Genomic DNA, 57180 nt, shown 5'->3' with positions numbered 1-57180 from the left:
ATCCGGGGTGAGGTCGTTTACACAAGCATTGCGGATGAGTTCTTGGAGGAGCTCGAGGGTGTCATCGTAAAGCGTCATGCCCCTTAGGGTAATCCCGCGAAAAAAATTTTGTGATTTTGGCCAAAGTTGAACGGCGTTCAAGTAGGGTTCACTGCATGAGCATCATCGACATCGCCCGTGAGAAAGCTCTGGAGCAAGGCAAAGGCCTTAACCAGGAAGAACTACTACAAGTACTGCAGGTTCCAGATTCCCAGCTGGAAGAAATTGCTGATATCGCCCACCAGACCCGCCTGAAGTGGTGCGGCCCGGACGTATCGGTGGAAGGCATTATCTCCATCAAGACTGGTGGTTGCCCAGAAGATTGCCACTTCTGCTCCCAGTCCGGCCTCTTCGAGTCCCCAGTGCGCGCAGTGCGCCTGAACATCCCTGAGCTGGTGGAAGCGGCACAGAAGACCGCTAAGACCGGCGCTACCGAATTCTGCATCGTCGCTGCGGTGAAGTCCCCGGATGACCGCCTGCTGGACCAGGTGGGCGAGGCCATCGCCGCTATCAATGATGCCGTTGACATCGAGATTTCCTGCTCCCTGGGCACCCTGACCCGCGAGCAGGCACAGCGCCTGAAGGACATGGGCGCACAGCGCTACAACCACAACCTGGAGACCTCCCGCTCCTACTTCCCCAACGTGGTCACCACCCACACCTGGGAAGAGCGCAAGAAGACCCTGGACTACGTGCGTGAGGTAGGCATGGAAGTCTGCTGTGGCGGCATCATCGGCATGGGCGAGTCCCTGGAGCAGCGCGCCGAGTTCGCAGCCCAGCTGGCAGAGATCGATCCGTGCGAGGTTCCGATGAACTTCCTCGACCCTCGCCCGGGCACCCCGTTCGCTGACCGCCCGCTGGTCCCGCTGGGTGAGGGCTTGCGCGCCGTTGCTGCATTCCGCTTGGCGATGCCCTCCACCACCCTTCGCTTCGCTGGCGGCCGCGAGCTTTCGCTTGGCGATGACGGCACCGAGCGCGGTTTGCTCGGCGGCATCAACGCCATCATTGCCGGCAACTACTTGACCACTCTGGGTCAGGAAATCGAAAAGGATGTGGACATGCTGGGCCGCATCGATCTCCCGATCAAGGCTCTGTAGTGTCCGAGTCGAACTCTGAGTTGGCAACCGCCGTCCTGGCCGGGGACGAGCCAATTTTCCACCCCAATACCGGCAAGCCGATCGAAGAGGTCTTCACGCTACACCCCGCTGCAGCCGCTGGCCTCGACGTACCGCGCTACTGCCAGATCTGCGGCCGCCGCATGGTGGCCCAGGTGCGCCCCGATGGCTGGCACACCAAGTGCTCGCGCCACGGGGAGCTAGATTCTGAGTGGTTATACGTAGAGCAGCTACCAGAGAGCTAGCACTACCAAGATAAGGAGCCGCTGCCGCAAGGCAGGCGGCTCTTTTTTCTATTGAAAAACAGCCGTGAAATGCGGGTAGGTAATCCTACTTGCGAATTTTGGTGCGTCCTACTTTAGAGATTTGGTACTCTCTACTTTAGAGATTTGGTGCGTCCTACTTGCGAAATTTGGTAAATATATGTTTGTTCCTCGGCAGCTCAGTGGATCTATAGCGCAGTTAATGAAATGGTTTCCAGTTGTTAGCGTGACGGGGCCGCGGCAGTCTGGGAAGTCGACCCTTCTGAGAGAAATGTTTCCGGACTTGTCATACCTCAATCTTGAGGATCCAAGTATCCGAAGGGTGGCACAAGAAGATCCTGTGGGTTTCCTTTCGAGCCAACGTGGACCTTTGATTATAGATGAGGCTCAATATGCACCGGATCTGTTTTCCGTTGTCCAACTTCGTTCGGATGAAGTGGGAAGCCCTGGGCAATATATCTTATCCGGATCGCAAAATTTCTTGCTTATGGAATCCATAACGCAATCGCTGGCGGGCCGCGTTGGGATCAGTCATCTGTTGCCCTTCGGCCTCATGGAAGCTCGCTCTATATCAGCTGATCTGACCGTTGATGAATTTATGGTTCGTGGTGGATATCCGCGCTTGTACCAGGCTCAAATTCCTCCGGAAATCTATTTTGAAAACTACGTGCAGACTTATCTCCAACGGGATGTGAGTGGGTTACTCAATGTTCGGAATAGTGATAGCTTTTGGCGATTCATTAAGGTCTGTGCGCTGCAAGCTGGAAACTTAATCAACTATTCCGCAATCGCAAATGAGATTGATGTTTCTTTCCAGACGGTAAAAAATTGGGTCTCAATTCTGGAGTCTAGTTTCATCATATTTTCTTTACCCAGCCACCATTCCAATCCTCGGAAGGTGCTTACCAAGACCGCGAAGTTGTATTTCTATGATACTGGTCTGTTGTGCCACCTTCTTGGTATTTCTTCACCAGAAGAACTTTCTGTGCATCCACAGTCAGGTGCAGTGTGTGAAAATATGGTGGTAGCAGAAACCATGAAAACGCATATTTACTCTGGTCGCAAGCCGGATCTACGGTTCTATCGGGATAGTTCTAAAAGAGAAATCGACCTATTGGATTTTACGGGCGGCGATCCTAAGGCTTATGAAATCAAGGCATCGCAGACCTATCATTCCAAATACACGCGTCATCTCGCGACTGTAGGTGAAGAGCTGGAGATCAAACCCGCAAACCGCACAGTGCTATACCGCGGCCAGCATTCCTTCGAAGCGAATGGTGCGCAGGTAGTCCCCGTTGAGCAGTACTTGAAGGCGCTTGATTAGATTGGTGGGTATGGATCCCGCTGTAGCCCATGCTCATCAGTCCGCGCTGAGATCGATTGCGCGTGTCGTGGAGGAGACGGCGCCGCATACGGAGGCGGGGCAGGCTTTGGGGGACATCGCCAAGCAGCTGCGAGAAGGGCCGGTGATGGTGCTGACCGGGGCGGGGGTATCGACGGAATCGGGGGTGCCGGATTATCGCGGACCGCGGGGCTCGCTGAGCAGGCACCGGCCGATGACGTATCAGGAATTTCGCCACGATCCGGCCGCTAGCCATAGGTATTGGGCGCGCAGTTTCGTGGGCTGGCGTGTGATGGATTCTGCGGCACCCAATCGCACGCATTATGCGCTCGTGGAGTTGGAGCGCGCCGGGCTGGTCAATGGCGTGGTGACCCAAAACGTGGATGGCCTGAATAAACGGGCCGGTACGGACAGGCTGGTCACGCTGCACGGCGATATGGAAACCGTGGTGTGCCTGTTGTGTGGTCACTATGAAGATCGCGGGCACTTCGATGCGCGATTGGCTGCCGCGAACCCGGGCTACCTGGAGCGCCTGGTGGTGGAAAGGGACCAAGTTAATCCGGATGGTGACGTGACGCTGGATGAGAAAGATGTCGCGGCGTTCCGGATGGCTGGCTGCGAGCGTTGCGGATCGGAGCTGCTCAAGCCTGACGTGGTGTATTTTGGCGAGCCCGTGCCAGCCACGCGGCGGGATGCGGCCTTTGCGCTTTTGAACGAGGCTAATTCGCTGCTGGTGGCCGGTTCTTCGCTGGCGGTGATGAGTGGCTACCGCTTCGTGCTCGAGGCAAAGAAGCAGGGCAAGCGCGTGGCCGTTATTAACGGTGGGCCTGGCCGCGGGGACAAGAAGGTGGATACGCTGTGGCGCACGCAGGTGGGCCCGGCCTTTGATGCCCTGCTCGATGAGCTGGAGATTTAATTATCGCGGCGTGTGCTCGACCATCCTGAGCAGCGTGCGCACGATGGCGTGCACGCGCTTATCCATGGGCATATCTTCGTGCATGACCACGGCGTGGCGGTCAAAATCTTGGATATAGATATTGCGCACCGCACCTTCGGGCGCGCCCTCGGGGTCGAGGAAGCAGGTCTCGGGCGGGACGACGACGGCATCGGAACGCGTGGCGATGCAGGTGTAGCTCACGCCGGATTCGAGGTCGCCGTCGCGGTTGACATCGCGAAGCACCTCGCTGCCTACCACCTGATCCATGCCGGCGGGACCAAACCAGCCATCGATAATGGAGCGGATCACCGCCTCTTGGCGTTGGGTGCGAATGAGGCGACTGGCGATGCCCCCGTGGGTCGTCCCATGATTAGGCGCGCTGATGCTCATGAGGTGGATGACCTTTTCGGCGCCGCCGTCCATGCGCATCCAGTACCGCGCGAGCAGTCCGCCCTGGGAGTGGCCTACTAAGATGACCTTTTCTGCCCCGGTGACGGCGAGCACGGTATCGATATACGCGCCAAGCTGCTGGGATGATTCCGGGATGGTCTGCGTGGCGCGGTGGCCGTAGTCAGGGGCAAAGACCGCCCAGCCGTCTTGGCGCAAGATATTGCCCATAATCTGCCAGACGCCCTTGGTATCGCAGGTGCCGTGGACCAGGATGACCGGCCAGGGGCGCTCGTCGCTCGGGCGGGCGCCCCAATCGTCTTCGAAAACGCCGCGTGGCTTAGTGCGTGCGCCGAGGGGCAGGGTCCTGGCGGCATCGGCGTCGAGGGCGGAATCGCCGGGACTGGACTTGTCCTTTTCGGCCTTGAGTCGGTCAACGATCTCATCGGCGACGTCATCCTGCAAAGCACTGGCCGCGGCCGGGGAGGCGATGCCAAGGCGTGGCGAATCTTTTTCTTCGGGTGCATCTTCCTCGTTCACGCGCCCGAACTTGAGGAGTTGTTCAGAAATAATGCTTTTCAACTCTGCAAGAGATTCGACAGCCATGCCTTCCAATCATACGCGTTAATGCAGGTAAATGGCCTCTTTGGAAAAGTTGAAGAAATTTATGGGCAAGCCCTTGACCTCACGCCACAATCTTTGTAAACTTAGGCTTGCCTAATCACGGGCGGTGCTTACGGCGTAGGGCGCTCCACTCCTTGCCGCTAAGTGCCAGAGATTAGTCATGGGGAGAGGGCCCGCCGATGCGCAGTCGGCGGGCCTTCGTTTATGCCTCGGGAGGGTTAGTCGTCGAAGCAGGCGGCGGGCGCTTCATCCTCGCGCGGGGGAATGGGTAGTTCAACGGGAAATTCACGGGTGGCGGCAAAAAGCTCCACCCCAATATTAGTGGCAGGCATAGAGCTAACGATACCAAGTTGGTGTTTCGGATTCAGAGCTGGAAAAGACTCAGCTGCCGTGCTGCGCGGTCCCCGCTAAACTCGCCGTTATGACCGATCTGCAGCATGTCCACTCCGTAGATGAAGCGGTGACTCGCTTAATTGAGCATTATGAAACCTCGTGCGAGATGGCCCGCGAGGCCCTTGCATCGGGGACCCTCGATGATTATCGCCACGTGGTCTATCCCAAGGTGACAGTGGAGATCCGTAAATGGCAGCCGATTGACCGCTCCGAGCCCTTTGGCTATGTGGACGAGGCCGGCAAGTATTCTGCGGTCGTCTCCAAGCCGCACATCATCCGGGAGTACTTGCACGAGCAGCTGACTCGGCTGACTAACAATTATCCGTGCGATATCTTCGTGGGCCAATCGGATGAGCGCATTCCGCCGGAATACATCAAAGATGCCCCGGCGGCGCCGCAGGAGCGCGGTCCCATCCCGCGCCCGACCTTGGATGAGGTCAACGATGCGATTATTGATGGCGAGTGGGATGCCTTTCACGGCGGGGAAAAGCCGCTCTTTCACTTCGGGGCGCAGCGCTTCGATATTGCCTGTGCGCGCATCGAGCACTACACCGGCATCGAGGTCGATACGGTGCAGAAATACATCCTGTTTACCAATTACGCGATGCACACCACGGAGTTTGTGAAATTTGGCTTGCGCGAGCTGACCAAGGAAGATTCGCGATATACGGCGCTCGTATTGCCCAATGGGGAGACCATTCACCCCAATGATGCGGTGGACCTCGACTTGGATGGGCTGACGCTGACCTCGCGCTTCCAGATGCCCCGGTTCGATCTCATCACCGCGGGTGGCGATGGCATCACGATGATCAACATCGGCGTGGGGCCATCGAATGCCAAGACCATTACGGACTGCTTGGCCGTGCTGCGGCCGGAGGCCTGGATCATGATTGGCCACTGCGCCGGCATGGATGGGCGCATGCGCATCGGTGACCTGATCTTGGGCAATGCCTACGAGCGCCACGACCACATCTTGGACCGACAGGTGGTTTCTTCTACGCCGATTCCGGCCATTCCAGAGGTCCAGCGCATGCTGGAGGCGGCCGTGGATGAGGTCTACGGCAGCGATAATTCGCTCATGCGCACCGGCACGGTGCTATCGACCGATGACCGCGATTGGGAGTGGCGCACCAGCCGGGATCTGTGGGAGTGGTTGCGCACTTCTACCGCGGTGGCGGTGGACATGGAATCGTGCGCCTTGGCGGCAAATGGGTACCGCTACCGCGTGCCCTATGGCACGCTGCTATCCGTATCGGATCTGCCACTGCACGCCGTGCCGAAGCTGCCGGCGCAGGCCCAGGCGTTTTATTCCAACTCCAAGGAAGCCCACGTCATGTGCGCGGTGCGCGCGGTGGAACAGCTGGCAGAAAACCCGGAGCGCCTGCGCACGCGCAAGCTGCGGCGCACGTTGGGAGAGGTTCCTTTCCGGTAGCTGCTTTCCCTTGGTAGGTATCGCTAGTTAAACTACAAAGAAAGCCCATGACGCAAAAGGAGCCGCGCAATCGTGACTGAGAATTGGATCCACCCGGACCGGGAGAACCTCACCTGGGAAGTCTTCGGCGAAGCGAGCCGGAATCTTTCGGAGCAAATCGTGGAATCCGGTTGGTTTCCTGACTTGATCGTGGGTGTTGCCCGCGGCGGACTGATCCCAGCCGGTGCCATTGGTTATGCCATCGGGGTCAAGGCCATGGGCGCTATCAACGTGGAGTTCTACACCGATATTGGCCAGACCTTGGACGAGCCGATCATCTTGTCCCCGCAATTGGATACGGATTCCCTTAAGGGTAAGAAGGTGCTCGTCGTTGATGACGTGGCCGATTCCGGCAAGACCCTGGATCTGGTGGTGAACTTCTTGGAAGAAACCGCCGATGAAGTGCGTTCCGCTGTGGTCTATACCAAGCCGAAGACCATCTTTGAGCCGGATTATTCGTGGAAGAAGACGGATAAGTGGATCAACTTTGCCTGGTCGGTGCTGCCGGTGATCACGGCGGATGGCTCCTTTCAGGAAGGCTCGTAGTAGCTACTAGTATGTGCAGGCGTGATTAACGAGCAGCCTGCACCCACCGGCGTCATCGCCAGTTTCCGCTTTGCATTTTCCTCACCTGCGCGTTTGCGCAAGGAAGTGCTCGGCGGACTGGCGGTGGCGCTTGCTTTGATCCCGGAAGTTTTAAGCTTTTCCATTCTCGCCGGCCTCGACCCGCGGGTGGGGCTGTATTCCTCGGTGATTATGGCGATGGCCATCGCCTTTACCGGCGGGCGGCCTGCCATGATTTCCGCGGCGGCGGGCGCGGTAGCCCTGGTGGTGGCCCCGCTCGCGCACGAGTATGGGCATGATTATGTGGTGGCGGCGGTGCTTGCGGCCGGTATCATCCAGGTGCTGTTGGCGTGGGTGGGCATCGCCAAGCTCATGCGCTTTATCCCGCGTTCGGTGATGACGGGATTCGTCAATGCGCTGGGAATTATGATGTTTACCGCGCAGCTGCCGCACCTTATCGATGTCCCCTGGATGGTCTATGTGCTGGTGGCCATAGGCCTGGCCATCATGATCGTTTTGCCGCGGTTTACCCAGGCAATTCCGGCGCCGTTGGTGACCATCGTGGTGGTAAGCCTCATCGCCGTCGCGGCGGGGTGGAAGGTGCCGGATGTGGCGGACCAGGGCGAGCTGCCCACGACGCTGCCGGGGCTTTTCATTCCGGATATTCCGTGGAACCTGGAGACCCTGCAGGTAATTGCGCCCTACGCCTTTGGGATGGCGCTGGTGGGCCTGATGGAATCGCTGCTAACGGCAAAGCTTGTCGATGACATCACGGATACCCATTCCGATAAGACCCGCGAGTCCTTTGGCCAGGGCATTGGCAATATATTGGCCGCAGCCATTGGTGGCATGGGCGTGTGCGCGATGATTGGCCAGACGATGATCGGCGTCAAGGTATCCCAGGCGCGCACGCGCTTGTCGACGTTCCTCGCCGGCGCCTTCCTCCTCGTGCTATGCCTGCTTTTTGGCGAGGCCGTAGGCCGCATTCCGATGGCCGCGCTGGTCGCGGTGATGATTCTCGTCGCGGCGACGACGGTCAATTGGCATTCCGTTCGCCCGCGCACGCTGAAGCTGATGCCGCTTTCTGAAATCCTCGTCATGCTGCTGACGGTTGCGGGCACGCTGGCCACGCATAACCTCGCAGTAGGAGTGGTATTAGGCGTGGTGGCTGCATCGATTGGCTTTGCCCGCCGGGTGGCACACCTCGTGGAGGTTGAGTTGGTTGATGGATACACCTACGTGGTGCATGGCCAGCTCTTTTTCGCCTCCTCGAATGATTTGGTCTACGCCTTTGATTACACGCTCGATACGGACTTCGTGGTGGTGGACCTTTCCGATGCCGAGGTTTGGGATGCCTCGACGGTGGCGACGCTGGATGCGGTGCAGAAAAAGTACGCGGATCGCGGCATTGAGGTGGAGTTTCGGGGACTCGATGGGGCGAGCGCGCAGCGCCTAGAGCGCCTGAGTGGGCAACTGGGTGATTAATATCACATTGCAAATCTGATATGCGGGGGCGTACTGGCTGCAGGGGGTCGGATGGAGTGGGCTAGCGCGGCGAGGTTGGCCGTTTAGGGCGATGACCTCGAACTATTAGGCGATATTAACTTCGGGCCGTGGAGCAGCTTTGTCTTAACTAACTTAGGTGATCCAATCTGAAAAATGCCCCTGAGGTGCGGGTTTGATTAAGCATGCCTTGCTAGACGGGAGATTTTATTTGGGTATTGTAGTGCCTACAACCAATTAATTGATTCCTACAGAAAGGATTTAGCAATGGATGAGAAGCTGCAAACCCTGCTAAACAATCAGGTCATTAACGAGCACGGCGCCGCTATGGTCTACACCCAGCTGGCCTACGAGATGGACAACCTGTCCTTCCCGGGCATGCGCGATTGGTTCATGGCTCAGGCTGGCGAAGAGCGCGTTCACGCACAGAAGCTTGCGGATCACCTCTTGGCACGCGGCTACCGCGTAGAGCTCAACGATATCCCGGTTGGCTCCATCAAGGCTGCCACCCCGCTGGATGCGTTCGAGGCTTCCTTGGCACACGAGCAGAAGGTCTCCGAGCAGATCCGCGAGATCGCCCGCGTTGCCCTTGACATCCAGGACCTGGACTCCCGTCAGCTTATTGACTGGTTCTTGGCTGAGCAGATCGAGGAAGAGGATACCGTTTCTGAGATCATCGACCAGATCAAGCTGGTAGGCAACGATGGTGCTGGCCTGCTGCGCATCGATTCCCGTTTGGCTAACCGCAACTCCTAAGTTGTGAATAACAAACACATCAAGATTTAAATCAATCCTCCCATGGTACTGCGCTGCTGTGGGAGGATTGACGTATGTCTGCACACCTCAAAACAACCCTCTCCGCCACCCTAGCGGTATTGGCATTAAGTCTCATCATTGGGGCTGCGGTCATCTCAAGCCACGTCACCCTCGGCATCTTTTTGACCACCGCGGCGCTCATGCTGAGCCCGTTTGCGGGGGTGGTGATGCTGGCGTGTGGGGTCATCGGCAAGCGCGGGCTGGTCAACCGCTCCTTATATTCCCTGAGTGGAATGCTGATTTTGGCTTCGCTGGCCGTGCTTATCGTTTTGCCGATGGCGCAGGCGACGCTGGCGCTGGTGATTTTTATCGCCGGTATAGCGGTAGGGATAGTGGCAGTGCAAACCCAAGCCACGCGGCGGGCATAAACTGGACGCATTATGCCGAAATTGCTGTTTGATTTGTACGGCGTGCTGCTGCGCCCCGCCACGCCGGAAGCGCACGCTGAACTGGAGCGCTTCCTCGCGCCCACAAACCCGGAGTCTTTCTGGGAGGCCTATAACTATTTCCGGCCCGATTACGATGCCGGAATTTTTAGCGATAGCCACTACTGGAACGAGATTGCCGCCCGCGCGGGAATGGCGCCCATTGATTGCACTGGGGCCGTGGCCTGCGAGAATCAGTACCTGCTCGAGGCGGACCCAGAGATGGTGGCGCTGGTTAAAGGGCTCATCGGGGAGGGCTTTAGTGTGGGGATTTTATCCAATATCCCTACGACCCTGGCGGAACAGGTGCGCGCGCAGCACCCGTGGTTGGCAGAGTGTGCGGCGGTAACGCTGAGCTGCGATATCGGGGTGGCCAAGCCGCACCCAGAGGCCTACCGAGTGGCGGTGGACGCGCTCGCGGCGCAGCCCAAGGACACGCACTTCTTTGATGACCGCATCGACTACATCGAGGGCGCTACCTATTGCGGGTTGCAATCCCACTTGTTTACCGGCATCGACTCCGCGCGCGAGGTTTTACGCGGTCTGGAGTGAGCGGCCGAGCTCCAATGGCTCGCGCAATAGCTGATCGGTGGCCACGGTGCGGGCGACGGCGCGCACGATTTCTTTGTGGCTTGGAATCATGCGCAGCTCCAGATCTTCCGAGGCAGAATCGCGCACGGTGGAGGCGAACAGCTGGGGCGCGCGGGAATCGCCGGTAAAGGCCCCGCCTGCAATGACCACGGTTTTCGGTGAGTATTCGTTGACCATCTCCGCCGTAATCTGGCCCAGCTGGCGGGCGCGCTCGTCCAAGATGGCGCGCACGGCTGAATTGGACTCGGCGATGGTCGCGACCTCGGGCAGGGTATTGGCCTGGATACCGTGGCGGCGCACGGCCTCCAGGATGGACTGGGTGGCCAAGAGGTGTTCGGAAGCGCCATGCCCCAGTAGATCAGAGCGGGTCTGCGGCAGCGGGATGATGGAATTAACCTCGTCATCGGCGGATAGCGCGGATCCTAAAGAATCATCTGCGAAGAGCAGGAGCACGCGCTCGTTCGTGCCAATTTCGGCGGCCTGCGTCTCCGAGCCCAAAATGGCGGAAATGGCGGAGGTCACCACCACGGGGACGCTAAATTGGAAGCGCAGGCGCGCCGCGATATCGACGCCGTGCCAGCCCAGATTATCCGCGGTGACCAGGCCCTCTTCGTCCACGGTGCCCGAGGTGGTAATCCCCAAGGCCACGAGGCGGCGATCCAGGCCCGTCATCATGCGGTTGATGCCGGCCATGATGTGTTCAAGAAAGTCTTCCTCCGTCAGGCGGGCGACAGGAGTGGCAATCTCTTCCTCCGAAATGGTGCGGCCCTTGATGTCATAGAGGCCGATATAGGTCTCAGAGGTGCCGACGGCGATCCCGCCGAGTACCCAGTTATTATCCGCGGCCTCGAGGGGAACTGTAGGGCGGCCCCGGCCCTGGGATTGGGTGAGGTCGGTGCGCTCTTGGATGAGTCCTGCGTTTAGGAGCGCGGTGGTAGCGCGGGTAATGGTGGGCTGGGAGAGTCCGGTGGCTTCTACCAGCTCACTACGGGTAATGATCGGGTTCAGGCGCACCAGGTGAAGGCACTTAGCAGCCGGTGTACGGGGGCGGGTGAACACGGGGCCAGGTTTGATCATGAAAGAAAGTATATGTGTCACAGACTGCTTTGTCTAATCTATTCATAGGTGTATGTACCGAATGGTCTAAAGGTGGAGGTAGGCCAAAAATTCCCTATGCTGGGGCGCATGAGATCAGTAGCGGTTTATTGCGGCTCTGCCGTGGGCAATTCGCCCGCCTATAGCGCAGCGGCACAACACTTGGGCGGCGAGCTTGCCCGTCGCGGGCTGAACTTGGTCTATGGCGGCGGAAATATCGGCCTCATGCGCGAGGTTGCCAATTCCTGCCTGCAGGCTGGCGGCACCGTCACTGGCGTCATGCCGCAATCCTTGGTGGATTTAGAGATTTCCCACCCAGGTTTGACCCGCCTCGAGGTAGTGGATTCTATGGCCGAGCGGAAAACCCGGATGGAGCAGCTGGCGGACGCCTTTATCTGTTTGCCCGGCGGCGTGGGCACGTTGGAGGAAGTAACAGAGGTACTGACCCAACAACAGCTGGGCAGCATTCGCGGGCCCGTTGGCTTGGTTGACGTGGAGGGCTTTTGGCAGCCCTTTTATGACATGTATGCCGCCATGGCCGAGGCGGGCTTCATCCTGCCCCGCTTTGTAAAAGCGCTGGTCATAGAGGAAAATCCCGCGGCCGTGCTGGATGGTTTTGCCCAGTGGCACTACCCAGGCACGAAGTGGAACAACGATTAGCTAACAAGTTTGCAACATTTGGGTGGGGCTGGGTGGCCTATCAACAAGATAAAGGGTTAGACTTCCCTCTTATGAGTTCTGAGCAGACCGCTAAGCGCCAGCCCTCTCTACTGGACGCTTCGTGCGATAACTTCGTTCACGACCTAGCCGAACTATCCCCAACAGATGCAACCGCGTGGGGAATTGACGGTTTTGAAGGCGAATTGCAGGATTTTTCCCCCGATTATTTTGAGGCTGTCGCTGATCGCACCCGCGATATGGTTGCGGATCTGGATGCCTTGGATGACACCACCGATGAATCCGATGATGAGGATGACTTTGATGACGTGGATTATGTCACCGCCGCCGTCTTGCGGGATCGTCTCTGCTTAGATCTGGATTTGCACCACCACGGCGAGGATATTCGCAGCCTTAATAATATTGCCTCGCCCGTGCAGACCATCCGGGATTCCCTGCTGCTTATGCCGCAGGAGACCCAGGAGGACCGCGAGGCCATTCGCTCCCGCCTGTCCAAGGTCAAGGGCTCCCTCGATGGCTACCGCGAGTCCCTGAAGGAAGCGGCCTCCCACGGCATGGTGGCACCGCACCGCCAGATCTCTGAGGTCATTGTGCAGTGCGAGCGGCTTGCCGATGCCGATTCCATGCTCGAGGGCCTCGGCCTCGCCCCCGACTCCGCCGAGGTGAAGAATGCCAAGGAGGCCTTTGGCGAGTTCTCGGATTGGCTGTCTAATGACCTGCAGCCGCAGTCCTCTAATAAGGACGCGGTGGGCCGCGAGCGCTACGAGCGCTTTTCCAAGCTTTTCGTTGGCGATTCCGTGGACTTGGACGAGGCCTATGAATGGGGCCTTGACCAGGTGCGCTACCTGCGCGGGGAACAGGAAAAGATCGCGCACGAGCTTTATGGCCCGGAGTGCTCGGTGCGCTCTGCCATGCGCAAGCTGAACCACGAGGAGCGCTATACCCTGCGCGGTACTGATGCCTTGGTGAAGTGGATGCAGAGCAAGGCCGATGCGGTCATCGCCGAGCTCAACGGCAAGGAATTCGACATTCCGGAAGAAGTCGAAGAGATCGAGTGCCGCATCGACCCAGCGGGTACCGGTGGCATCTTCTACACCCCGCCGAGCGATGACTTCTCGCGCCCGGGCCGCATGTGGTGGTCCGTGCCGGAGGGCCAAGACACCTTCCACACCTGGCAGGAGCTGACCACCGTGCACCATGAGGGCGTACCGGGCCACCACCTGCAGCTGGGTTCTGCCCTGGTACAAGAGGATCTGAACCTGTGGCGCCGCGCGGTGACCTGGAACTCCGGCCACGGCGAGGGCTGGGCCCTATACGCCGAGCAGCTCATGGCCGAGCTGGGTTACATGGACGATCCTGGCGTGCGGATGGGGCTGCTCGATGCCCAGCGCCTGCGCGCGGCCCGCGTCGTGGTGGACATCGGATTGCACCTGGGCAAGAAGCTACCGGACTGCACCGTATCCGGCGCGTGGGATAAGGCCCACGTGAAGACCTACATGCGCGAAAACACCGCCATGGATGATGCGAACCTCAACTTTGAGGTCAACCGCTACCTGGGTTGGCCGGGCCAGGCCCCGTCCTATGCCTTGGGCCAGCGCCTGTGGCAAGAAACCCGCGCCGCCGCCGAGGAGCAGGGCATGAGCGCCCGCGAATTCCACTCCGAGGCGCTGGCTCTTGGATCGGTGCCCATGTCGGTGCTGCGCGAGGCCGTGCTCAATAACTAAGCGCGCCGGCTAGCGCCTTTTAGCAAACTTGCCGACGGCCCTAATGAGCTGCGGCAGGTACCCCGCAATGACCAGCACCGCGATGAGGCGGGTAAGCTGCACCGCGATAACCGCCGGGCCAGCTCCGCCTTCCGCGGAGAGCGCGAGCACGGTCTCTAGCGCGCCGGGGCTAGTAGCTAAGTAGGCCTCGAAGTAGCTGATATTGAGCCAGTGCATCAGCGGCCACGCCGTGGCCGCACACAGGCCCAGGACCGCGGCGATGGAAAGGATCGTCGCGGGAAGCTGCTTGGCAAAGGCTTTGAGCGATGGGAGAGACAGCCCGCCGCCGCAGACCCAACCGATGGATAAAAAGGCGATGACCTTAAAGGCATAGATCGGCTCTAACGTATGGCCCTCCGGCAGGAAGAACGAGGCCAGCACCGTCAAGATCAGCGGGCCGAGGACCGCAGCGGCGGGCAGGTGCAGGAATTTGCCAAGGCTTTCGCCGACCAGCGCGATAACGAGCACTAGTGCGATGATCCACCAGGTGGTTTCCGCCTCCAGCCTTAAGTCACCGCCCCTTCCTGCAGGCGTATTGAGGAAGGTCACGACGGCGGGAAGGGATACGGAAACGATCAATAACCGCAGGTATTGGGTGAGCGCGACGTAGCGGTAGTCGGCACCGAGTTCATCGGCAAGCGCGGGCATGAGCGAGGCACCCCCGGGAAGCATGGACAGGATGCCGGTTTCGGAGGAGACGTCCCGTGGCTGCTGGCGGTGCAGCATGACGCCGCAGAAGATGCCCAGCGCGATGGTGACAAAGGACATGGTTATGGCCGCCGGCAGGTATCCCACCAATTGGCCAAAGGAGACCACCGTTAGCGGCAGCGCGGCCATGATGCCGATGAATCCGCGCGATAGACCATAAAATTTGCGGTTGACCTTGAGGTCTTCGCCGGTGATAAGGGCCATGGCTCCAGAGGCGATGATCGCGGCCAAAATCCACGCGGCCGGCACGTGCCACATGCTAAAAAGCCAGCCCAAGAGGATGGAGACGGGGACGACGATGCCCCACCGCAGGATGGTGTGGGTGTCTACGCTTATTCCCCAGTGCCGTTTAGCCACGCGTTCTCCCATCTTCTGCTCGTCCTCGATCGAGTCTAGACCTCCCTGCCGCGGGGTTTATGATCTCCTCATGGATATCGACGTGGCGCAGTGGGCGGTGCTCCTTATGGGAGCGGCGGGTGCAGGCTGGATCGACGCGGTCATCGGCGGGGGAGGCCTCGTGCTTATTCCGCTATTGCTGGCCGTCGTTCCGGGGCTTGCACCAGCAACGGCGCTGGCCACCAATAAACTTGCGGCGGTATCCGGCACGGCATCGGCCGCCGTGACCTTGGTGCGCAAGGTACGCCCGCCCGCAGGGGAGCTCGTTCGCTACGCCTTCATCGCGCTCGTGTGCGCCGGGCTGGGTGCGAGCGTTGCGGCGAATCTTAATAGCGACATCATGCGACCGCTCATCATCGTGCTGTTAGTGGTGGTGGGCGTCTTCGTGACCTTTAAGCCGAGCTTTGGCACCACCGAGTCACCCGGGATCCGCGGCGGATGGCGCACCTGGGCGGGGCTTGCGGCGGTAGCGGCCATCTCCTTTTATGACGGCATCTTTGGCCCGGGAACCGGCATGTTCCTGATCATGGCGTTTACCTTTATCTTCTCCCAGAACTTCTTGAAATCCGCGGCGATGGCCAAGGTGGTCAATACCGCCACGAACCTCGGCGCGCTGGTGACCTTCATCCTTGGCGGCCACGTGTGGTGGACCCTTGGCATCGCGTTGGCCGCCGCCAATATCCTCGGCGCCCAAGTGGGCGCGCGGACGGTGCTGAGCGGCGGGACGAAGTTTATCCGCTACGCCCTGCTTACCTTGGTAGTGGTCATGAGTTGCTATCTATCCTGGCAGCAGTGGGGTTAGGCTACATCCGGTTCTTGGTCCGCGCGGTGGCAATGGCATTCCATGGATCCTCGGGCCACGGGTGCTTGGGGTAGCGCCCGCGCATATCGGCGCGCACCCCGGTGTAGGGGCCGGACCAGAAGCTAGCAAGATCATCGGTTACCGCTAGCGGGCGGCCGGCGGGGGAGAGCAAGTGAAATTGCACGCGGTTGCCGCAATACTCCGGGGATTCGGCCAGGCCGAAGCACTCCTGCAACTTGATGTGGACCACGGGGCGCTCGCCCGACCAATCGATTTTGGCATCGCGGCCTGAGGGCACTGGGAGGCGCTGAGGTGCGAGCTCGTCTAAGCGGGTGGCTTCGGGCCAGGGAAGCAGGCGCTGCAGGGCGGGGTACATGTCTATCTTGGCGGTGGGGGTTCCCGCGGCAATCTGGTGCAGCTCGGGCCCGAGCCACTCGGCGGGATCGGCAGCATCGACATCCGGCCACGGATCGCCGTAGTGCGCGTGCAGGTGGCGGAGCCTATCTTTTAAGCTCTGGGCCTTCTCGCTGAAGGTAAATAAGCCCAGGCCCTCTTCGCGGATGCCGGCGGCTAATGCCTGGGCTGCGGCATCGCCGGTGACCTTGACCGCGGTTTCGGACAGCACAATCGCCCCGGCCGCCCGGATTTTGACTCCGCGCACGCGACCCCCACGCAGAAAGGCGCGGGTTTCTTCGGTCACGCCGATGGCATCCAGTGCGGCGGACTCTTCGATGCGCGCGGCGGTGCGAATGATGGGGTTTCCGGCATTGGAGAGGGTGACCTCCGCGATGGCGAGCCACGGCGAGCCGGCCAGCCCGGAGTTATCCAGCAGCCGGGCGCGAGTGCCGCTGGCCAGCAGATAGTCTTCACCCACGCGCTTGGCCACCTGCTCGGGATAGGCGGTGGCGACGACCTCGCCAGGGTCTGCGGGGCCAAGATCCTCCACCAGGCAGGACAGGCGCTTGATTTCCTTGTGCGGTGCGGGGCGGCGGGTGAGATCGGTGGTGTTGGTGGGGGCATCGGCAAGCGCGGCGATGGTGGGGGCCGCCTGGTTGCCGTGCCGGATAAGGGCCGCGCCGAGGCGGGGATCGGTGGGCAAGAGGGCGAGCTCCTGCGTCGCGCCAATGCGCTCGAGGGTGGCGCGCGCGGCCGCAAGGGCCTGAGCGGGCGGCGGATCGAGCAGCGGGAAATCCGGGCCCGCGCCCCAGCAGTCCAGAAACAGCGCGGCCTGGGTGAGATCCGCGGACAGGATCTCCGGCGTGGTGTGCGGGGAAAAGTGCTGGTAATCGTCCTGGGAATAGCAACGAATGACCGTACCTGGCGCCTCTCGGCCGGCACGGCCCGCGCGCTGGTCCGCGCTCGACTTCGACGTGGAGACCGTCACCAGGCCGGACATACCGCGCTGCGCATCGCGCCGGGGAACGCGGGCCAGCCCCGCATCTACCACCACGCGCACGCCAGGCACCGTCAGCGAGGACTCCGCGATGGATGTTGCCACCACAATGCGCTGCTCATCGGTATAAAGCGCAGCATCCTGCTCCGCGGTGGTCTGCTTGCCGTGCAGCGGGAAAACATTATGGCCCCGCAGCTCCTCGCATACCAGGTTGACCTCGCGCACGCCGGGCACGAAGACCAGGGTGGATTCGTGTTGGCGAGCTGCCTGCTTGGCGATGCCCCCGTAAAACTCCCGCGACCCCGCCGCGCGCCCCGGCTGCGGCGCGTACTGGATATCCAGGGGATAGGTCACCGCCTCGGTGGTGTGGACGGGTGCGCCCATGAGCTGGGAAAAGCGCTGCGCGTCTACCGTAGCGGACATAGCGATGACGCGGAAGTCTTCGCGCAGCTCTGCCAGCTCCAGGCACATGCCGAGCACCAGATCCGTATCCAGCTGGCGTTCGTGAACCTCATCGATGGCCACGGCGGCCACGCCCTCGAGTTCCGGATCCTTTAGCAGGCGGCGCAGTAGCACACCCGGGGTGACGAATTCGACCTCGCTGCCCGCGCGGGATTCGCCGCGGATGGCGAAACCGACCTTTTCCGGGGCGCCGCTGAGGGTGCTCAATCGCTGGGCGGCCGCGCGCACGGCCACGCGGCGCGGGGCGGTGACGATGACCTTGCTGCCCCCTGCAGCGTGATTGGCCAGCGCTGGTGGCACGAGCGTGGTTTTACCCGTGCCGGGCGGTGCCTGAATGACGACGTTTCCGGTGCGAGGCAGCGGATCGATGGTCTTGGCTACGGGCAGCCCCGCGCCGATGCTGGCGAGATCGAACATTTAGTTGGCGGCCCCAAAACCTTCCACGGGGCCGTCCAAATCTTTGCGCTCCCACGAATCCTCATCGTCGTCCAGGGTGCGCACCACGCGGCCGGGCGTGCCGAGGACTAGCGAATTATCCGGAATATCCTTGGTCACCAGCGTGCCGGCACCAATAACGCAGTTTTCACCAATGGTAACCCCCGGCATGACGGTGGCATTGGCCCCAAACCAGGTATTGCGCCCCACGGTGATGGGGTGGGCGATTTCCCACCCGCCCTCGCGCATCGCGTGATCATTGACGGGGTGGCCCACCGTAATGAACGAGCAGTTGGGCCCAATCAGCACGCGGTCACCGAATGTGACCTTGGCCTGGGCCAAAATGCTGCTGCCAAAGTTGATGAAGACGCCTTCCCCACAGACGATATTGCAGCCGTATTCCATATTCAGCGGCGCGTGCGCCCCCGGCACGTGTGATTCCTCAGGCAGGATCTCCCGCAAGATTGCCTGCGCCTGCTCCTTATCCGTGTTGTGCAGATCGTTGAACTGCCCAATCAGCCCAAAGGTGCGCTGGTGCTCCTTGTCGATGTCCCCCATGCCCGGCAGGTGCCACTGCCCACCGGTCATCCGCTCCCAAGTGCCGTAGCGTTGCAGGTCGTGCAGCTTCTGTTCATTCATGGTGGCTATTGTAGAGGGCGCGTGGGCTAACCGATTAGCGGTTAGGGTGGAGGAATGCTTTTTGATTCACTGCCGCGGCCGAATGCGTACGTCGCGCCGGGCGTGGGGCACGTGCCGGGGTGGGTGGGCATCGGCAAGCAAAAGGCCCTGGTAGAAGAGACGCGGGAGATCGCTCGCGCGTATGCGCATACACCGATGGCGATGGTGCAGCCGCGGCTGAAATCGGGTGGGCAGATGAGCGTATTTCAGCTGCATCTTGGCCGGTATTGGCATTATCCCAGCTACCGGTACGTGGACAATATGGAAGGCACGCGGGTGCCGCCGGTACCGGAAAGCCTGCGGGAATTGGCCCCGGCGGCGCTGCGACAGGCGGCCCAGATTGCCCCGGAGCTGGAACCATGGGTGGATAACTTCGTGCCGGAGATGGCGCTGGTGAATTATTATCCGCCCGGCTCGGCGATGGGCATGCACGTGGATGACTCTGAGGAATCGCCCGCGCCCGTGATTTCGCTTTCGATTGGGGATGAGGCCCTTTTTCGCATAGGCCATACCGAAAATCGCACTAAGCCCTGGGACGATGTGACTTTGTGCTCGGGTGATTTGGTGGTCTTTGGCGGGCCGAAGCGCTTTGCCTACCACGGGGTCGTGCGGGTAAATGATGGCACGCTGCCGGAGGGATGCGGGCTGCAGGAAGGCAGAATCAATATCACCATCAGACAAGTTTCGGCGAGCGCGGTAGGCTAGGGCGGGTTACATAAAGGTTGAAGGAAAGAGGTTTTTCTTATGTCCCGAATTGGCATCATCATCGGCTCTACCCGCGATAAGGCGGCGGGCCAGGCAGTAGGCGAGTGGGTCAATGACCTCGCCCAAGGCCGCGAGAACGGCGTGGAGTACCAGTTGTTGGAGCTCAAGAAGTTCAATATCCCCATCCTTACCAGCGAGGTCGTTCCGGGTGCGGCGAATAAGCAGTACGATGACGCTAACGTGCAGGAATGGTCCAAGGCCGTCGATGCCTGCGATGGCTTTGTCTTCGTGACCCCGGAGTACAACCACTCCGTGCCCGGCCCGTTCAAGAATGCCTACGACTCGCTCGGCGCGGAATGGGCGGGCAAGCCGGTGGCCTTCGTGGGCTATGGCTCCGTCGGCGGCGTGCGCGCGGTCGAAGCATGGCGCAATGTCGTGGCTAACTTCTCCATGCCACAGCTGCGCAACCAGCTGGACTTTAATATCTTCACCGATTGGAACAACGGCGAATTCCGCCCCAGCGATGACGCCTACGAGCGCGCAAACTCCCTGCTTTCTGAGCTCGAGGACGCACTTTAAGCAAAAGCCCTGCACCGTGCTGCGCGCTGCGTAGCATGGGGTGCATGACTGAAAAGAAAGTAGCAGTAGTAACCGGCGCCTCCTCTGGCATTGGGGAGGCCACCGCGCGTTCTTTGGCCAAGGATGGCTGGCACGTTGTCGTGGGCGCGCGCCGCACAGACCGCCTGCAGCAGCTTGCCAATGAAATCGGTGGCGAGGCCTATGAGCTGGACGTTACCTCCGATGTTTCTGTTTCCAAGTTCGTCTCCCACCTCGACCGCGTAGATCTTTTGGTCAATAACGTCGGCGGTGCCAAGGGCTTGGAGCCGCTTGTCGATACCTCCATTGAGGACTGGCAGTGGATGTACGAGACCAACGTGCTCGGCACCGTGCGCATGATTCAGGCACTCATGCCCAAGCTAGAGCGGGTGCCGGATCTTTCCGGGCTGATTATTAACGTCGGTTCCATTGCCGGCTGGACCGTGTATGAAGGCGGTTCAGGCTATAACACCGCTAAGCACGGCGTGCGCGTGATTTCCCGCGCGCTGCGGCTAGAAAACCACGATGTGCGCGTTACCGAGATCGATCCTGGCCGCGTGGCCACAGACTTTTCCTTGGTGCGCTTCAAGGGCGATGAGAAACGCGCGGCCGCGGTTTACGATGGCCAGCTCAACCTCGTGGCTGAGGATATCGCCGAGGCCATCCGCTGGGTTGCCGCCCAACCGGCCCACGTCAACGTGGATACGATGACCATCAAGCCGCGCACGCAAAGCTAGGCTGCCTTGCTTTCGAGCATCGAACCTTTGATACTCCGGAGTGTAAATGACGATCCCTTTGTAACGACAAGTAAGTTAGAAGAAGAGAGAAAAGGAACCTGAGTTCTCGATATTGTGCGACAAATATTTATAGAGTTTTGAAAATTTTCTTGAAAGTTCACCAAAGGTTTGGAGCGTTTAAGTAGCAGTGCAAACTTGCACGAGAAGCAGTCAAATAGGATTTGAACAACGAAAATTACTTAGCTGATGTGTTCCGTCGACTTGGAGTGACATGCGAGGATGAACATCGCGAAAACGGATTAAGCGCTCGCGATTTTCAAATAAATTACGAAGCCTCAAATTTTACTTAGTACATGGAACCAAGCTTGGATGATTAAGCTTGTGAAGTTTTCTGAGTTTAGATGAGTTTCACTTCAAAACTACTCTGCCTGTTATGCTCGGTCACTAGTGACTCAAATCCTTGAGGGCTTTTGACAGATCTAAGTACAAGTAGTCATCATTTGAATCTTCTGAGCCACGTTCGCTAAGCCAGTTGACAATTGACTTCCAATTATCCAGTGACGCATCTATATTTTCTTGTTGTTTAATGATGCTGATAAGAATTGTTTCGGTTCTCGCCGCTAGACGAACCTGATCGTATTTATTGTTCTTTATTGCCTGAAATAGTGTCTCTATATGATCCTTTTTTAAATCTTTAGCAAAAAGTTCCAAAGCGCGAAGATTCGCCTCGGCATCACGAAAACTGCAAGATTCCCTGACCAGCACTAAAGCCCGTTGAATTAAAGATTCACGATCGGAAGTTAAATTATGTAATGTAGCTAGTTGCTTTGCTTCCAGATTGTCGATTAGTTGAGATCTGCGGTCCCTAAATTTCTGTTTGAGCGGAGGGTCGCCAGCTAAGTAACCTTTTGAAAAGAGATCGGAGTCTTTAGCTGCGGAGATTACCGTTGATAGACGTTTTTCGGCGGTTCCGGGGATAGTATCCCAAAAAGTCTGCTGTGAGCCGTATGCCCCGACAGCACGAATAAGAGTGGCGTCATCTAGCTTTCCGCTTTTCTCCCAGTTAGCAAGAACGCTGTTAAGAGCTCTTTCGAAATCACCGGGTGCTGCAGTGCTCAGGCTACAAGCTGATGACCGTGCCCGTGAACCTACCCTCGGATCTTTCTCTGGTAGCTCCGCAGTGGATTTTAAGCTCCACTTGATCAAGAGCTTGCAAAGATTCAGTTGTGTCGATTTTGTGGAATGCCGGTAGAAACGGTCAACAAAGTAGTCTTCATCGTCGGGCCAACCGTCGCTTAAGATTTCTTTTTTGAATAGTTCGAGTTGAGCCTTACCCGCTATCGGTGGATGAGAGAATGTTGCACGATGTGCGGCGATAATATGAGAGCGTACTAGTTCTCCGTCGGGTTCAAACAGTTTATCATTCTCGATGAAGCCAGGATGAGCGCACAAATCTCGATCTGTCTTAAGCCTTTGGAGTTCCTCTCTTTCCCGGTGGGTTAGAAGATTAAATTCTTCTTCGCACTTCTTGAGGAGTGTCCTTTCGAACTCTTGAGCTCGGGTGACGTTTTTATCTCTAATAGCAGTGTCATAGCCTTCCAAGTGCTTGCGCACTTCATTATCGCCAGTATCTGCCAGATATCGAAGTTTATGGATAAGGTCTACGGCAACTGTGATCCACAGCGAAACTAGTGAGGCACGGTGGGCGCCTGCATGATAGCAATTAATAACTTCGGAGAGGAGTGCTCGTGTTTTGGGGTTCTCTATTTCTAATTCGAGGGTGCTGAGATCTTTCATTAGAGATCCTAAAAAATAGATTTGGCCAAGTACAGGCCATGATTATAGTTGCCAACGCGGTGATCGAGATGAATTACACAGCAGCAAAATGGGTTAATGAATAGTTTTTAAGGCCCCGCAGGCTCATCAATGAGCGAGGGGCCTTAGGCTTTATAATTTTTTGCGCCTTATTGCAGGCCAAACTGATCCCATGCGGCAGGGGCCAGGTTCTGGTACACGTGCTTGTGCTCCTGGTATTCGGCAAGGCCGGTCGGGCCTAGCTCGCGTCCATTGCCGGACTGCTTGTAGCCGCCCCATTCCGCCTGCGGCAGGTACGGGTGGAAATCATTGATCCAAATGGTGCCGTGGCGCAGGGCGCGGGCAACGCGCTCGGCGCGGCCGGCATCGGAGGTGTACACCGCGCCGGCCAGGCCATACTCGGTATCGTTTGCGATCTCGATGGCCTCCTCCTCAGTGGTGAAGGTCTCGATGGTCACGGTCGGACCGAAGGCCTCGTCGTGGACGCAGTCCATCTCGCGGGTAGCGCCATCGATAATCGTGGGCAGGTAGTACACGCCCTGGCCCAGATCCGTGGTGCCGGTGCCGTGCTGGCCGTTGGTGTCCTCGCTGGTGGCGGCGCGGCCGCCGGTGAGGATCTTGGCGCCTTGTTCGCGGGCCTTGTCCACGTAGGCTGCTACCTTCTCGCGGTGATCGGCCGAAATGAGCGGGCCGGTCTCGGCCTTCTCATCGGTGGGGCCACCGATCTTGATCTTCTCGGCGCGCTCGACCAGTGCGGCAACGAATTTATCGTGCAGGGACTCTTCCACTACGATGCGCGAGCCAGCGGAGCAGACCTGGCCGGAGTGGAAGAAGGCGCCGTTGAGCGCGTTATCCACGGCGACGTCGAAGTTGGCATCGGCGAAGATGACGTTCGGGTTCTTGCCGCCGAGCTCCAGCGCGGTGCGCTTGACGGTCTCTGCCGCGTTCTTTGCAATCAGCTTGCCGGTGATAAGGCCGCCGGTGAAGGAGACCATGTCCACGTCGGGGTGCTGGGAGAGCGGATTGCCGCAGTTGGCGCCGGCGCCGGTGATGAGGTTGCCCACGCCATCCGGCAGGCCGCATTCCTTCAGCGCCGCCATGAGCAGCATGGCGGTGTGCGGAGTCAGCTCCGCCTGCTTGAGCACGAAGGTATTGCCGGCAGCAAGGGCTGGGCCCACCTTCCAGGACACCTGCAGCAGCGGGTAGTTCCACGGGGTAATCAGGCCGCAGACGCCCACCGGCTCGGCGTCGATGCGCGAGCGCAGGTTGGGATCTTGCGGGTCGACCACGCGGCCGGCTTGGTGCTGGGCCAAGGTGCCGAAGTACTCGAAAGCATTGGCAATATCGTCCATATCGCCCAGGGATTCCTCGTAGCGCTTGCCGGTATCCGCGGATTCGGCTTGGGCAAAAAGTTCCTTGTGTTCCCGGATGAAATCCGCCAGGCGGATGACAATCTTGCCGCGCTCGGCGGACGGCGTTGCGGCCCACTCGCCCTTATCGAATGTTTCACGTGCAACCTGGATGGCACGCAGGGTATCTGCCTCGGATGCCTCGGAGACGACGCCGACGGTAGAGCCATCGGCAGGGCAGACAATGGTGCGGGTCTCGCCATCCTGGGCGGCCTCCCACTGGCCGTTGATGAAGAGCGACTTCGGGGCATCACCGGAGTGCACGCCCTGGAGCAATTCGGTGGTCGTGGGATCGAACAAGGTGTTCTGGGTGCTCAAAGTGCAAGCAACCTTTCTCTAATTGCGGCGGTATCGCCCGCCAGTTTAACTATCTTCGCGCCAGGTGCGTTCCGGCTCGGCGCCATCGGAGACATCGGAATCGCCCGGCTGGCTTTGCTGCATGTAGAGGAATGCCAGGTGGCGCTCGTACAGGTCCAGCACGTTATTGATGATCTGGTTTTCGGAGTAGCCGTAGACGTCATAGCCCAGCGAACCGGTCATGTCGTAGACCTCAAGGCGGTAGTACTCGCCGTCGCCCTCGCAGAAGTCCGGGCGCTCCGCGGAAACAGGGAAGAGCTGGTAGCGGAATTGGCGCTCGTTGTGCAGCCGGACTTCGAGATCGAGCTGGGGCAATTCGGCATCGGGAAGCTCACTGGTGAGCAAGATGGCGTCATAGCCGCGGGTGCGCATTTGCGTGGCCACCTGCTCGAGGGCGTAGGTGGCGGTTCCCCGCAGGTAGTCATCCATGTCCTGTTTGGTGGGGAAGGAATTGGCGCGGTCCAGGCGGTTCTTCCACAGGTTGGAATCGCTCGGCTCGCGCTCGGTGCGGCTGCTGATGGCGCCGTGCAACGCGGTTTTCCGGGCCTCACGCTGGAGGATTTCCAGGCGCAGCGACTTCCAGAGCGAGAACATGATGAGGTAGACCACGAACGCGAAGGGTAGGCCCATGACCACGGTTGCAGACTGCACGGTGGCAATGCCATCGAGCTGTAGCAACGCCAAGGTGAGCGCGCCGACGGTGATGGACCAGAAAATGCGCAGCCACCGGGCGCCATCTTGCCGGTTATCCGTGATGCGGGAAGTGAAGTTCGACATGACCAGCGCACCGGAGTCGGCCGAGGTGATATACAGCAGCAGGCCGATGAAGGTGGTCAGGAAGATGACGATGGCGGAGCCGGGGAATTCCTGGAGCATGTCATAGAAACCCTGCTCAGGAACGTTGATGGCGTTTTCCGCAAATTCCGGATAGTCGCCGGAGCGCACCATGTCCAGGGCGGTATTGCCAAAGAAGGACATCCACATCAGGATGAACAGGAAGGGGAAGGTCAGCGTGCCCAGGATGAACTGGCGCAGCGTGCGGCCGCGGGAAATGCGGGCCAGGAATAGGCCGACGAAGGTTGCCCAGGCAATCCACCAGGCCCAGAAGAAGAGGGTCCAGGACTGCATCCAGGTATCCACGCTGGCCTGGTCTTCAGCAAAGGCGAAAGTTTCCAGCGTCCAGGAGGGGAACTTGGAGACGTAATCACCGATATTGGTGACGATGGCGTCGAAAAGGTAGGCGGTCTTGCCAAAGACCACGACGTAGATCATCAGCGCGATGGCCAGGTAGACATTGAGCTCAGAGAGGAAGCGAATGCCTTTATCCACACCGGATACGGCAGACAACGTCGCAATGGCGACCGCGATAATGATGAGCCCTGATTGCAGCCCCAGTCCTTGCTCGATGCCGAAGATGAGGTGGAAACCGTAGGACAGCTGCACCACGCCGATGCCCAGGGATGCGGTAACGCCAAAGACGGTGCCCAGCATGGCGGCAATGTCCACCGCCGAACCAATGGGCCCATGCACGCGCTTGCCGATGAGCGGGTACAGCGCCGAGCGGATAGCCAACGGCATATTCAGGCGGTAGGCGAAGTAACCAAAGGCCATGCCCATCAGCGCATAGAGCGCCCAGCCGGTAAGGCCGTAGTGGAACATGGCATAGACCACGGCTTCTTTGGCGGCCTCCATGGTTTCGCCATCGCCCACCGGCGGGTCCATGTACATCGTGACCGGCTCGGCCACGGCGAAGAACATGAGGTCCACGCCGATGCCGGCGGCAAAGAGCATGGATACCCACGAGAAGGTATTGAATTTGGGCCGGGAGTGGTCCGGGCCCATGCGGATGCTGCCGGTATTGGAAAAGGCGATGTAGAGGACGAAGACCACGGCGATGGTGGCGGTCAGGACGTAGAACCATCCCAGGTTCGTGCCGATCCATCCGGTGACGCTGGCGAGGGTATTCGCCGCGGATTCTTTGCCAAAGCCCGCATACAGGGCCATGGCGATAATCAGGACACCGGAAATGATAAAGACCGGCCAATTGGGCTTGGGCGCGGCCACCTCGTCTGCGCCGACATCGTCGCCGGTTTCGGCCTTGTAGCTGCCGACGATGGCGCGTACTTGGTTGCGCGGTTTATGGCCCTTGTCCCCAGTTGGGTGAGTCTCCCCAGTGGAGTGAGCGAGAGAGGTGTCGGAATCCCCTGTGTGGGACTCTTCATGGTCGTGCGGACCACGGTTTGCCATCTACTTCTCCTAGTCTTGATCGATTAAGTGCCGAATCTTTCGCAAGAGTGCCCCACAGCCCCCCGAAAAGAGGGGGAAGAGATAGGTTGGTGGCATAAATCATATGCGAGCAATCTATGCGTAAAGACCCCGGATTTCATCTACTCAGATGTATACCCGAACACCGTAAATATACATTAATCTGGGAAAACGTCCACCAGGTGTGTATTCTGGGGTCGCTATTGTGCATAAATGAAAGCGGAAAAGCTTAGATTTTTTGCGCACCATACAATGGATCTGCCACAAATACGGCGAGAACTACGCGTGAGATGGCTCACAGAAGGAAGGGGATTTATGGGTATCGTGGACAAATTGACTAAGAAGCGCTCGACAAAGAGGGCGACGGATGAGGTCAGCGATGTGGTCGTTGTCGGCGGTGGCTCCGCTGGCTCCGTCATCGCGGCTCGTCTGACCGAGGACAAAGACACCCGCGTGCTCGTTCTTGAGGCCGGCCGTCCGGATTCCCTGTGGGACCTTTTCATCCACATGCCTTCTGGTTTCTCTTTCCCCATCGGGGCAAAGAACTATGACTGGATGTATGAGTCCGATCCAGAACCGGAGATGAATGGGCGCCGCATCTACCACGCGCGCGGCAAGGTGCTCGGCGGTTCTTCTTCCATCAACGGCATGATCTATCAGCGCGGCAACCCCATGGACTACGAAAAGTGGGGCCAGAACCCGGGCATGGATAACTGGGATTTTGCCCACTGCTTGCCGTATTTCAACCGCATGGAAACCACCGCCGCCGCAGACGACGATGATCCGCGCCGCGGCCACGATGGTCCGCTCTACCTGTCCCGCGGTCCAGCAACCTCGCCGCTTTTTCAGGCGCTATTTAAGTCGGTGCAAGAAGCAGGCTATAACCTGACCAATGACGTCAACGGTTACCGCCAGGAAGGCTTTGCTCCCTTCGATCGCAATATCAAGCACGGCAAGCGTTGGTCCGCTGCCCGCGCCTACCTGTACCCCAACCAGGACCGCGACAACCTTGAGGTGCGTACCCGCGCATTTACCACCAAGATCCTCTTTGAAGGCACCAAGGCAGTGGGCGTGGAATACGAGTGGCAGGGCGGCACCCACCGCGTCTTCGCAGACAAGATCGTGTTGTCCGCCGGTGCCATCAATACCCCGCAGTTGCTAGAGGTCTCTGGCGTGGGCGACCGCGAGATCTTGGAAAAGCACGGCATCGATGTGGTCAAGCACCTGCCAGGCGTGGGTGAGAACCTGCAAGACCACCTCGAGGTCTATATCCAGTACGAAACCACCAAGTCCACCGCTTCCTCCCAGCCTTACCTGGATAAGTGGCGTTGGCCATTCATGGGCTTGCAGTGGCTGCTGACGAAGAAGGGCCCAGTGGCTACCTCACACTTTGAGGGCGGCGGTTTCGTGCGCTCCAACGAGGATGAGGCCTACCCGAACTTGATGTTCCACTTCCTGCCCATGGCGGTGCGCTATGACGGCCAAAAGGCCGACGTGAAGCACGGCTTCCAGTGGCACGTTGGTCCGATGTTCTCCGATACCAAGGGCCACGTGCACATCAAGAGCTCCGATATCCGTCAAAAGCCCTCCATCCTCTTTAACTACCTGCGCACCGAGCAGGACCGCCGCGAATGGGTAGAAGCCGTCCGCGTCGCCCGCTCCTTGCTGGATACCAAGGCAATGGAGGAAGTTGGCGCCCGCGAGTTCAGCCCGGGCCCAGAGGTCCAAAGCGATGAGGAAATCTTGGAGTGGGTCCGCAATGACGGCGAGACCGCACTGCACCCATCCTGCACCGCCAAGATGGGCGATGAGTCCGATCCCATGGCCGTGGTGAACCCAGAGACCATGGGCGTATGGGGCATCGATGGCCTGTATATTGCCGATGCTTCCGTATTTCCCTCGGTTCCCAACGGCAATATCTACTCCCCGACTATGATGGTGGGCGAGAAGGCTGCGGACCTCATTGCCGGTCGCACGCCGCTCGAGCCTAACTACACTCCGTGGTACAAGGCTCACGAGGATATGCCGCTCTACGCCGAAGGCGAGGCAATCCGTGACCACAAGGAGGCGCCGAAGGGTGCTTACTAACGCCCGCTTAATTTAAGGAGCTTAAAGCCGTGACCATTTCCGCACTTCTTACCCTGATGGGGATTTGGCTCGCGGCTTTGGTGTCTCCGGGCCCGGATATCGTGCAGGTCATCCGCGTGGCCCCGCGTTCCACGCGCGCCGGACTAATGTGCGCGGTGGGGGTATTTAGCGGAACGGTCTTTTGGATTGTCGCCTCCCTGGCCGGTTTATCGGCGCTGATTACGGCGCGGCCGAGCGTGCTGAGCATCTTGCAATTGCTCGGTGGGCTTTTCTTGCTGTACATGGGCGTATCGTCCCTGCGCAGCGGGTTAGCCGCGCGGCGCGCGCCCGCCCACGAGGTGGACACGAAAGACTATGCGGACCAGGCACGGGCGGCTGGCGATGCCGATGCCGAAGACATGACCAACTGGCGGGCTTTCAAGCTGGGGCTGGTGACTAACCTGTCGAACCCTAAGGCATTGGTATTTTTCGGGGCGGTATTCGCCCAATTCATCCGTCCGGATATGTCTGTGGGGTGGACTATCGCGGTGGCGTTAATCCTCGCGGCCATGTCCTTCGTGTGGTTTTCCGCCTTTGCGCTGCTCGTGCGCGCAGCCGCGCGGTGGACGGCGCGGTATTCCGCCGCTATCGATATGGTCTCAGGCCTCGTCTTTGGCCTGCTTGGTGTGGTGATGGCCGGGGAGGGTGCCACCGCGCTGCTGAAATCACAGTAGTTACCTGTTTCGCTGCAGGTGAGACACTTCCTACAGTTGTTTGCGTTAGTAAAAATGCATACGAATGTGGAGGTGTTAGGTGGCTATAGGTGCCCTTGTGACCCTGATGGGTATATGGTTCGCGGCCATGGCTTCGCCGGGGCCAGATGTGGTTCAGATTATCCGCCTGGGTGCGCGTTCCACCCGCGCGGCAGTGTGGGTGGCCATTGGTAGTACAACGGGCCTTGCCCTGTGGACCATCGCTTCACTCGCCGGGCTTTCGGCATTGATCTCTACGCATGAGGGCATTTTGGTGCTCCTGCAGGTCCTAGGCGGCAGCTATCTGCTGTGGATGGCCTATAGCGCGATTTCCTCCGGCCTGCGGGAGCGGCGCGCACCAGCCACCGTCGTGGGCACAGAGAAGCAGGCACCACAACCGCGCGGATTCACCCCGGACGGCATCATCAAGGCGAAGACGGCCTACCGCATGGGATTAATCTGTGACCTTTCGAACCCCAAGGTGGTCATCTTTTTCGGCGCCATCTTTGCCAATTTCATCGACCCCGGCATGGGGGTGGGCGGAAACGTCGTCGTCGCCGCGGTATTGGTACTAGAAAGCTTGGTTCTCTTCGTCGGCGTCGGCTTGAGCACGCGCGCGGTATCGAAGTGGATGGCCAAGAACTCGGCGTGGGTGGACATCGTCAGTGGCATTGTCTTCCTGCTACTCGGCGTGGTTATCCTCTTTGAAGGCATCCGCGGGCTTATTGCGATGTAGCCTGAAGTTATGATTTTTACTACCACAAATACCGTCGACGGTTATGAAATCACCAAATACCTGCGCATCATCGCTGGTGAGACCGTTACCGGCATCAATATGCTCAAAGACTTCGGGGCATCGATACGCAATATCACCGGTGGACGTGCCTCCGGCTATGAAAGCGAAGCCATCAAGGCCCGCGAGGCGGCGCTAGATGAATTGTGGCGCCGCGGCCAGGAATTGGGCGCTGATGGCGTGGTGGGCATCGCCTTCGACTATTCCCCAATGGGCACCAATAATGACATGCTGTTGGTCACCGCCACGGGCACGGCGGTCTCGCTGCGCGCGCGCGTGACTAAGCCCTTGCACCCCACCCATAGCCGCGCGGGAACGGGCTCTGGGTAAGCTGGGCGGCATGCTTGAGGTTGCAATTTCTGGCGAGTCCATCAAATTGGGTCAGTTTATTAAACTGGCCAGCTTGGTCGGCACCGGTGGTGAAGCCAAGGAACTTATCGCAGAAGGCGCGGTGACGGTCAACGGTGAGACCGAAACCCGCCGCGGCGCCACGCTGCAGATTGGCGATGAGGTGTGCATTGAAGGCACCTGCGCGCGCGTGGGCGAGCCCGACGATGATGATGACTATTTTGATGAAGCCACCGCAGATGATGACTTTGATCCGGAAAAGTGGAGGAATCTATAAATGCCCGCATTTGAAGCCGAAGTAGGCATGCCCTACTGGATCGATCTGACCACCTCGGATCCGCGCAAGTCCGCCCACTTTTATGAGCAGGTCTTGGGCTGGGAAATCTCGGCCGAGACCCAGGAGGACAACCCCTATCAGATGGCGCGCCTGCAGGGCCTGCCCATCGCCGGCCTCATCCCGCAGCCGGACGAGGCACCCATGCCGGATACGTGGGTGACCTACTTCCTCTCCAAGGACATCGACGGCGATTGCCAGCGCACGGAGAACCTGGGCGGGCGCATCCTCGCCGCGCCCCAGCCCGTGCAGCTGGGGCACATGGCCCTGCTTGCCGATGCCGCCGGTGGCATGTTCGGCCTCATCCAGCCCTCCGGCCCAGAGCACTTCGTTGCCGGTGGCGAACCCGGCACCCCGGTATGGCACGAACTGACCGCCACGACGCGATTCCGGCAGGCCATGGACTTTTATGGAGAGCTATTCAACTGGGAGATTCGTGCCATGGAGTCTGAGGACGAGAACTTCATTTACGCCACCGCGGAAGAAGACGGCGCCCCGTTCGCGGGCCTGTGGAATGCCGAAGGCCAGTTCCCACCCCAGGTGCCAAGCTTCTGGCAGACCTACCTAGGGGTGCGCGATATCGATGCAGCCGCCAAGAAAGCGGTAGAGCTTGGTGGTGAAATCATCCGCGAGCCGTGGGACTCCCCCTTCGGGCGCATGTGCCTGCTCGCGGATTCCACCGGCGCGACCGTCACCCTGACTGAGGTCGAAGACGCGCCCGAGGATGAGCCCAGCGAATCCGATGACGTGCTCAACCCCACCAGGGGCTAAGTGGCAGGCAAGAGGCGTTTTATGTCAGACTCCTCTGATTTGGCACAGCGCGTGCTAGCCATCGTGGCCGTTATCCCGCCCGGCAATGTGTCCTCCTACGGGGAGGTGGCAAAACTCGCCGGGTGCGGGGCCCGCAATGTCGGCACCGTGATGAATAGGCACGGTGGTAACGCCGCCTGGTGGCGCGTGGTCCGCGCCAATGGCGCCTCCCACGATCCCGTTCGTGCGGAAGAATACTGGGACCGCGAGGGCATCGAGCATTCTCACGGGCGCGTCGCCATGCATAAGCACGGCATGGATGCGCGGGACCTAGCGGTATTGATGCGATAGATAGTGCAGTAGGAAAACTTTTTGCAGTTATAGACTGCGGTGCGGCACCTCTCCAGCTACGCTATATGCGTTATGAAAAAATTAGCTATTGGTTCTCTCGTTACCGCACTTTCCTTCGTGACCATTCCCGCTGCCCAAGCGGTCAGCCTCGATCCCCAATCCGTGCCTGATCGTACGCAGATCACCGTTAGGCACGATTCCGGCGCCACCGTCTCTACCGCCAATAGCCACGAGTCCCGCCCGGCGCTATCCTTGAGCAAGCTCTACCTGGGATATTGGGTGCTCAAGTATGGTTCTGCCGCCGATAAGGCCCAAGTGGAAAATATGATTCGCTATAGCGACGATAATGTGGCAAGGGAGCTAGACCGCCGCTACCCGCAGGCCATTCCCAGCATCATCCAGGAATTCGGGCTGAGCGAGACTCACTACACCGGCTACTGGGGAACCACGCAGACCTCGAGCGAAGATGTCGCGCGGTTTACTGCCGAGATCCAGCACGATCCCGTAGCGGCGCCCATTTTCGCGGGAATGGCTACCGCAGCTCCCGTGGCCGCGGATGGATACCGACAGGATTTCGGCACCGACCACATTCCCGGAGTATGGGGCACCAAATTCGGTTGGTCCGATGACCGCACCATCCACGCCTCCGTATCTACTGGGCATGGGTTTACCGTAGCCGCCAACACCTACGGCGATGCGCAGACCCATACCGCTGATGTCACGCGCGGCGTCAACAATGCCCCAGGCGGCGGATCCAGTGAGGCCATCGGCGCGCGCATCGAAAACGGCCTCAACCTGCCAGAACCTGCGCAGCAGGCGCTTCGCGATGCCACCCGCACCGCGGCCGATCTTGAGCGCCAAGCGTGCGCGAACGCTAATCAAGCCCTGGCGCAGGTAAGCCAAGTTCGGGTGTGCCAATAAGCGGCGAGGGACTGGCCGTTAGATCAGGTTCCAGACGGTCACGGCCATGATGACAAGTCCCATGCCAAAGACGAAGTAATTCCAGATGTCGTTTTTGAACTGGGAATAGTCATCGACCTTTTTAAACATGTAGACCGGCACCAGATAGACCAAGAATGCCACGAAGATGCCACCAACTACTGAAATCATGTCCATGATGGAGGGGTTGAAGACGGCTACGAGGGTCGTTGCCACGAATACGATGACATAAATGATGTTGAGCAGCGCGCGGCGCGAGAGCTTATTGGCCATGCGGGGAACGGCAATGCGCAGGAGGTACTCCGTGCCTTCCTCGGAACCAAGCATGTGTCCAAAGTAGGAAGAAATGATCGCACACATGGTAATAAGCGGTGCCATATATCCAATGAACGGCGTGCCCGTGACGTTGGCGAAATAAGACAGCACCGGGATGTTCTGATCGACGGCCTCGCTCAAACCGTCCGCGCCGAGCGCGAGGACGCAGGACCAGACGAAGAACATGGTAAATACCACGAGCATTGCGGCGGTGTAGAGCTCCACACGAGAGACAAACTTCTCCGTCTTTTTGCCGTAGGCCGGCTGCACGTCAACGGAGAACTGAGATAGCGCGGCCATGTGGGAAAAGGAAAAGACCAGCACCGGCAGGATAAGCAGGATGCCCTTAAGGATTCCCCAGATACCGCCTTCGTATTCAACGTTGAGGAAGCTTTCGAAATCCCACTTGGGGATCAAATAAATGGAGGTTGCCGCCAGGGCGACGATAAGCGGGTAGACCAGCATCTGGGCCAGCCACAGCATGGGGCGGCGGCCGATGGCAAAAAGGCCCGTCATAACGCCCACGCAGGCAATGGACAATATCCACCGATTGATGCTTGGCCCCCCGAGCTGGTTGACGATGAAGCTATCGACCACATTGGTAATGCTGATGCCATAAATGAGCACTGTTGGCACGATGGCCAGCCAATACAAGACGGCGATGAAAAGGCCGCTATTGCGGCCAAGGTAGTAGCGCACCAGCTCTAGGACGTCTTTCCCGTGTTGTTCTTGTGGTGCGCCGCTGACTATGCGGGCGTAGGTCCGGTGGGAAAAATACACCAGCGGGAAGATGAACACGGTGGCGAAGACGAGCGGCCAAAATCCGAAGGCGCCGGCGTTGAGCGGCAAGAAGAGGATGCCGGCACCAACACCGGTGCCAAAAAGCGCGATGACCCAAGACAGGGCGGAGCCCACTGCCTTCTGCCGGTTGGCTTCCTCTGCGGAATTTGTCGGAGCTGCCCCCTCGGTACTTTCCGTGCTGTCATCCGTGCGGGACTCGTGGGTTGGGGCATTCATGAAGGTCCTCAGTCCTTAAAGTGGAGGATAGGTGGCAAAAGCGCCTTGTAGAGAGTGTAGCGAAGCTCACCACCACCATGTGCCTTAAACCACAGATTTTTGCGGCCGGGGGAGTCTCAGGATGCTTAGGCGTCCAAAGCAAGCGCGTTTCTCCGAAAATCGAGGGAAATTTTGGCGGAATGCGGTTGTTTTGGACATTTTGGGGAAACAAGCACGCTTGGGGCTAGCGAGTGAAGACGAGCGCGTCCTCCGCAGTGCTGTGGCTGTAGCTGTCATCGTTGTGTGCGTAGTTATTGCCGCGCAGGATGAGCCAGATGCTCAGCGGGTACAAGATGATTGCCACGGAGAGGGCTTGGATGACGGCCGCGGTATCGGAATCGTGCAGGTAATTCCAACCAAAGTGCAGGAGGAAGGATACCGCGAGGCAGCCGAGTGCCACGCCGATGCGCCACCAGAGAGGCTTGGCCGCCGCGTAGAGGGCCCAGCCGATGCCCCAACCGGCGAGCGCCGTGAGCAAGACGTGCAGGCCAGGGCCAGCGATAAGGCGCAAGCCCCACATCTGCATGAGCCCCGCAAAATCGCTATCCGGGTGAGTGGTAGCGCCCATTGAGCCATAGAGGATATTTTCGTTGGCCTCAAAGCCCAGGCCAACGACGGCGCCGACCATCCACCCGTGCCAGGGGCGGTTGAGTTGGCGGAAGGACATCAGGACGAATAAAACGCCGGTGGCCTTGGAAATCTCTTCGGGATAGGCACCGCTCCATGACATAAAGGAATCGACCCACCCAGAATTGATGGCGAGCTGCATGACCGGGGTAGAGCTTATAGATGCCAAGCTAATAGCCATGCCGGAGCCCCATAAAAAGGCAAGCGGTGCCCATACGCGCGCCGGGCGCGCCCACATAGGGCTCAGGCGCAATAGTGCGATGACTATTGCAACAAGGATCGCCGCAATGAGGATGCTGATAATGCCCATCAGCGGTGAGATCAATAGGGTGATGACCGTCTGGGAGATAAAACCGATAAGGCCCAGACCGGAGAAAATCCACAGCGCGGTGCGAAAAAGCTTAGACATTTAAACCAAGGCCTTTCCAGAAAACTCCTCGATATCAGCAGTGACTTCTTCTGGTAGTTCGTCTTGCCCGAAGGCTTTCCAGAGGCGTTCAGTGGTTGTGCGCGTTGCGGCGGATTCCCCGGTGACGGTGACCACCCAGTCCTTATTCTCGTCCGCACCGGTGCCGTTGATGGAGATGGCGGCGGTGGAGGAGGGGGCATCGGCAAGCGCGAGGGCACCATCTTTTCCTTCATAGACCTCGCCCTCTGGAAGGCCTGGAGCCATGCCATAGGCCCGGACCATGCGGCGCAGGGTGTGCTCATCGTCGTCGGTATCTTCCACGATGACCGCCTGTACGGAGGTGTCACCGCAGGTCCAGCCAACGCTGGCCAGCGAAGTATAGTCGCGCTCGCAGTACAGATCGGACACGGTAATATCCCAGTCCTGGCTGGGATCAGACAGGGTTACCTGCTCCACATCGGCGGGGTGTGGTGGTAGCACCGCGTGGACGATGGCGGGCAAGGCAAGCACCACCGTCACGAAGGCGATGACGGCAATAAATAGGCTGCGCGGCCGGGCTGGTGGAAAGCGGAATTTTTCCATAGTCCATACCTTAACTGGAAGGTTTGGCCTACAGTGGCAACCATGAAAGATCTTTATCAATTAGTCAACGGACCTTGGGTAGAAAATCACGTTGTCCCAGATGATCGCGGTGTGGATGGCACCTTCCATGCACTGCGCGATGAAGCAGAAGAATTGGTTCATGACATCGTCAAAGACAACGATGGCCGCCCCGGCAAGCTGTATGCGTCCTTCATGGATACAGAGGGCGTGAATCGCGCCGGCATGGCCCCGCTGGATGCGGACCTTGACCGTCTGAGCGCTGCCGACCCCACGGAATTGGCGCACCGCTTGGGCGAGCTCGAGCGCGAGGGCGTGGGGGCGCCGGCGACGTTCTGGGTGGAAAAGGACTCCGGCTCGGAAGAGGCCGTTGCCTATATCGTGCAATCCGGCTTGGGCCTGCCGGATGAGGCCTACTATCGCGAAGAAGCGCACGCGGAAACGCTGGCCGCCTACGAAAAGCACGTGGCGGAGATGCTGGGCTTTATCGAGCCCACCCGCCTGTTTGGCCTCGGCACCGAGGTTGCAGCCGAGCGCATCGTGGGCTTAGAAAAAGAGCTGGCGGCGGGCCACTGGGACGTGGTTTCTACCCGCGATGCGGTAAAGACCAATAACCCGTGCGAGTTTTCTGAGCTGCCCTCCATCACCCAAGCCTTGCTCGCCGGCGGAAAGCTGCCGGAGCACCGCGTGGTGAATATGATGCCGTCCTACCTGGAGCACCTGGAAAAGCTCTTTACCGCTGACCGCATGGCCGATTGGCAGCTGTGGGCCACCTGGCACATCCTGCGCTCCCGCGCGGCCCTCTTGCCGGAGGAAGTAGGCGCCAAGAACTTCGAGTTCTACGGCACTCGGCTTTCTGGTGCTACCCAGCAGCGTGACCGCTGGAAGCGCGCGGTGGGCTTGGCAGAAAGCCTGGTAGGAGAGGAAATTGGCAAGGAGTTCGTGGACGCGCACTTCCCAGAATCCTCCAAGCGCGAAATGGATGAGCTGGTGGACTACCTCATCGCCGCCTACCGCGAGCGCATTTCCCAACTGGAGTGGATGACCCCGCAGACCCGCGAGCGCGCCCTAGAAAAGCTCTCCCAGTTCAAGGCCAAGATTGGTTTCCCCGATACCTGGCGCGACTACTCCGGGCTGGAAATTTCTGACCAGGGCGCAGATCTGATTGCCAGTGCCCGCGCCGGGTCCGCCTTTTCCCACGACTATGAACTGACAAAGATTGGCAAGCCCGCCAACCGCGATGAGTGGGTCACCACCCCGCAGACCGTCAATGCCTTCTACAACCCGGTGGTCAATGACATTACCTTCCCAGCCGCCATCCTGCGCCCGCCGTTCTATAACCCGGATGCGGATGCCGCTGAGAACTTCGGTGCCATTGGTTCTGTCATCGGGCACGAAATTGGCCATGGTTTCGATGACCAGGGCTCGCAATTCGACGGCCAGGGCAACCTGAACTCCTGGTGGTCCGATGAGGATCGCGCGGATTTCGAGGCGCTTACGGCAAAGCTGGTGGAGCAATTCGATGGCCAGGTGCCTACGGTGCTAAAGGATGCTGGCACCGAATCTTCCGGCGTCAACGGCAAGTTCACCTTGGGTGAAAACATTGGTGACCTGGGCGGACTGGGCATTTCCGTGGTGGCCTACAAGAATTATTGCGCCGATAAGGGCATTGACCTACTGGGCCAAGAAGAGGAATTTGAGGTCGACGGTGCCGAGCCGGAATTGGCCGAGCATACCTACAACGGCCTGCAGCGCTTCTTCTTGTCTTGGGCCCGCGTCTGGCGCACGGCCATCCGCCCGGAGATGGCGACCCAGTACCTGGCCATTGACCCGCACTCGCCCGCGGAGTTCCGTTGCAACCTCATCGCCGCGAATATCGCCGAGTTCTACGAGGCCTTCGACGTAGACAAAGACTCCGCGATGTACTTGGCCCCTGAGGACCGCGTCACCATCTGGTAAATCGGTTCTCCCCCGAGCCCACCTTGTGCGCATCATGTGCACGCGTAGGCTCGGGGATATGACTGATGCACACGATAAAGATCCGCACCGGCCACTAGAGCCCGGCCAAGAATGGCGCATCGGCGGGCAAGACCGCCAGATGAGCGAGGAAGAACAGCTAGAGCAGCTGGTTTCTTATATCGACGCCCATTATGAGACGCCGGATTTCCGCCCGCCCTGGGCCGGCGGTGGCTCGCCGGAGGCGGACCACTATTGCGCACTGTTGCCCGACCGCATCACCCACGCCGCCATGATGGTTTTGGGTACCGGTGTTAATCACGCGCTTCCGGGTACGGCGTTTACGGATGGCATTACCGTAGACTCCACCGAGGTCGGCGCCATTTTCCGCCCATCCGAACCCACCGGCCGGTGGGCAGTATCGCTGCACTCTGGCGGCTGGTGGCGCGGCGATGGGAAGGCGCTGGAAATGCAGTGGCGCCCCGAGGTTGCCGCCGCCGCGCAGCTTTCCGGCACCACGATCATTGACGTTGATTATCCGCTCGCGCCGGAGCACACGGTCAAAGACATGGTCGCGGCGGTCAACCGCGCCATTGATTACGCCCGCGAGCAGGGCGCCTCCCACGTCACCACGTGGGGATATTCTTCCGGCGGTGCGTTAGCAGCACTTGCGGCTGCCGATGCCCTCTTGCTCACCTTCCCCGATTTCGGCGCCCTGGCCAACCTGCCGGAGGATTACCGCGTGGGCTATGAGCTGCCTAAACAATTCCCTGAGACCTTCGTGCAGACCGCGACCGAGGATGAGATAGCCGATCGCGTCCACATCCCCCAAGCTAAAGAGCGCGATTATGTCTCAACCCACCGCGTATCCACCCCGGCCGTGGCACGCCAGCGGGTGCAGGATGCAGCCGAATTTTTGCGCGGTGAGCTGGCGCAATAGATTAGGGCTCCATTATTTCAGCGATAATCGGGAACTCATGCCAATAAGGCTGCGACTAGTGAGCCATGAAGACTACAACTCATGGTGCGCTATCGCGCCTGCATAAGTTTGTCGGCGTGATCGTCGCGCCGTTCCTCATTGTTGCCGCGCTCAGTGGCTTTTTTACGCGCTCGCGCCCACCCTTGAGCAGTGGGTGTACCACGATGAAATCACCGCCACCGCGCAGGGCAGCCCGCGCAGCTTGGATGAACAGATCGCCGCGGCGCAGCGCCAACACCCCGGCGCCGCGGTGGCCGCGGTGGAGGCGTCTGAAGATCCGGAAGAGACCACCCGCGTGCTGTTCACGGATCCAGATGCCAAGAGCCCCAGCTACACCCACGCCGTATTCGTCGATCCAGTGGACCTGCGCATTACCGGCGAAGAACAACAATACGGCGGTTCGCGGGCGCTGCCGCTGCGCACGTGGTTGTCCAACGGCCACCGCACCTTGTGGTTGGGCGAGCCCGGCCGCATCTATGCGGAGCTCGCCGCCTCCTGGCTCGGTGCACTGACGATCGCCGGTGTCTATCTCTGGCTCAAGCGCAGGAAGAAAAGCCAGAAGAAAAACAATAAGGTGCTGCGGATACACGCCCGCTTGGGCAGCTGGTTGCTGCCCGGGTTCCTATTCCTCACCATTACCGGCTTGACCTGGTCGATGGTTGCCGGAAGCAATATTGGCAAGGTGCGCGAGGAGCTCAACTGGAAGGAACCATCCGTGGCAACTTCTGTGGCAGAAGCCGGCACCGGTGCCGGTGTCCATGCCGGGCACGCGGGACACGCGGGTCACGAAGGCCACGAGGGTCATGCTGGACATAGCGGCGGTGAGGCCGTAGACAACGACGTGCTCGAGGGCGCGCAGACGGCCTTGTCCACCGCCCGCAGCGAGGGGCTTACCGGGGTGCTGCGGATGACCCCGCCGGAGCAAGCCGGCGATGCCTGGACGGTGCGCGAGGGGCGCGCGGCATACAAGCTGCGTAGCGATGCCGTAGCGGTCACCGCAGATGGCCGTGTCATCGACCGCATCAATTCGGCGGATTGGCCTCTCGCCGCCCGGCTGACCTCCTGGCTTATCCAATTGCACATGGGCACCCTCTTCGGCATCTACAGCCAGGTGGCCTTGGCCGCGCTGGCGCTGGGCCTTCTCGTCATCAGCATCGCCGGGCTGTGGATGTGGTGGAATAAGCCGCGCCGCCGCCTCCCCGAGCTAAAAATAACCCCCGTCGTGGTGGCAGGGGTTGTGATCTACTCGATCATTGCGCCGCTATTTGGAGCCTCGCTGCTCCTCTTCTTCGCCGGCGATTGGCTGGTACGCCGGCTGCGGCCCCAGTCCCGATCCCGGTCCCGGTCCGGCTCTCAGTCCGGAACGGGCCGCAGCAACGGGGCCAGTGGGCCTACTGCTCGCCTTCTGGCCGGATCTTCATCTCGGATTCTTTCCACAGTCCAGAACGAGTAACGTCCTCATAATCGATCTCTGCGTTGGCTGGGGTATTGCCCTGTGAATCGGTACGCAATTCGTACTTTTCAATGGCGCCCCAGTCGCGGGCCCAATCGTTATTGAGGTAGCTCGGGATTTCGTAGGAGTAGTTCACCGCTTCCGCAGTGGACATGGCACCGCCGCCTGAGAAGGATTGGAAATCCGTCAGGGAGGTTTGCGCCGCCGCATCTGGGAGGATGCGATACTCCGGAATCTCGGTTACGCCGGCGTAGTGGTCAAAGGTGCGCTGGCAGGGGAACTGCAGAGCCACCGCCCAGTCCAAGAGCGCGGGCTTTTCCGCAGGGAACTGGTTATTGATGCTGTCTAGTTCCGGCACGCGCGGCGGGGTGAAGGCTAGCCAGTCATCTTCATCGGTGGAATCGTCCTCGGCCACTAGCCGTACGACATTGGCTTCTTCCGGCAATTCATCCATGGGCAGGCGCAGGTTGCGCCACTTGGGGGTGGCGCCGACATCGGAAAGCTCTTTTTCTCCCTTATCGGTGACCTTGCCATCCTCATCGATGGTGCCGTATTCCAAGGTGAGCTCCATGCCCTCTTGTTCCACATCATTGACATCGTGGTGATAAATCTTGCCCGCGGCGCTGACAGCCAGAACCGGGGTATTTTCCGTGGTCTCCGGCAGGTGATACCACTTCGTGGTTACCTGGGACAGCGACTCTTGGCTTTCGGTGTAGGAGCCCAAGACTGGCACGCTGGTGTAGTCCAAGTTGAAGGGTAGGTGCATGGTCGAGCCATTGACGCCCTTCGTGCCGCGGACACCGCCTTCAGACGTATCGGTGCTTTCTGAAGCCTTCTTCCCAGCGCGGCGGGTCTCCTGCGAATCATCAGAAGAATCCCCGCCGGATTCCTTATTCGTCCCAGCGGTGGCATCGTCTTGGCTGGTGGAGTCGGAATCTTGGGAGCTATCTCCAATGGCACCCACAGAAGCAGAATCCTGATCCTCAGGCTCGATGGATTCGGGGATATTATTCGGCCCGAATCCGTTGCTGGTTTCATCCTTGTCTACCAAGGAATCGCCTAAGTCACCATCCACTGGGGTGAGGAAGGAGTCATTGGTATTGGTTTCTACCAAGGTTTCATTGGCCAGCGAGCAGGTATCACCGCGCAAGGATGCTAGGTTGCCCTTGCCCACTGAGTAGGAATCCGCCTGGGCGACGGTGGCCTTGGCAAAAGAAGCCATCGAAAAAGCCACCACAATGGCGCAGGCTACCGCGATGGGCGCGGACATGATGCCGGCCGAGCGCGATACCTTCGCGGCGGCTTCTTGCTTGAATTCTTTTTCCGTGCCCTCCTCTTGGGCCTGCAATTTGCGATGGCTGTGGCGCAAGGATTGCACCACGCCGACCGCGAGGACGACCAAGGAGATGGCGAGCAGGATCGAGTTGGCCTCAATGCCCTTGAACTGCACTGTGCGGTCCCACCATGGGATGCCGAAGGAGGATACGTACCACCAAGCATTCCAACCCGCGAAGGAGATGGCGAGCAAGAAGAGCACCGCGGCGATGCTAAAGGTGCGGGCGCGCGGGGAGCGCAACGCAAACCTGGATAGCACTACGGCAGCCAGCGCAGCGATCACCCCGGCGACACCGGCATAGATACCAAAGTGGTGCGTCCACTTGGTCGGGGTGAACATGAGGAAGAACATCGACAGCGCGACGATGATGAGCAGGCGCTGGGTGGGGCCGACTGCGGCACCAATAACGCGGCGATCCTTGATAAACGCAGCCAGGATGAGCACCAAGCAAAACAGCATGGTGAGTACGGCGAAGCGGCGGGTCAGCGAACCATCCACGGATTCTTGGAAGAGCGTGGAATAACGGGCGTATTCGGCATACCACGGCAGCGACGGGCCGACCTCCGAGCGCACCCGGGTGGATTCAGCGACGCTGGCCAAGGTCTGATCTCCAAAGGCAGCGACGATGATGGCAGTGCCGGAAGCCAAAAATGGGGCAACCAAGCTAAGCCAACCGGTAGCGCCACCGCCCATGGCGGGCACGCGCGCGGCCATGGCACGGAAAAGGTGCGGCAGGCTCACGAGGAATACGCCAACCGCAAAAAGGCCAGTGGGGCCGGCGGCGAGCGTAATCGTGGCAGCGATGGTGCCTACGGCTGCCGGCAGCAACCGGTGGGTGGCAATGGCGCGCTCAAAGGATGCCCACGTCACCATCACGCCTAGGGCCACGATCGGCTCTGGGCGGGTGCCGTTGTTATACGGCAGCCAGAAGGCTAGGAACATCAGTGCGGCGGTCCAGTGGCTGACGCGGCGGGCATCGACGATGTCCCCAAAGCGCGGCAGCATTTCCCGCGAAAGAATGAACCAGATAATGAGCCCCGAAATTAGTCCGGGCAGGCGGACGAAGACCGACGCCGTGGAAATCTGCGATAGTAGCGCGACGAGGTCATAGTACGGTGAGCCGAATGGCGCCTCCGGCACGCCGTACCACCGGTAGTAGTTGGCCATGTACGTGGCGTTATCGAAGACGCGGCTCATAGAGAAGATGAAGCCATCGTCAGAGGTATTGGCACCGAAGATGTACCAGAGGCCCAAGACGGCGGCGACGACGCCATCGAGGGGGCGAATCTTCTTCCACGTCTCTGGCATGAAGCGCAGCTTTTGCCCATCAAGGCGGTCAATGCGCCACAGGCAGAACAGCGAGACAATCACCATAGCGACGCCGAGCCACATCGCGATGGACTTAATCAGCGAGGGAGAAGAAGTAAACCGCGAGTTGATATCGACGTGGATATTCAGCCCGTCATCGACCAAGTTCTGCACATTGGCATCATCTTTAAGCTCGGTATACACACCGGTGACCTGCGGGCGCAGGTCATCTTCGGTGGTCTTTTTGTGTTTGCCGACGCTGACGGTGGTGCCGTCACCGGTGGCGGAGATGTGCAGCTGGGCGTCATCGGAAAGCTGCGCTACTTCTTTAGCGCTTAAGGTCAGTAGGACCTCATCGAGCGAGACCACAGACAAGCCGTCATCGCCGGAACGGACAAATAGGCCGCGGTTCGATGCCTTCTTAGACTCGGGTGGGACGGTGCTGTAGACCATGTTTTGGCCATCGCGGAGCTCATCCACCGCGGACATGGGGATGGTGGCCTCCAAGTTTTCCGGCGCCACGGAGATAAGCGGTGCATTGATAGATTGCAGCGAATCATTCTGCGGCCAATCAAAGGAAGACTGGGTTTGGTTCACTGGCAATAGCGGGGTGGCTATAAAACACAGGAAACCAATTAACCCGGCGATGATCGCGGTCCAGCGCAACCCGGCAGGGGCTGTGGCGATACTTAGCCCGGAGGGGCGTGCTTCTTTCGATTTCGTTTTAAGGCTATCTGACACGGCGATTAGTGTACGTCAGTCTGGCCCAAGTTCCCGTGTGCACGCCCCGATAACCCCGGGGAAGTGTGGGTGAACTTACTTGGTTCGCACCGCCGTTACGAATGGACCCGTTTGCTCCAGCTCCCAGCCTTCCGCAAAGACCTCGGGGTTGAAGAAGACTGCGCGGTAGCGAATATTTGGCTGGTTAGGATAGATATCCTCAGCCAAGTGCACCTTGAACCCATCATCTTTATTGTCGAGGTCGCCGCGGAAGATGATGGCATCCGGCCCGCGCCACGGTGCGGAATCGAGGGATTTTTGGAACTCTGCAGGAGTAGAGTCCCATGACTCATCCGCCCAGGCTTCAATCTGGTCATTGCGGTGTTTGAATTCCCCGAGGGGATTTGCATAGTGGCTGGTAAAGGCGTTAAAGCCCCAGTATGGGTAGTAAGCCATGAAGGTTTTTTCATCCGTGAGGACTACCGTTTCGTTGGCCGTATAGCCCTGATCCTGGATGAAGTTGTGGATATCCAGATAATAATGGGCGGAATCGCTGGTAAAGCGATCCGCGCGCTCGCCGTAACCATCGGTATCACTGTAGGCGTGGTCGATGGCATCTTCGTTTGCCTCGGGAATCTGCTGGGCATAATGGACTCCAGCCAAGGCGAGGAAAATGCCAAAAACCGCCGTAATCCGCTTATTGGCCGCGTGGGAGAAACTAGCGGGGTACAGGCGGTGAATACCGGCTTTGCGGACTTCCGCAAGGGCAAGGACGCCCGCCGTCGCGAACAACAGCACCACGATGACCTCAAGGCGGAAGCTCAGTAGGGTGGTGCCGACCAAGGTCATCACCATGGACAGCACCGTCCATACATAAATGCCAATGATGGACAACCCCAGCGCGCGGACTTCCGCATCTCGCAACCGGGTGATAATAAAGATCAGACCGGCAAGACAGAGGAATCCTACGATGCTCAAGGAAAGGAACGGCACCGGAATCTGTGTGCCTTCCTCCGGCAAGTAGTGCTGCGCGGTGGCTTGCAGGGGTGCGGTCGAGTGCAGAACCTGCCAGAGGTATGGGGCCCAGGCGATGGCTGCGATGGCAAGCGATCCCACCGCGATGATGACTAGGCGCACGATGGGTCGCCACGTCCGCTCGTACAGTGCGGTGAAAACGGCGATCAGACTGACCACGGTTAGCGCTGCCGCGCCGGTGAACAAGGTATAGAAGGTAGCGGAGATTCCGAGGTAGATAGCGACCGCGGCGGTAGACAACGACGATCCTTTGAATGCGCGCGCGCTTAACACCGCGATGGCGGGCATGCCCATGGCGATGACCGCAGAATAAGGCTCTTCCGCCGCGATGGTCAAGGTAATGGCGGTGGTGGTAAGCGCAATAGCTGTTCCCACCGGCAGGGATTTAGTGAGGTGTTGCCAAATGGGAACGAGGATACAGCCTGCAACCGCGATGGAAATCAGGCCCCACGGCTGATAAACCTCCCAGCCGGGAATACCCAATATGGAGCCGAGCCGTCCGCCTAGCCAGAACCAGCCCAGCGGGTAAAACGTGGGCATGTCTAGGTAGTTCATGTCCGCATAGCCCATTTGATCTACTGACCGGGTAAGGAACTGGGTGCGGAATGCCTGGTCCACCTGCACGCCATCGAGCCATAAGCGCGAGGCGGACAGCGGCAGGCCCACGGTGGCAAGGGTCAATAAGGCGGGGGAGAGATACGTGATGGCGTAGGTCACCCACGTGCGCCAGCGCGGGCGAGAGAAATTCTCCTTGTAGTGGTCATAGAGCCACCACGCGCTAAAGCCACCTGCCAAGGCCAACGTCAAGATCACGCCGACCGTACACAGCGCGCGGGTGACCATGGAGGTATTAAAGGAGGGCAGGGAGACGGTTTTGAAGGCATACCAGCCGAAAAGCGTAATTGCCCCGCCGCCCAGCGCTGCGAAAATAATGCCCAGCAGGGTGCTGCGGTGCGACATGGCATCGGCGTGGTAGGCGGTGGTGCGTTTCTCCTCGCTCACGGGAACTGCTTGGGAAGGCGTAGCTGGGCTTGTCATGCCCTTTAGTTTCGCATACCTTAATCACTCTTCTGGGATTAGGCGCGGTGTGAGCTGGCTTATTAACCAACTAAGCGCGCAGGGCCGCGGGCCTTGAGGAGCCCGGCATACCCTGCGCGCAGGAACTGGTTAGAACGGCAGCTTGCGGAAGATGGGCTGCGGGATGAACTTGAATGCCAGCGATACGTACTTGAACAGCGGGTGGACGTAGATGGACTGCTTGCCATCGAGTACCGCCTGCACGGTGGCCTTGGCCACGTCAGAGACATTGACGGTCAGCGGGGCATCGCCGACCTCGGCCGACATCTTGGTGCGAACCTGACCCGGGCGGACGACGAGTACGTTGGCGCCGGAGCCGCGCAGTGCTTCATCCAAGTTGATGTAGAAGCCATCCACGCCGGCCTTGGAGGCGCCGTAGACAAAGTTGGAGCGGCGCACGCGCATGCCGGCCACCGAGGACATCGCCACGATGGTGCCGTGGCCCTGGTGCTTGAGCTTTTCGGCCAACAGCACGCCGACGGAGACGGGCGCGGTGTAGTTGGTCTGGGCAGAAGCCACGGCCTTGTCGTGGTTTTGCCACAGCTCTTCTTGGTCACCTAGGGTGCCAAAGGCCACGATGGCGATATCGACATCGCCGCGCTCCCAGGCCTTATCGATGACCGCCGGGTGCGAGTCAAAGTCGGTGGCATCAAAGTCCACGACCTCGACATCCGCGCCGCGGGCCTCCAGGTCAGCCTGCGCCTTCTCGATGCGCGGGGACTGGGCGCGGGCAGCCAGGGTGACCTTGGCAGGGCCGCGCTCAAGGAATTCGGCGACGACGCCGAGGCCGATTTCAGAGGTACCGCCCAAAAGCAGGATGTGCTGGGCTTGGCCTACTGCATTAAGCATGGTTTAAAAAATCTCCTTCATGAGGGGTGGTGATGAGTCCAGTGATTAGTGCAGCTCGAGGCGGCGGGACATATCGGAGGCAAAGACCCCGGTGGGGTCGATGTCATTGCGGGTCTTGAGCCAGCCTTCTAGGCCCGGGTACATCTGGTGGAAGTTCTCGGCAGAGGTGCGCGATTCCTTTGCCAGGTACAGGCGGCCGCCAAACTCCATGACGCGGCGATCCAGGTCATCGAGAAGCTCGCCCAAGCCCGGGCGGATGGGGAAGTCCACGCAGACGTTCCAGCCCGGCATCGGGTACGACAGCGGAGCGCGGTTTCCTTCGCCGAAGAGCTTGAATACGTTCAGCGCGGAGTAGTGGCCGGAGCGCTGGATATCGCGGATGATCTCCTTGAATGGCTCCACGGCCTCTGTGGGAACGACGAACTGGTACTGCAAAAAGCCCTTGGAACCGTAGCCGCGGTTCCACTCGCCAATGAGATCGAGCGGTTGGTAGAACTGCGTCAAGTTCTTTACCTGGTTCTTCGCCGGCGCGCCCATGGTGTAGTAGGCCAAGCCCACAGCGGATAGGCTGAGCTTATTCAGCGTCCAAGACGGAAAGATATCCGGCACGGTCATCAGCTGCGGCGCGTTGAACTTCAGCGGATCCTTCGCCAGCTTGGGGGCCAATTCCTCGAGCTGCGCCAAGGTGGCCAGCGAGCCGCGGGAAATGGTGGAGCGGCCCAGCTTCGGCTCTGGGGAGATGACATCGAACCAGGCGGAGGAATAGGTGTAATTGTGCTCCGAACCATCCGAGTGGAAGGCAATGGTTTCTTCCAAGTTATCGGTGCGATCCGTATCCGCGATGAAGTAGGCGGTCTCCGTCTTGGTCATGCGGATAGTAGCGCGCAGGATGATGCCGGTAAGGCCCATGCCGCCGATGGTGGCCCAGAAGAGCTCACCGCTGGGGTCATCCTCGCTGCCCTCTGGGGTGAGGTGGAGAACGCGGCCATCAGCAACCAGCAGATCGATGGAGACCACGTGGTTGCCAAAAGAACCGGCGGAGTGGTGGTTCTTGCCGTGGATATCGGGGCCGATGGCGCCGCCGATGGTGACCTGGCGGGTGCCCGGCAGGACTGGAACCCACAGGCCATAGGGCAGCGCGGCCTTCATGAGCTGGTCAAGGGTGACGCCACCATCGACATCAACAAGCGCGGACTCCGGGTCAATGGAGTGGATCTTGTTCAGCTTTTGCATGTCGATGACCAGGCCGCCACCATTTTGGGCGGGGTCACCATAGGAGCGCCCCATGCCGCGCGCGATGACGCCGCGGCGCAGGTGGGCGGGCTTGTCCGAGTTATCGTCCGCAACCTGTGCCACTGCATTCTTGATGACGTCCACGTCTTCCGTGGACAGCACATGGGCGGTCGTGGGGGCGGTGCGGCCCCAGCCGTGCAGGGACTTTTCGGTGGTATGTAGTTCCATCTCTTACTCTTTGCTCGACGGATTGTATCGATGTACCAGCCTACCTAGCTCATAGTGCGGTGGCTGGAGTGACGTTCGTGATATTTAAAACATCGTGGGGCACACAGGCGGCTCCGAATGGTGTGTTTCAGAGATCCATGATCTCGCGGATTTCTTCCGGCAAGTCCGCTTGGGACTCAATGGTGGGCCCTTCATAGCTGCCCAAAATCTCGTACACGCGGCGGCGCGAAGTGGAATCCAAAATCGGCATTTCCTCTGCCATCAGGCGCGTCATAAAGGGGCTAAGCGGCAGATTGGTGTGCTCTGTTGCTTCAAAATGCCCGTTGCGCTTGTCGTCCTCGGCCCGCTCATCCTGAGCGGCTTGCTGGGCGGGTGTCATATGCTCTGTCTTTTCCGAGTACATGCGCAATAGCTTACCGCCGCTTAGAGTGGTCGCTATGACAAACAACCGCGAAGCAGCAGAAGAATCCCGCGATAATTACGCCCTCGATGACACCTTGGCCGGCCGCATCACCCAAGCGGCCGCACAGGGCATCGTCACCTCCTACCCGGACTGGATTAAATCCACAAAGGGACTTATTACCGCCTACGTTTTGTCCACGATTGGTTTTGGCGCATTGGTGGCCTATACCAATGCCCAGGCCGAAGAGGACGGCGATGAACCGCGCTCACCGCAGGAATTTGCGGATAAGGGCCTGAAACTCTGGGCCATTTTGGCGGCGGTGCTCATTTTGGTGGGCCTTGCTCTATGGGCCGATGTAGCCGTGTCCCGCAAGGTGGTGTCTTTCCTGCGCAAGCGTGGCGTTAAGCGCCCGTGGACGCTGTTGGGAGCTATCGGAGCGGCAACTACGTTTATCATCAGCGAGCTCGAAGCGCGCGATATAGAAAAACTGGCTTCTTAAAATTTGCGTATGGTGGGGCCCATGAATGCAGGGGTCACCGATATTTCACAGGCACGGGCTCGCCGTGCCGACCCGCTGCTGTCGCTAAAGCGGGAACCGCTCACCGTCATCTGCCAAGCCTCCAATATCCGTGCGGATGGGGAAGTCCACCGCCAAATCGGTTTTAGCGATGCGCTTACCTTGCATGAGCTGCAGAAAGTACTACACATCTGCTTTGGTCTGCCGGATGAAAACTCCCCGTGGCACTTTTACGAGCACAGCGATGCCCGCGGCCCGCGCCTTGACCCAGAGCGTCAAGCCTCCGAATTCCTTTGGCGCGAGGGCGACCAGATCGATTTTGTGTGGGGCCTCTGGGACTTTGAGCTGGTGGTCGCAGAAATCTATCCCCGCGATAATGGCACCCCCAGCGCGCTGTGCGTGGGCGGCTCGGGCAACCTCTTCGCGCCCTTTGAACTTACTGCGGTGAACCGGGAATTGACCGGTGAAAAAATCACCGATGAAGTTCTGGCACAGGTTAAACCCCAGGTAAGGGCGCTCATCGAGCGCACCAAGCTCTATGACTTTGTTCCGCTCTTACAGGCCATGGATTTAAACCGCGGAAGCGATCTGCCGGCGGCCACGGCTGAGACGCTGGCTAGCCTGCCGCGTGAAGTCACCAATGAGGGAAAAGATGCCTTTTGGTCCATGGCCTTGGCGCTGTCCTGCATGGGTGGTGACGAGCTGACCGATTCCGTGGTGGAAACCACCATGGATGCCTTGGGCTGGGTCAACGATGATGGCAACACCTTGAAAGGTGCGGAGATTCGCGCGCTGTGCGATGCCTCCTTGCACCAGCTATCCCAGATTGGTGCCTACGGCAAGGACGCCGCCGCGCCGGTGTACCGCCTAGACATGTACCGAGCGCTGCTGCGCGGGTAAGCTAACTGCCTGTGACTAATCCACTTGAAGATGCTGCAGAAGTAAAGCGCCCCTCCAGCTCTTTGAAGCAGCAGCTGGTGCGATTTATTGCGGTGGGTGTTTTTGCCGCCGTCATTGACTATGGGTTGACGCTGTTATTGACCCACTTAGGTCTGCACCGCTCTGGGGCGAAGGCGATTGGTTGGGTCTTTGGCACCATCGCTGCCTATCTGGCCAATGCGCGCTGGACCTTTGGCACGAAGGTGTCCGGCCGCACGGCCGCGACGGTGGGCGTGTTATACGTATCCACCTTTGCCGTGCAGAATTTCTTGTACTGGGTGCTCAATGAGCCCCTCATTTCCTTAGGCTTCGAGGGCGCGGTGAAAGACACCATCGCCTTCGTCATTGCCCAGGGCGTGGCGACGGTGACCAACTTTGCCATCCAGCGAGTCTTTATCTTTAAGGAAAAATAGGCCCGCGGCGCGCCTTAGGATCGATTTTCGGGGCGGCGGAAATCCTCCCGGCGCCCGCGGTTGTGCAGCTTGAGCCACTCCAGGAAGCCGGCCGGATCGTGGCGTTGGACCAAAAAGAACCAGCCAAAGCGAGCAAATTCCTGGGGCAAAAGCTTGCGCATGCCGCGCTGCCACAGCAGGTAGCCGCGGTTGCGGTAGGTGAAAAAGCGCTTGAACTCGCCTTCCGGGTACTGGGTATGCATCTTGCCGCCCAGGATTGGCTTGAACTCATCCGAACCGTCCGGGTGCAGGTAGCTCGTGGTCAAGGCGGTGCCGAAGGACAAGCCGGAGTTGACCAGGCGGCGATGGTATTCCACCTCATCGCCGCGGATGAAGAGGCGATAATCCGGCACGCCGATGGTCTGCATTGCCGCGGCGGAAATCAGCGCGCCATTAAACAGGGAAGCGATCCCGGGCAGGAAGTCTCCTTCCAGCTCCTCCATGCGGCGGCGCCACACCAGCCTTTGGCGCAGCGGGAAGGCCAAGCGGCCGGGATCGTCGATATTGCACACGGCAGGTGAGACTTCGTGCAGGTTATTATTTCGTGCCACGCGGTAGAGCTCTTCTAGTACGCCATAATCGGCGGGACGGCCATCATCATCGGCGCACCACACGGCGTCGGCGCCGAGTGATAGCGCGGTAAGGAAACCGAGGGCGAATCCGCCCGCACCACCCAGGTTGGTCTTGGACGGCACGTAGACCGCACGATCGCCTGCCAGGGATTCCACTGCGTCACGGACCGCATCCTCGGCGCCATTATCCACCACGATGACCCACTGCACGGGGTGGGTTTGGTTGACTACCTGCTCGAGCGAGGCGCGAAGCAAGTCCGCGCGCTGGTGGGTGACAATGACGGCAGCGGTGGTACCGGTGGAATCAAGGGTGGCAGTCATGCGATCCATCTTGCCACCGGGGAATGGATCTGCCGCGGATAAACACTCCGCGTGGGCTAAGCTGACTTCCTATGGAAAGCATGTGGCCACCGTTCGGGCTGACGATACGCGCTAGCGATACTACCCACCCTGGCGTGGAGTTGCGCGTAATGCGCGACGAGGATATTGCGGCAATCGCCGGTGTTGCGCCAGAGGATATCTACGGCGCGGACATTCCGGATTACGCCTTTCCGTGGCTCTTTAATCCCGGGATGAATACTCCGTCAGCGGCGGCCCAGTTCCGGTGGAGCAACCGGGCGCAGCTGCTCCCAGAGAAATGGTCCTTGGATTTCATCGTGCGCGACGCAGATTCGGGAGAAATCCTGGGCACCATCGATGCGCGGGCGGAGGACTTTGCTACGGCGCGAGAAATCGCGACGGGTTCCTGGGTCTTTCACCGGTTCCAAGGCCGAGGTGTGGGCACGCTCATCCGGCACGCGGTGGTGGCCTTTGGGCTCGATTACCTGGGTGCGCAGGCGATGACCACGAGCTGGTTGGCACAGAATGAGGCCTCGGCGCGGGTGAGCCAGAAGCTGGGTTACCAAGTGGTTTCTGAAGGGGAAGAAAAGGCGCGGCCGCACAATAGTTCGCAGCGGCACGTGACTGCGCGCGTGGAGGCCCCCAATTACAAGCGCCCGGATGACCTGCACGTGGAGGTCTCCGGGCTGAGCCAGCAGCTGCTGGGGATGCTGCGCTAGCTCCTACCCGGCAGCCTCTTCGCCCTCAAAGCGCTGGCGTAGATCGCGGACGTATTCGCCAACTTCTGGGCCCTCGTACTGGCCCACGACTTCAGATACCTCGCCCACGGAGCGGATTTCGCCGTGATCGATCCACAGCGCGGTATTGCACAGCTGCGCCAAAAAGTCGTTGGAGTGGGAGGCAAAGACCAAGATGCCGGAGCGCTTAACCAGTTCTTGCAGGCGCACGCGGGCCTTGGCCATGAAGGCGGCGTCGACGGCGCCGATGCCCTCATCCAGCAGCAGGATTTCCGGCTCGATGGAGGTCACTACGCCGAGCGCCAGGCGCACGCGCATACCGGTGGAGTAGGTGCGCAGGGGCATCGATAAGTAATCGCCCAGCTCGGAGAACTCCGCGATTTCATCCATCTTTTTCTTCATCTGCTTGATGGACTGGCCCAAAAACAGTCCGCGGATGATGATGTTGTCGTAGCCGGATACCTCCGGGTCCATGCCTACGCCCAAGTCAAAGACGGGGGCAACGCGCCCGCGGACATCGGCAGTACCACGTGTGGGCTCGTAGATGCCGGAAAGCAGGCGCAACAGGGTGGACTTGCCGGCGCCATTGTGGCCAACGAGCCCGACGCGATCGCCTTCGCGCAGGTGCAGGTTAATATCCCGCAGCGCCTCGACCACCACGGTGTTGTGGTCATTTTTCCCAATGGCACCGCCCGCGGTAGAAAGCATGGCCTTTTTTAGGGAGCGGGATTTGGCATCAAAGATGGGAAAGTCCACGCACGCGTTATACGTATCGATTGAGACCATCAGTTTTTATCCTTTCAACGAGCCTCATGGTGGGGTGGGTGTAAAGGAAGGGAGGCTATACCCAGTAGCTCACGCGGAAGCGCCACTTGCGCATGACTAGCCCGGCGATGAACAGGCCGATGGCGGTGCAGCCGATGACGATCCACCAGTGGTAGGCGGCAACGGGCTCACCAATCATTGGGGCGCGCACGATTTCCAGGTAGTGATACAGCGGGTTGATTTCCGCGATGCGGGCGCGGTCTGCCACCGCACCGCCTTGGTCCTTGAGCGTATTGGTCATCCAGACAATCGGGGTGACGTAAAACAATAGCTGCGTTAGAGCATCTAGCAGCGGGGCAACGTCGCGGAAGCGCGTGGCGATGATGCCAAAGAACATGGTCACCCACACGCCGTTAATGAGCAGGAGCAACAGCCCGGGGATAAAGAGGAAGAATTCCCAGCCCAGGTTGCGCGGGAAGATGATGATGAGCAAGAGCCAGATGATGAGGTTATGGCCTAAAAACAGCGTTTGGCGCCACACCAGGCGGTACACGTGCACCGAAAGCGGGGCGGGAAGCTGCTTAATCAGTCCCTCATTCTCAATAAAGACCGTGGCGCCTTCCTTGATGCAGCCCGAAATAAAGGTCCACATAATAAGGCCCACGGTGACGTGGGGGAGGAATTCCGCGACGGGAATCTGGAAAAGCATGGAATACAGCAGGCCCAAGGCAAGCGCCATCACACCGGTGGCGATGGTGATCCAGAACGGGCCAAGGACAGAGCGGCGGTAGCGCTGCTTGATATCTTGCAAGCCCAGCTTGAACCACAGCTCACGCTGCTGTGCACCCCGCGTAAGGTCTGCGAAAGCAGCCTTGAGGGTCATAGACTGGGACGCTGGAACAGCCTCGCCTTCTGGTTGGGAGGTCATGCGGGCGATATCAGCGCGCAGTTGATTGTTATCTTGCACGCCCAACACCCTAGCGCGCGTGCTGGGCAAACGGTGAACTACACGCCGCTAGCCTGCGAAAACGGTGATGCCCAGGGAAAATTCAGATTTGGGAAACTGAAGCCAAACGCGTATACAGTAGGGAATCGACGGCCACGTGGTGGCAGTTGTTCAGTGCGATGAAGAAGGGGACCTAATGCCAGCAGCTTCGGCACACTATGACGTCTTTAGTGCGCGAGGTTTGTACACCGGGCTATCTGATGGCTGGACGTACCTCAATGCGCACGCGGTGCCCCAAATTTCGGAGCGCGTGACCTCCGGCGTTGCCCGGTCCTTCCGGATGGCAACGGCGGTAGCGACGCAAGAGGGCCCAGGCGGCGCCCACTCGGCCGCGCCGGAGCCAGGCCGGCTGGTTGGCGATGGCAACTATGCGGCAGCGCGCATGGCAATTGCGGATCTCACCGGTTCCAAGGTGGACCGCGTGGTCCTTGGTCCCTCCCTGCCCGTGCTGTACCAATCCTTAGCGCGCGCGGCGCGCCCACTATTGGGCAGCAATTCCTCGGTGGTGCTGTCCAAGCTGGATCCGCCCACGCTGTATTCGGCTTTTTCTGAGGTGCGCGCCGATATCCGCTGGGCGCAGTCGGATCTGGGCACCGGCGAATTGCCGGGGTTCCAGTTCGCGGAGCTTGTCGATGGCTCCACCAGGCTCGTCTCCTTTTCCGCCGCGCATGAGCTTCTGGGTACGGTGTCCCCGGCCGAGGAGATCATTGACACAGTGCGGGGGCGTTCGCGTGCCTGGACGCTTCTCGATGTCTCCGCTATCGCGCCCTATCGCCCCATCCGCTTCGATGATCTGGGCGCGGATATTGTGGGCATTGATATCGGGCTGCTGGGCGGGCCGCAGATGGCTGCCTTGGTCTTCCGCGATACGCGCATGCTTCGCCGCCTGGATGCCCTCAATCCCGTCTATTCCAAGGAAGACGGACGCAAGCTAGAGACCCCCGTGTCCTCTGGTTTGGCCGGCGGCGTGGGGCCGCTGGTGGATCACCTAGCGGCCCTAGCCGGTGGGGATAAGGGATCGCGCCGGGTGCGGTTGCATAAGTCCATGACCGCCTTGAGTGCTTACCTCGAGGACTTGCGCGCGGATCTTTATGCTTTCTTAAGCACCCTGCCTGCCGTACATATTTTGGGCGTGACCGGGGAAGCCGCCGCCGGAGCCTCCGATGATCGCTTGCCCCGCTTGACCTTTGCGGTCAACGGCGTTCCCGCAGAGACGGTGTACAAGCGCCTCTTTGATAATGGGCTTGTCACCACGTTGGCCCCGCAAACACCGCTGCTGACGGAAATGGGCGTGGAAGAGATCGGTGGTGCCGTCACCGTGGCACTGGGGCCGTTTAATACGTACCACGATATCGAGCACCTCGTTCGCGTCGTTGCCTCGCTCGCCTAAATAGGGTGCGCTGGGAAACTACACCGTGAGAACCAGCGTGCCCGTGACCTCGCCGCTGTCGAGGGCTTCGTGGGCTTGGGCGGCATCGGCAAGCGGGTACGTGCCATGCAGCGCGTGCTTCACGCGGCCATCTTCCAGCATGGGCCACACATTTTTGATGGTGCCGGCGACGATCTCCGCCTTATCGTCCAAGTCACGCGCGCGCAGCGTCGTGCCCTGAATGGTCAGGCGCTTCGGCAGCATGGGGGCCAAATTGATATCCGCCTTGGTGCCGCCCTGCATGCCGATGATGATGAGCTTGCCGTCCTTGGCCAGGCACTTCATGTTCTTTTCCAGGTACTTTGCGCCGATGATATCCAGGATGACATCGCAGCTGCCCTTGAGCTTATCGACGAAGTCCTGCTCCTTGTAGTTGATGAGAATATCCGCGCCAAGCTCGCGGCAGCGCTCTAGCTTTTCCTGCGATCCGGCGGTAACAGCCACCTCAGCGCCCAGCGCCTTTGCTACCTGGATGGCAAAGGTGCCGATGCCGCCGCCACCGCCGTGGATGAGCAGGCGCTGGCCCTCGTGCAGGCCCGCCTCGATGCCCAGGTTGGACCACACGGTGCAGCCGACCTCAACCACGGCCGCGGTTTCTTCCAGGCTAAATCCCTTGGGCAGCGGAAGCAGCTGACCCTGCGGGACCGCGACATATTCCGCATAGCCGCCGCCTGCAAGCAAACAGCCGACCTCGGTGCCGGCTTCCCAATCCGTATCGCCGGCATCCTCAATCACGCCGGCGGCCTCCAGCCCAATTATTTCCGATGCCCCTGGTGGCGGCGGGTACGCGCCCATCGTCTGCAGAATATCGCCGCGGTTGACGCCCGCCGCCTTTACCTTCACCAAGACCTCCCCGGATCGCAGCTCAGGAACGTCTACGTCCTGCAGCTCTAGCGACCGTGGGGTATCAGGATCGGTCTGGACGATTGCCTTCATCTGTGTAGCACTCATACCGCCAATCTAATGGAGGAGGTGTGGTGTGCGCCACGTCCATTTTCTCGTGGGGCAATGTGATTCGCGCGGGACCGTTTAGTAAGCTAACCAAGTTGCCTCTTCGGCACGATGGAGACGTGGCAGAGCGGCCGAATGCACCGGTCTTGAAAACCGGCGAGGTTTATTCCTCCGCGGGTTCAAATCCCGCCGTCTCCGCAGAGAGCATTTCCCCTAGTCCCAGCTGACTAGGGGTTTTGTCTTGTCTGTACGGCTCATCCTTTCCTCGGACGGGAAAACGTGGAACCTTTCCCTACTTCCCTTGATCATCTTTGAAACTAAAATTTATTGCGCGAAAGTTTTAGATAGAAAGAAAATGTAATGCAGATCGTTTAAACCCCAGGACGATTGTTTTCTAACAAATCTATAAACTGCCTACTCGAAAGTTGCACATCACCGCACCTAACCACATACAATGATCAGTGCGCGCGGAAACGCGTATAAGAATTTTCCAACCTCGAAAGGAATTCTGAAATGATTCTTGATCTTGTATCCAACGTACAGGAAGCAGCACACTCCGCAGTCTCCACCGGCTGGGACGCTCTTGAGCAGGCAAGCCTGTTCTTCCGTCAGGTGCCTTACCTGGTTCCGGACGCTGTTAACGAGTTTAACCGCTCCATCCTCGGCTTCTAAGATTTAAGAAGCGAGAAAATAAATCCCCGAGGCCATTTGGTCTCGGGTTAAACGACAAAACGTGTTGTTTTTCGGCGTGTCGAGTTAAACGACATTTTGTGTTGGTGGGGGTAGGGGT

General features: G+C 59.5%; 54 protein-coding genes and 1 tRNA gene (1 of these 55 only partly in view). 34 read left to right on the top strand and 21 right to left on the bottom strand.

The features are described from left to right. On the bottom strand, positions 1–78 hold the beginning of the coding sequence (locus ABRP87_RS07385; RefSeq protein WP_349868218.1) for a M20/M25/M40 family metallo-hydrolase. Its footprint begins 1230 nt before the window's first position; 78 of the gene's 1308 nt are visible here — the first part of the coding sequence; the start codon lies at positions 76–78; its stop codon lies off the left edge, out of view. A gap of 77 nt (positions 79–155) precedes the next feature. Between ABRP87_RS07385 and bioB the strand changes: the two genes are divergently transcribed. The 4 genes from bioB to ABRP87_RS07365 all read left to right on the top strand — a co-directional run bounded on the left by bioB (position 156) and on the right by ABRP87_RS07365 (position 3675). Beyond that, positions 156–1136, top strand: coding sequence for a biotin synthase BioB (gene bioB / locus ABRP87_RS07380; protein ID WP_005276160.1), 981 nt, complete (start codon positions 156–158; stop codon positions 1134–1136). Continuing rightward, positions 1136–1399: a biotin synthase auxiliary protein BsaP gene (bsaP, locus tag ABRP87_RS07375; protein ID WP_349868217.1), complete on the top strand. Its 264-nt coding sequence runs from the start codon at positions 1136–1138 to the stop codon at positions 1397–1399. The genes bioB and bsaP overlap by 1 nt, the downstream gene beginning before the upstream one ends. 178 nt (positions 1400–1577) lie before the next feature. Continuing rightward, positions 1578–2741, top strand: a complete 1164-nt coding sequence (locus tag ABRP87_RS07370) for an ATP-binding protein (RefSeq protein WP_349868216.1) — start codon at positions 1578–1580, stop codon at positions 2739–2741. A gap of 10 nt (positions 2742–2751) precedes the next feature. After that, positions 2752–3675, top strand: coding sequence for a Sir2 family NAD-dependent protein deacetylase (locus ABRP87_RS07365; RefSeq protein WP_349868215.1), 924 nt, complete (start codon positions 2752–2754; stop codon positions 3673–3675). On the opposite strand, the gene ABRP87_RS07360 is transcribed toward ABRP87_RS07365, so the two are convergent. Then, positions 3676–4689 carry an esterase/lipase family protein gene (locus ABRP87_RS07360; protein WP_298694520.1) on the bottom strand — a complete coding sequence of 338 codons (1014 nt, stop codon included), beginning with the start codon at positions 4687–4689 and terminating at the stop codon, positions 3676–3678. 439 nt (positions 4690–5128) lie between these two features. Between ABRP87_RS07360 and amn the strand changes: the two genes are divergently transcribed. The 6 genes from amn (at position 5129) to ABRP87_RS07330 (ending at position 10431) form a co-directional block, all read left to right on the top strand. Continuing rightward, a complete protein-coding gene (gene amn, locus ABRP87_RS07355) occupies positions 5129–6532 on the top strand; it encodes an AMP nucleosidase (protein ID WP_005276174.1) in 1404 nt (467 codons plus the stop codon). A 72-nt stretch (positions 6533–6604) separates the two neighbouring features. After that, a complete protein-coding gene (locus tag ABRP87_RS07350; RefSeq protein ID WP_005276176.1) occupies positions 6605–7117 on the top strand; it encodes a phosphoribosyltransferase in 513 nt (170 codons plus the stop codon). Positions 7118–7138: 21 nt separating this feature from the next. Beyond that, positions 7139–8620 carry a SulP family inorganic anion transporter gene (locus tag ABRP87_RS07345; RefSeq protein ID WP_349868214.1) on the top strand — a complete coding sequence of 494 codons (1482 nt, stop codon included), beginning with the start codon at positions 7139–7141 and terminating at the stop codon, positions 8618–8620. A 285-nt stretch (positions 8621–8905) separates the two neighbouring features. Continuing rightward, positions 8906–9394: a ferritin gene (locus ABRP87_RS07340; RefSeq protein ID WP_023016464.1), complete on the top strand. Its 489-nt coding sequence runs from the start codon at positions 8906–8908 to the stop codon at positions 9392–9394. A gap of 74 nt (positions 9395–9468) precedes the next feature. After that, positions 9469–9822 carry a hypothetical protein gene (locus ABRP87_RS07335; protein WP_023016465.1) on the top strand — a complete coding sequence of 118 codons (354 nt, stop codon included), beginning with the start codon at positions 9469–9471 and terminating at the stop codon, positions 9820–9822. A gap of 12 nt (positions 9823–9834) precedes the next feature. Further along, positions 9835–10431: an HAD-IA family hydrolase gene (locus tag ABRP87_RS07330; protein ID WP_349868213.1), complete on the top strand. Its 597-nt coding sequence runs from the start codon at positions 9835–9837 to the stop codon at positions 10429–10431. Here the strand turns inward: ABRP87_RS07330 and ABRP87_RS07325 are convergent. Then, positions 10414–11547, bottom strand: coding sequence for an ROK family transcriptional regulator (locus ABRP87_RS07325; protein WP_284772141.1), 1134 nt, complete (start codon positions 11545–11547; stop codon positions 10414–10416). The genes ABRP87_RS07330 and ABRP87_RS07325 overlap by 18 nt on opposite strands. 108 nt (positions 11548–11655) lie before the next feature. Between ABRP87_RS07325 and ABRP87_RS07320 the strand changes: the two genes are divergently transcribed. Beyond that, the gene (locus ABRP87_RS07320; protein ID WP_349863832.1) at positions 11656–12225 is read left to right on the top strand and encodes an LOG family protein; all 570 of its coding nucleotides are present in this window, start codon (positions 11656–11658) and stop codon (positions 12223–12225) included. A 71-nt stretch (positions 12226–12296) separates the two neighbouring features. Then, positions 12297–13967: a DUF885 domain-containing protein gene (locus ABRP87_RS07315; protein WP_349868212.1), complete on the top strand. Its 1671-nt coding sequence runs from the start codon at positions 12297–12299 to the stop codon at positions 13965–13967. A gap of 9 nt (positions 13968–13976) precedes the next feature. Here ABRP87_RS07315 and ABRP87_RS07310 read toward each other — a convergent pair whose 3' ends face one another. Then, positions 13977–15083 carry an AbrB family transcriptional regulator gene (locus ABRP87_RS07310; RefSeq protein WP_349868211.1) on the bottom strand — a complete coding sequence of 369 codons (1107 nt, stop codon included), beginning with the start codon at positions 15081–15083 and terminating at the stop codon, positions 13977–13979. 58 nt (positions 15084–15141) lie between these two features. Between ABRP87_RS07310 and ABRP87_RS07305 the strand changes: the two genes are divergently transcribed. After that, positions 15142–15912, top strand: a complete 771-nt coding sequence (locus tag ABRP87_RS07305) for a TSUP family transporter (protein WP_349868210.1) — start codon at positions 15142–15144, stop codon at positions 15910–15912. A gap of 1 nt (position 15913) precedes the next feature. Here the strand turns inward: ABRP87_RS07305 and ABRP87_RS07300 are convergent, their stop codons facing one another. Both ABRP87_RS07300 and ABRP87_RS07295 read right to left on the bottom strand, forming a co-directional pair. Then, positions 15914–18184, bottom strand: a complete 2271-nt coding sequence (locus tag ABRP87_RS07300; protein WP_349868209.1) for an ATP-dependent RNA helicase — start codon at positions 18182–18184, stop codon at positions 15914–15916. Then, positions 18185–18841 (bottom strand): sugar O-acetyltransferase, encoded by a 657-nt coding sequence (locus tag ABRP87_RS07295; protein WP_349868208.1) that lies wholly within the window; start codon positions 18839–18841, stop codon positions 18185–18187. A 54-nt stretch (positions 18842–18895) separates the two neighbouring features. Between ABRP87_RS07295 and ABRP87_RS07290 the strand changes: the two genes are divergently transcribed. Genes ABRP87_RS07290 through ABRP87_RS07280 form a run of 3 tightly spaced genes read left to right on the top strand, consistent with a single transcriptional unit; the run spans position 18896 to position 20919 of the window. Continuing rightward, on the top strand, positions 18896–19585 hold the full coding sequence (locus ABRP87_RS07290) for an alpha-ketoglutarate-dependent dioxygenase AlkB family protein (protein ID WP_349868207.1): 690 nt from the start codon (positions 18896–18898) through the stop codon (positions 19583–19585). A 39-nt stretch (positions 19586–19624) separates the two neighbouring features. After that, positions 19625–20164, top strand: a complete 540-nt coding sequence (locus ABRP87_RS07285; protein WP_349868206.1) for an NADPH-dependent FMN reductase — start codon at positions 19625–19627, stop codon at positions 20162–20164. A 35-nt stretch (positions 20165–20199) separates the two neighbouring features. Further along, positions 20200–20919, top strand: coding sequence for an SDR family oxidoreductase (locus tag ABRP87_RS07280; RefSeq protein WP_349868205.1), 720 nt, complete (start codon positions 20200–20202; stop codon positions 20917–20919). Positions 20920–21363: 444 nt separating this feature from the next. Here ABRP87_RS07280 and ABRP87_RS07275 read toward each other — a convergent pair whose 3' ends face one another. From ABRP87_RS07275 to betT, 3 genes are all read right to left on the bottom strand, one after another. Further along, entirely contained in the window at positions 21364–22716 is a 1353-nt protein-coding gene (locus tag ABRP87_RS07275) for a hypothetical protein (protein WP_284772149.1), read from the bottom strand. Between the two features lie 167 nt (positions 22717–22883). Next, positions 22884–24461: an aldehyde dehydrogenase family protein gene (locus ABRP87_RS07270; protein WP_239269666.1), complete on the bottom strand. Its 1578-nt coding sequence runs from the start codon at positions 24459–24461 to the stop codon at positions 22884–22886. A gap of 45 nt (positions 24462–24506) precedes the next feature. Continuing rightward, the gene (gene betT, locus ABRP87_RS07265; RefSeq protein ID WP_239275737.1) at positions 24507–26747 is read right to left on the bottom strand and encodes a choline BCCT transporter BetT; all 2241 of its coding nucleotides are present in this window, start codon (positions 26745–26747) and stop codon (positions 24507–24509) included. 333 nt (positions 26748–27080) lie between these two features. Between betT and betA the strand changes: the two genes are divergently transcribed. The 8 genes from betA (at position 27081) to ABRP87_RS07225 (ending at position 33081) form a co-directional block, all read left to right on the top strand. Then, entirely contained in the window at positions 27081–28853 is a 1773-nt protein-coding gene (gene betA / locus ABRP87_RS07260; protein WP_349868204.1) for a choline dehydrogenase, read from the top strand. A gap of 29 nt (positions 28854–28882) precedes the next feature. Beyond that, entirely contained in the window at positions 28883–29566 is a 684-nt protein-coding gene (locus ABRP87_RS07255; protein WP_349868203.1) for a LysE family translocator, read from the top strand. A gap of 127 nt (positions 29567–29693) precedes the next feature. Further along, positions 29694–30320, top strand: coding sequence for a LysE family translocator (locus ABRP87_RS07250; protein ID WP_232221023.1), 627 nt, complete (start codon positions 29694–29696; stop codon positions 30318–30320). Between the two features lie 9 nt (positions 30321–30329). Beyond that, positions 30330–30707 carry a YbjQ family protein gene (locus ABRP87_RS07245; protein WP_349868202.1) on the top strand — a complete coding sequence of 126 codons (378 nt, stop codon included), beginning with the start codon at positions 30330–30332 and terminating at the stop codon, positions 30705–30707. Positions 30708–30717: 10 nt separating this feature from the next. Continuing rightward, a complete protein-coding gene (locus ABRP87_RS07240) occupies positions 30718–31002 on the top strand; it encodes an RNA-binding S4 domain-containing protein (protein ID WP_005276256.1) in 285 nt (94 codons plus the stop codon). Beyond that, positions 31003–31830, top strand: coding sequence for a VOC family protein (locus tag ABRP87_RS07235; RefSeq protein ID WP_349862180.1), 828 nt, complete (start codon positions 31003–31005; stop codon positions 31828–31830). A gap of 21 nt (positions 31831–31851) precedes the next feature. After that, a complete protein-coding gene (locus tag ABRP87_RS07230; RefSeq protein ID WP_349868201.1) occupies positions 31852–32160 on the top strand; it encodes an MGMT family protein in 309 nt (102 codons plus the stop codon). Between the two features lie 72 nt (positions 32161–32232). Further along, complete coding sequence (locus tag ABRP87_RS07225) at positions 32233–33081, top strand: hypothetical protein (RefSeq protein ID WP_349862178.1); 849 nt, start codon at positions 32233–32235, stop codon at positions 33079–33081. An 18-nt stretch (positions 33082–33099) separates the two neighbouring features. Here ABRP87_RS07225 and ABRP87_RS07220 read toward each other — a convergent pair whose 3' ends face one another. The 3 genes from ABRP87_RS07220 to ABRP87_RS07210 form a co-directional block, all read right to left on the bottom strand. Then, complete coding sequence (locus tag ABRP87_RS07220) at positions 33100–34431, bottom strand: SLC5/6 family protein (protein ID WP_349862177.1); 1332 nt, start codon at positions 34429–34431, stop codon at positions 33100–33102. A gap of 223 nt (positions 34432–34654) precedes the next feature. Continuing rightward, a complete protein-coding gene (locus ABRP87_RS07215; RefSeq protein WP_349862176.1) occupies positions 34655–35506 on the bottom strand; it encodes a PrsW family intramembrane metalloprotease in 852 nt (283 codons plus the stop codon). After that, on the bottom strand, positions 35507–36088 hold the full coding sequence (locus ABRP87_RS07210) for a hypothetical protein (protein ID WP_349862175.1): 582 nt from the start codon (positions 36086–36088) through the stop codon (positions 35507–35509). Positions 36089–36130: 42 nt separating this feature from the next. Here ABRP87_RS07210 and ABRP87_RS07205 point away from each other — a divergent pair, with 42 nt between their 5' ends. From ABRP87_RS07205 to ABRP87_RS07195, 3 genes are all read left to right on the top strand, one after another. Further along, positions 36131–38065, top strand: coding sequence for a M13 family metallopeptidase (locus ABRP87_RS07205; protein WP_349868199.1), 1935 nt, complete (start codon positions 36131–36133; stop codon positions 38063–38065). 58 nt (positions 38066–38123) lie between these two features. Beyond that, positions 38124–39002, top strand: coding sequence for an alpha/beta hydrolase (locus tag ABRP87_RS07200; RefSeq protein ID WP_349868198.1), 879 nt, complete (start codon positions 38124–38126; stop codon positions 39000–39002). Positions 39003–39195: 193 nt separating this feature from the next. Next, complete coding sequence (locus tag ABRP87_RS07195; RefSeq protein ID WP_349868197.1) at positions 39196–40494, top strand: PepSY-associated TM helix domain-containing protein; 1299 nt, start codon at positions 39196–39198, stop codon at positions 40492–40494. On the opposite strand, the gene ABRP87_RS07190 is transcribed toward ABRP87_RS07195, so the two are convergent. The 5 genes from ABRP87_RS07190 to ABRP87_RS07170 form a co-directional block, all read right to left on the bottom strand. Continuing rightward, positions 40433–43879 (bottom strand): arabinosyltransferase domain-containing protein, encoded by a 3447-nt coding sequence (locus ABRP87_RS07190; RefSeq protein ID WP_349868196.1) that lies wholly within the window; start codon positions 43877–43879, stop codon positions 40433–40435. The genes ABRP87_RS07195 and ABRP87_RS07190 overlap by 62 nt on opposite strands. Before the next feature lie 75 nt (positions 43880–43954). After that, a complete protein-coding gene (locus ABRP87_RS07185; RefSeq protein WP_349868195.1) occupies positions 43955–45931 on the bottom strand; it encodes a galactan 5-O-arabinofuranosyltransferase in 1977 nt (658 codons plus the stop codon). Between the two features lie 129 nt (positions 45932–46060). Further along, positions 46061–46819 carry a decaprenylphospho-beta-D-erythro-pentofuranosid-2-ulose 2-reductase gene (dprE2, locus tag ABRP87_RS07180; RefSeq protein WP_349853002.1) on the bottom strand — a complete coding sequence of 253 codons (759 nt, stop codon included), beginning with the start codon at positions 46817–46819 and terminating at the stop codon, positions 46061–46063. 45 nt (positions 46820–46864) lie between these two features. Then, complete coding sequence (gene dprE1, locus ABRP87_RS07175) at positions 46865–48280, bottom strand: decaprenylphosphoryl-beta-D-ribose oxidase (protein WP_349853003.1); 1416 nt, start codon at positions 48278–48280, stop codon at positions 46865–46867. Between the two features lie 127 nt (positions 48281–48407). Further along, positions 48408–48683: a hypothetical protein gene (locus ABRP87_RS07170; protein WP_239269650.1), complete on the bottom strand. Its 276-nt coding sequence runs from the start codon at positions 48681–48683 to the stop codon at positions 48408–48410. A gap of 34 nt (positions 48684–48717) precedes the next feature. On the opposite strand from ABRP87_RS07170, the gene ABRP87_RS07165 reads away from it, so the two are divergent. From ABRP87_RS07165 to ABRP87_RS07155, 3 genes are read left to right on the top strand one after another with little or no spacing between them, the layout of a single operon-like run. Continuing rightward, a complete protein-coding gene (locus ABRP87_RS07165; RefSeq protein WP_349853004.1) occupies positions 48718–49182 on the top strand; it encodes a hypothetical protein in 465 nt (154 codons plus the stop codon). 9 nt (positions 49183–49191) lie between these two features. Then, the gene (locus tag ABRP87_RS07160; RefSeq protein ID WP_349862167.1) at positions 49192–50100 is read left to right on the top strand and encodes a plasmid pRiA4b ORF-3 family protein; all 909 of its coding nucleotides are present in this window, start codon (positions 49192–49194) and stop codon (positions 50098–50100) included. Positions 50101–50111: 11 nt separating this feature from the next. Beyond that, on the top strand, positions 50112–50552 hold the full coding sequence (locus ABRP87_RS07155; RefSeq protein ID WP_005280656.1) for a GtrA family protein: 441 nt from the start codon (positions 50112–50114) through the stop codon (positions 50550–50552). A 14-nt stretch (positions 50553–50566) separates the two neighbouring features. On the opposite strand, the gene glfT1 is transcribed toward ABRP87_RS07155, so the two are convergent. Then, positions 50567–51493 carry a galactofuranosyltransferase GlfT1 gene (gene glfT1, locus ABRP87_RS07150; protein ID WP_349868194.1) on the bottom strand — a complete coding sequence of 309 codons (927 nt, stop codon included), beginning with the start codon at positions 51491–51493 and terminating at the stop codon, positions 50567–50569. Between the two features lie 62 nt (positions 51494–51555). Here glfT1 and ABRP87_RS07145 point away from each other — a divergent pair, with 62 nt between their 5' ends. Beyond that, positions 51556–52221, top strand: a complete 666-nt coding sequence (locus ABRP87_RS07145) for a GNAT family N-acetyltransferase (protein WP_349868193.1) — start codon at positions 51556–51558, stop codon at positions 52219–52221. A gap of 3 nt (positions 52222–52224) precedes the next feature. Here ABRP87_RS07145 and wzt read toward each other — a convergent pair whose 3' ends face one another. Continuing rightward, positions 52225–53025 (bottom strand): galactan export ABC transporter ATP-binding subunit Wzt/RfbE, encoded by an 801-nt coding sequence (gene wzt / locus ABRP87_RS07140; RefSeq protein ID WP_237792304.1) that lies wholly within the window; start codon positions 53023–53025, stop codon positions 52225–52227. Positions 53026–53080: 55 nt separating this feature from the next. After that, positions 53081–53932, bottom strand: coding sequence for a galactan export ABC transporter permease subunit Wzm/RfbD (gene wzm, locus ABRP87_RS07135; RefSeq protein WP_349868223.1), 852 nt, complete (start codon positions 53930–53932; stop codon positions 53081–53083). A gap of 214 nt (positions 53933–54146) precedes the next feature. Between wzm and ABRP87_RS07130 the strand changes: the two genes are divergently transcribed. Next, positions 54147–55400: an aminotransferase class V-fold PLP-dependent enzyme gene (locus ABRP87_RS07130; RefSeq protein WP_349868192.1), complete on the top strand. Its 1254-nt coding sequence runs from the start codon at positions 54147–54149 to the stop codon at positions 55398–55400. A gap of 18 nt (positions 55401–55418) precedes the next feature. Here the strand turns inward: ABRP87_RS07130 and ABRP87_RS07125 are convergent, their stop codons facing one another. Continuing rightward, positions 55419–56375 carry an NAD(P)H-quinone oxidoreductase gene (locus ABRP87_RS07125; protein ID WP_239269707.1) on the bottom strand — a complete coding sequence of 319 codons (957 nt, stop codon included), beginning with the start codon at positions 56373–56375 and terminating at the stop codon, positions 55419–55421. Positions 56376–56503: 128 nt separating this feature from the next. On the opposite strand from ABRP87_RS07125, the gene ABRP87_RS07120 reads away from it, so the two are divergent. Together ABRP87_RS07120 and ABRP87_RS07115 are read left to right on the top strand one after the other, a co-directional pair. Next, a tRNA-Ser gene (locus tag ABRP87_RS07120) sits at positions 56504–56588 on the top strand. A gap of 315 nt (positions 56589–56903) precedes the next feature. Beyond that, a complete protein-coding gene (locus ABRP87_RS07115; protein ID WP_023024906.1) occupies positions 56904–57062 on the top strand; it encodes a hypothetical protein in 159 nt (52 codons plus the stop codon). Positions 57063–57180 lie beyond the last annotated feature (118 nt).

The sequence above is a fragment of the Corynebacterium sp. KPL2830 genome (genome assembly GCF_040225635.1).
Classification (GTDB): Bacteria; Actinomycetota; Actinomycetes; order Mycobacteriales; family Mycobacteriaceae; genus Corynebacterium.
This window is presented reverse-complemented; position numbering and strand designations above follow the sequence as displayed.

Coding starts and splice junctions, on each gene's coding strand:
- ABRP87_RS07160 (WP_349862167.1), top strand. CDS start 49,192: ATGGTGGGGCCCATGAATGCAGGGGTCACCGATATTTCACAGGCACGG.
- ABRP87_RS07330 (WP_349868213.1), top strand. CDS start 9,835: ATGCCGAAATTGCTGTTTGATTTGTACGGCGTGCTGCTGCGCCCCGCC.
- ABRP87_RS07335 (WP_023016465.1), top strand. CDS start 9,469: ATGTCTGCACACCTCAAAACAACCCTCTCCGCCACCCTAGCGGTATTG.
- ABRP87_RS07320 (WP_349863832.1), top strand. CDS start 11,656: ATGAGATCAGTAGCGGTTTATTGCGGCTCTGCCGTGGGCAATTCGCCC.
- ABRP87_RS07310 (WP_349868211.1), bottom strand. CDS start 15,083: ATGGGAGAACGCGTGGCTAAACGGCACTGGGGAATAAGCGTAGACACC.
- ABRP87_RS07250 (WP_232221023.1), top strand. CDS start 29,694: ATGGCTTCGCCGGGGCCAGATGTGGTTCAGATTATCCGCCTGGGTGCG.
- wzt (WP_237792304.1), bottom strand. CDS start 53,025: ATGGTCTCAATCGATACGTATAACGCGTGCGTGGACTTTCCCATCTTT.
- ABRP87_RS07275 (WP_284772149.1), bottom strand. CDS start 22,716: ATGAAAGATCTCAGCACCCTCGAATTAGAAATAGAGAACCCCAAAACA.
- ABRP87_RS07115 (WP_023024906.1), top strand. CDS start 56,904: ATGATTCTTGATCTTGTATCCAACGTACAGGAAGCAGCACACTCCGCA.
- ABRP87_RS07280 (WP_349868205.1), top strand. CDS start 20,200: ATGGGGTGCATGACTGAAAAGAAAGTAGCAGTAGTAACCGGCGCCTCC.
- glfT1 (WP_349868194.1), bottom strand. CDS start 51,493: ATGGATCGCATGACTGCCACCCTTGATTCCACCGGTACCACCGCTGCC.
- ABRP87_RS07230 (WP_349868201.1), top strand. CDS start 31,852: ATGTCAGACTCCTCTGATTTGGCACAGCGCGTGCTAGCCATCGTGGCC.
- ABRP87_RS07165 (WP_349853004.1), top strand. CDS start 48,718: ATGACAAACAACCGCGAAGCAGCAGAAGAATCCCGCGATAATTACGCC.
- ABRP87_RS07240 (WP_005276256.1), top strand. CDS start 30,718: ATGCTTGAGGTTGCAATTTCTGGCGAGTCCATCAAATTGGGTCAGTTT.
- ABRP87_RS07365 (WP_349868215.1), top strand. CDS start 2,752: ATGGATCCCGCTGTAGCCCATGCTCATCAGTCCGCGCTGAGATCGATT.
- ABRP87_RS07220 (WP_349862177.1), bottom strand. CDS start 34,431: ATGAATGCCCCAACCCACGAGTCCCGCACGGATGACAGCACGGAAAGT.
- amn (WP_005276174.1), top strand. CDS start 5,129: ATGACCGATCTGCAGCATGTCCACTCCGTAGATGAAGCGGTGACTCGC.
- ABRP87_RS07200 (WP_349868198.1), top strand. CDS start 38,124: ATGACTGATGCACACGATAAAGATCCGCACCGGCCACTAGAGCCCGGC.
- wzm (WP_349868223.1), bottom strand. CDS start 53,932: ATGACCTCCCAACCAGAAGGCGAGGCTGTTCCAGCGTCCCAGTCTATG.
- ABRP87_RS07305 (WP_349868210.1), top strand. CDS start 15,142: ATGGATATCGACGTGGCGCAGTGGGCGGTGCTCCTTATGGGAGCGGCG.
- ABRP87_RS07285 (WP_349868206.1), top strand. CDS start 19,625: ATGTCCCGAATTGGCATCATCATCGGCTCTACCCGCGATAAGGCGGCG.
- ABRP87_RS07315 (WP_349868212.1), top strand. CDS start 12,297: ATGAGTTCTGAGCAGACCGCTAAGCGCCAGCCCTCTCTACTGGACGCT.
- dprE2 (WP_349853002.1), bottom strand. CDS start 46,819: ATGCTTAATGCAGTAGGCCAAGCCCAGCACATCCTGCTTTTGGGCGGT.
- ABRP87_RS07205 (WP_349868199.1), top strand. CDS start 36,131: ATGAAAGATCTTTATCAATTAGTCAACGGACCTTGGGTAGAAAATCAC.
- ABRP87_RS07125 (WP_239269707.1), bottom strand. CDS start 56,375: ATGAAGGCAATCGTCCAGACCGATCCTGATACCCCACGGTCGCTAGAG.
- ABRP87_RS07210 (WP_349862175.1), bottom strand. CDS start 36,088: ATGGAAAAATTCCGCTTTCCACCAGCCCGGCCGCGCAGCCTATTTATT.
- ABRP87_RS07300 (WP_349868209.1), bottom strand. CDS start 18,184: ATGTTCGATCTCGCCAGCATCGGCGCGGGGCTGCCCGTAGCCAAGACC.
- ABRP87_RS07325 (WP_284772141.1), bottom strand. CDS start 11,547: ATGATCAAACCTGGCCCCGTGTTCACCCGCCCCCGTACACCGGCTGCT.
- betT (WP_239275737.1), bottom strand. CDS start 26,747: ATGGCAAACCGTGGTCCGCACGACCATGAAGAGTCCCACACAGGGGAT.
- ABRP87_RS07370 (WP_349868216.1), top strand. CDS start 1,578: ATGTTTGTTCCTCGGCAGCTCAGTGGATCTATAGCGCAGTTAATGAAA.
- ABRP87_RS07290 (WP_349868207.1), top strand. CDS start 18,896: ATGCTTTTTGATTCACTGCCGCGGCCGAATGCGTACGTCGCGCCGGGC.
- ABRP87_RS07225 (WP_349862178.1), top strand. CDS start 32,233: ATGAAAAAATTAGCTATTGGTTCTCTCGTTACCGCACTTTCCTTCGTG.
- ABRP87_RS07235 (WP_349862180.1), top strand. CDS start 31,003: ATGCCCGCATTTGAAGCCGAAGTAGGCATGCCCTACTGGATCGATCTG.
- ABRP87_RS07295 (WP_349868208.1), bottom strand. CDS start 18,841: ATGAATGAACAGAAGCTGCACGACCTGCAACGCTACGGCACTTGGGAG.
- ABRP87_RS07245 (WP_349868202.1), top strand. CDS start 30,330: ATGATTTTTACTACCACAAATACCGTCGACGGTTATGAAATCACCAAA.
- ABRP87_RS07340 (WP_023016464.1), top strand. CDS start 8,906: ATGGATGAGAAGCTGCAAACCCTGCTAAACAATCAGGTCATTAACGAG.
- bioB (WP_005276160.1), top strand. CDS start 156: ATGAGCATCATCGACATCGCCCGTGAGAAAGCTCTGGAGCAAGGCAAA.
- ABRP87_RS07130 (WP_349868192.1), top strand. CDS start 54,147: ATGCCAGCAGCTTCGGCACACTATGACGTCTTTAGTGCGCGAGGTTTG.
- betA (WP_349868204.1), top strand. CDS start 27,081: ATGGGTATCGTGGACAAATTGACTAAGAAGCGCTCGACAAAGAGGGCG.
- ABRP87_RS07215 (WP_349862176.1), bottom strand. CDS start 35,506: ATGTCTAAGCTTTTTCGCACCGCGCTGTGGATTTTCTCCGGTCTGGGC.
- ABRP87_RS07185 (WP_349868195.1), bottom strand. CDS start 45,931: ATGACAAGCCCAGCTACGCCTTCCCAAGCAGTTCCCGTGAGCGAGGAG.
- ABRP87_RS07145 (WP_349868193.1), top strand. CDS start 51,556: ATGGAAAGCATGTGGCCACCGTTCGGGCTGACGATACGCGCTAGCGAT.
- ABRP87_RS07360 (WP_298694520.1), bottom strand. CDS start 4,689: ATGGCTGTCGAATCTCTTGCAGAGTTGAAAAGCATTATTTCTGAACAA.
- ABRP87_RS07170 (WP_239269650.1), bottom strand. CDS start 48,683: ATGTACTCGGAAAAGACAGAGCATATGACACCCGCCCAGCAAGCCGCT.
- dprE1 (WP_349853003.1), bottom strand. CDS start 48,280: ATGGAACTACATACCACCGAAAAGTCCCTGCACGGCTGGGGCCGCACC.